The following is a 57,671-nucleotide window of genomic DNA, read 5'->3' as shown; positions in this document are numbered from 1 at the left end:
CTTTGGCCGGTACGTAGCCAGAGCGAATTCGAGGACCGCAACGTCCAGTCCCTCTTGGTCCATCGGGATCTGGTGGACTGTCGCGCCAGCGAAGCGGAAGGCCGACAGCGCTGCCGGGTAAGTAGGCGCCTCAACAAGCACTGCGTCACCTGGATTCAGCAAGGTTCGAGCGAGCAGATCGATCCCCTGCTGTGAACCACTGAGCACCAGAACGTCTTCCGGGCGAGCGTCAAGGTGCCGCTCGTTCGACAAAAGGGCAAGTTCGACGCGCAAAGACAGGTCGCCTTCCGTACCGCCGTATTCGAGCGCCTTTGCGAATTCCTCAGCCTGCAATTGGGCCAGCGAAGCCTGCAGGCCTTCTGCGTCCATGAGTTTGGGGTCGGGATACCCGCCGGCAAAAGAGATCATCCCGGGCCGCTCGGAAAATCGCTTGAGTTCCCGGATCGGCGAGCCAGGGGCGTTTGCATATCTCGAGCTGACGAACGAAGCAGTCATGGTGAGGCCATCCTTGAGATTTAGTGCTCAGCCGATCGATGCCGCGCGAAAGCGGCGCAGTTGCTGAAGGCATTGATCGAGAGACTGGTCCTGCTGAGCCTGATAGAGCGCGAATTCGTCCACCACCCTACGGCCCAGCGCGGCTTCGAACGCGCCCTTGTCACCACCGCTGACATCGATCTGGCCGCCACGGCTGCCGAGATTGGAGCGGAAGATCCCAGCGGCGCTGACCGGCAAAAAGTCCTGATAGACGACAGGCTCGACGGCAAGCCATCCACGCGAGAGGAGCTCGTCAACATCCATGTCTGGCGACGGCAGACCAGAGTTCGCGACCGCGCTGATCCTGTAGCGGAAGAACGCCAGGCGTTCGCGGCGAAGCGCTTCGAGATCGTCCGGGAATCCAGCGAATGCCGCTGCCAGCGCCTTTTCCGTGGGTACGCCGTCGCGTTCGGACTGGAGGGCGGCGGCCAAGCTTTTGTCGTATAGCTCACGACCCTTCCGAGTGAGCGCGATGCCTCGCTGCTCGATCTCTCCAAAGCGGGCCGTGTGAGTGCCTTCTACGGCTTGCCTCCCGGGAAATCGAATAGGCTCCTCCAGCGCGAGGAAGCTGGTTTGGCGCAGCAGAATTGGATGTTTGCGCTTGGGCGGACCCTCAATCTTGTCCTTGGCATTGATTGCCCGACGACGCATCTCGGATTGAGCGGCGTCGATGTCCAGAACGCGCGGCGTCAAGTGATTGATGTGCGGCCCCTTGAAGCACACGACGTCCGCAATCAACGGGTGCGCGGCGCGCAGCTTCCTGTAGGTCTCGATGTCGACCGTCGCATCGCCGTGCCAACGGAATGTCTCGAGTGCTTGCGCGACGAATTCCTCAGCGACATCTGTGCCCATGCCTCCTTCGACTTGAGCCTTCTCGATCAGTTCGATACAGCGCGGGGTAAAGATCTGACGAAGGCCCAGAATGCGTGCGGCCTCATCGCGCAACGCCGTGTTGGTGAGCAAGTCGAGCCTCAAAAGCGAGGTGAAGACGCGAAATGGGCTGTAGGCAAGTGCGGCATCATTCGTGGGACGGAACGCGGTCGCATGAACGGGGATTCCGGCCAAGGCGAGGTCGTAGTAGGCCACAGGCTCCATGCCCATTGCCGCAAACAGTCGCGCCATCGTCGAGAGCTCTTGGGCCGTGCCCAAGCGAATCGCTCCATGTCGCTCAATGTCCAGGCTGGAAAGTTGCCCCGTCTCATTCAGCTGCTTCGCCAAGGCCGGCGACTCGTGCAAGCATTCCGCGTTGACGTCGGCCACCAGGTCAAGCAGGGTCCCATACAAAGGGACCTCGGCGCGATACATGGCGGACAGCGCGCGGGAGAACATCGCACGCAATTCATCGGGATTGACAAAGCTGATTTGGGGCATGGCAGTGGAGTGGTTGAACGGTATGTGGGAATCCCGTGGGCAGAGTGCCAAGGCCTCGACTATCGTCTCGAACGCGACGCATGAATATCGTTCATTCAGAACCAAATCATGTTCAAATGGAATGAAGTAGGAAGGGGGTCCAATTGGTCAGGCATCTCCCCGGCCTCACCTTCCATTCGTCAGGCGCAAGATGTTCAAACGCGATTTTTTGCCCTCCATGGGTGTACTGATGGCCTTCGAGTGCGCGGCACGACACGGCAGCATCTCTCGGGCTGCCGAGGAGTTGCACCTCACGCAAAGCGCGGTTTCACGCCAGATCAAGCAACTGGAGGACCAGGTCGGGACAGTCCTCTTTCATCGCGTTCGCCAGCGGGTCGTGCTCACGGACGCTGGGCGCGTTTACGCAGCCGAACTGCGCACAGGCATGGAGTCGGTTTCCCAGGCGACACAGAGGGTGATGACTCTCGGCGGAGTTGGCGAGGTGTTGAACCTGGCCGTGCTACCGATGTTTGCCACACGATGGCTGATTCCTCGCATGAGCCGGTTTGTGGCCCAGTACCCGAAGGTCATCGTCAACTACGCCAGCAAGACAGAGCCCTTCGATTTCAATCGCGAGCCCTTTGATGCGGCGATCCACTACGGTGACGCTTTCTGGCCCGAAGCCTCGTGTACCTATCTGCTCGCCGAACGCGTTCTTCCAGTCTGCAGCCCGGAGTTCAAGCGTCGGCACCGGATACGCTCGAAGAGCGATTTGCCAGGCGAAACACTTCTTCAACAATCGACGCGACCTACCCAATGGGCCGAATGGTTCGATCAAGTTGGTGTCTCCACAACGGCCGCGATGCGCGGCCCGCGTTATGAGCAGTTCTCGATGCTGGTCCAGGCGGCTGCAAGCGGCCACGGAATTGCTCTGGTGCCGCGATTCCTGGTCGAAGAGGAATTGCAGACAGAGCGTCTGGTTCTTCTTTCGAACGAGGTGTTGGTCACCAAGCGTGCCTACTACGTCGTGCTTCCGGATACGGGAAGCGAAAATCCGCTCGCATTGGCCTTCCGGGACTGGTTGGTTCAAGAAGCCAAGGCTGTGCAGTCAGCGATCGATGCGCCTTCAAAGCGCCCAACTACGTCCGTCAAACTCGGCTAGGGTGATCGAAGAAAGGAAGGAGGCGATACCCTCGACACAGTGCAGGTTCACATTGACCTGATGTGGCGCAGACCTCGGATTGCAGTGGGTATGAATCCCACAGACGCCGCAGAAATAGTGGCGCGCCCGAAAGGTGCCGAACTGATAGAGGCGCAGCGAATCCTCTCCGGCCAGCAGTTCAAAGTTGTCGTTGGTCACACGGTGATGCAGAGCGCCCTTGAGCAGGCAGTAACTGCAGTTGCACCGGATGCCGCGCTCGATGTTGGATGCGAATGCAAACCGCACGGCGCCGCAATGACATCGGGCGGTATGTCGAGTTAAAGCGTCCATGCCCCCCGAAGGGATTGGCACCGGGGTCATGGCAGGATCAGGCGGCTACCGGAGTGGGCATCCGAATCACATTCTGCTCGGACGCCTTGAACCGGCCCAGGAACGCGCGAGTCGATTCCTGACGAGGATTGTCGATCACGATGGACGGTGGGCCGCACTCGGCAACAACGCCGTCACGCATGAAGATCACCTGGTCTGCGACTTCGCGCGCAAAGGCGATTTCGTGCGTCACGAGAATCATGGTCATGCCCTCCTTCACAAGACCCTTGATCACGTTGAGGACTTCGCCCACGAGTTCCGGATCGAGCGCCGAGGTCGCTTCGTCGAAGAGCATCACGGCCGGCTTCATCGCAAGTGCCCGTGCTATGGCCACCCGCTGTTTCTGGCCGCCAGACAGCTTGTCGGGGTAATAGTCAGCCCGCTCGGAGAGGCCCACTTTGCCAAGCAGTTCGCGCGCTCTCGCCTCGGCTTCTGCCTTCGATGTCTTGAGTACCGTGACGGGACCTTCCATGACATTCTGAAGCGCCGTCATGTGGGGGAAGAGATTGAAGTGCTGGAAGACCATGCCGGTCGACGCGCGAAACTTCGCGAGGTTCTTCTCCTTCGGCAGTGTGGTTTGCCGGCCGTTGAACTCGAGACTTTGTTCGCCAACGGTGATACGGCCGCCGTTCGGCACCGACAGCAGGTTGATGCAGCGCAAGAGCGTCGATTTGCCAGAACCCGATGGGCCAATGAGTGCAACCACCTGGCCTCGTTCGACCTGAAGGTTGATGTCCTTCAGGACCGTATTGCTCCCGAACGACTTCCTCAGTCCGGAGATCTCGATGATGGGACGGGACATTCAAGCCTCCTTCGGACCGGTACCGTATTCCAGGCGCTTGACCCAGACAGTGATGGGAAACAGGACAGCAAAGTAGGCGATCGCGGTGAAGGTGTAGACCTCCAAGGGGCGATACGTGTCATGGGCGATCACCTGACCTTGGTACAGCAGATCCGGAACGGCCAGAACAGACAGCAACGACGTGTTCTTCAGCTGCATGATCGACTGGTTCATCAGTGGAGGCGTCATCTTCTTGAAAGCCTGTGGCAAGACGATCCGCCGCATCAACTGAAAGCGTGTCATACCGATGGCTTTGGCGGCTTCTGTCTGCCCGGGATCGATCGAGATGATGCCGCCCCTGATGATTTCGGAGTAGAACGCTCCGCCGTAGAGCGCAAGACACAGGGTGGCAGCGCCGACAGCCGACAATTCGATGCCGGTCAGTACCGGCAACGCGTAGTAGAACCACACGAGCTGCACCAGGACAGGCGTGCACCTGAAGACCTCCACGTACGCACGGAGGGGTGTCGTGATGACCGGATTCGTCGAAAGACGGCCAAGACCGGCGAGCAAGCCTACGATCAAGCCCAGAGCGACGCACACGATAGTGAACAGAATCGTGTACCCAAGGCCCGACGCAAGAAGGGTGCGGTATTTCCACAGACTGCCGAAATCCCAGTCGTAGCCTGCGGCTGCCGCACCGCCCCCGAAATGTCGAACCAGAGCCCACAGGGCAACGGCGGTGATGAGCACGCCCGCCGCGACGCCCAATACAGAGCGATTGTTCGCAAGCGAATCTGACTCCACGTGTTGCATGGCCGGACCTCAGAATTTGATTTCGGACGGAAATGCGGTCGCGGGCACACCAGCAAGCTTTTCCATGTTCGTCAGGATGACCTTGCGAACCTCGCCTGTGCCGCGTACGCCCGCCAGCCATTCGTTCACTGCCTTCTGGAAGCTCGGATCGGGTTCCTTGCGAAGGCCAATGCTCACAGGTGCGGTGTAAACCGGTTGCGGGATGTACATCGTACCGAGCGATGCACGCTTCGCGAGCAGCGGCTGGGCCAGCAGGATCACGAGGATCTGGCAGTCCGCACGCCCGGACTGCAAAGCCATGGTTGCGGAACCGCTGTTTTCCAGACGCGTGACTTCAGCCTTGGGGAGCACGCGCGTGGCCAGCTGGTCGTGGCTCGAACCCACGTCCACGACGATCTTGTTGGCAGGTGAGTTCAGCTCTTCCCAGGTCTTGGAGGGAAAGCCTTTGCGGCACACAACCGTGTAGGTGTTGTCGAAGAGGGTTTCGGAGAAGTTAACGACTTCCTTGCGCGCCGGAGTGGGCGCCATTCCGAACATGGCATCGATCTTGTTGGACTGAAGGTCCAGGACCGCATTACCCCACGTCGTTTCAACATATTCGACCTTGGCTCCAAACGTCTTGGCCAAGCTCTCGGCGAAATCGGGTCCAAAGCCCTCCCACTTTCCGCTGGCGAGGTCCTTGTTGAAGTACGGCACCGCTCCAGCGACCGTTCCGACGCGCAACACCTTTGTGCGCTGGACTCGGGCCATGGTGGATTCGGCAGCATCCTGCGCCGTGCTGATCCCGGAGGTGCCAAGGCACGCAAGCGCGAGCAAGGCGTTGAAGAAAATTCGTTTGGTAATCACAGCATCTCCTAGCAAAAAGCTCGCCAATGTTGGTTTTGGAAACATCGTTTCCCCGGCAGCCACAGTCTAGGACGGGAGTCGGTCAGGCTGTAGGCGACACATCGTCATTGTGCCGCCTCGTTTTCGACGTTCCGCCTAAAAACTCGTCATTTCGTCAGCGAGCTAAATTCGGCAACCATCGGTGTTGCGCAAAACTCATGAAATAAGGGTTTCCCCCGCATTCAAAGGCGCAACAGAACGACCAACTCGGTGCCATCCTGCACCAAGCCGAACGCGCGCAACACTGGTGAAACCCTGAGCTAACGGCAGCACTTCGCCCGTGCTTCGTTTTGGGCTGCGCGTGCGACACCCGCGGCGGATTGGACATCCATCCTCCCCGGCAAAAAACTTGATCGCTTTGAATCCGCGCGCTTCGAAACGGCTTGCTGCGCCTACTCGCGAGTGCCGCCTGCAACATGCAGTTGCTACCCCGCGTTTCGAGTAGCTAAAGAACGTGTCGCCTCACGCAATCCCCTGACCGTCGGTCTTCCCATCGGAACGGTAGTGGACCCAGATCGTCCCGCAGGTGATTCGCCTACGCAGAAACGATGCCACCGGTCGCCGTGACATCCGGAATGTGGAGCGCCCGCATACGCGCAAGAAGCACTTGTGCCGGATGCTGCAGGTCCTTGCCGTCGATCAGCGCAACCTGGCAACGGCAGGAGTATCCGGTCGCGACGGTCCTATCTTTGTATCGTGGGTCCACGATATGCCGCGCCCAACTGAGTTTGTAGATCTTCTCCGAAGTCTCGCGATGTGCTCGCTCATGGCCATAGAGACCGGCCATTCCGCAACAGCCCGACGGCACCAGCGATACGGAAGTTCCGAGTCTGCGGAAGACCTTGGCCCAATCCATCGTCGCAGCCGGCGCATTGGTCCTTTCCGTGCAGTGTGGAAGCAGCCTCCAGGGGGGCGATTCGTCGGGAGCCAACTCGGGCAATCGTTCCAGGCGCTGCGCCAGCCACTCCTGCAGCAAGAGCACCTTCGGAACGAGGCTCGCGCCAAGCGCCTTCACGTACTCTGCGCGGTAGGCCAAGGTCATCGACGGATCGATTCCTATCAGAGGAACCCCGGTTTCGGACAGCGCCGACAGCATCTCGCAGTTCGCTGCGGCGGTTCGCTGAAATTTCGCAAGAAAGCCGAGGACATGTTCAGGCTTCCCATTTGGACGATAGGGTGCTATCCAGGGGGTGAAGCCAAGCCGTTGAATCAGCTCACAGGCGTCGACCACCACCTGCGTGTCGTAGTAGCTCGTGAATGCATCTTGCACGACGACCACCGAAACCTCTCTCTGTGCAGGTGTCAGAGCCGCAAGCGCCTTTGGTGTGGCGATCTGCATTCCCATCTCTCGCAGTCTGGGGATTAACGGAACACCGCTGAGTGCAGGAAGCTCGACGAGCCCCAGTCGATTCAACAGGGTCTTGCCAAGCAAGCTGGTCACCATCCAATTCGCGAGCAATGGCCACTTCGCAGCCATCGGCAGTACGCGTTCAAGGGCCGACACCAGAGCGTCCTTGGCAGGCCGCAGATAGCGGCCGTGGTAGATCTCAAGGAAGCGCGACCGAAACGCGGGAACGTCGACCTTGATCGGGCACTGTCCCACACATGACTTGCAAGCCAGGCATCCATCCATCGCCTGCTTCACCTCGTTCGAAAAGTCGTCGGAAGCGCGACGAATCGACCATGTATTTCTCGCACGCCGAGGCCAGTCAACCCATTGGCGCCAGCGAGGCTGACCTCGCAGCCTGCTCGACTCCTCGCTCGGGTCGCCACCGACGTCCGCCAACCGCAGTAGCCACTCGCGCATCAGCGACGCACGACCTTTGGGCGAATGCTTGCGATCGCGCGTGGCCTTCCACGAAGGACACATCGCATCTTCCGGGTCGTAGTTGAAGCACGCCGCGTTCCCATTGCAGTGCAACGAGTCCTGGTTCTCCTCTCGGATCGAAATCGGGATCCGCCGATCAGATTGACCCCGCGTTGGAACCTCGTCCAGTCGCACGAGCGACCTGCCGGGCGGAGCAGCAATTTTTCCGGGGTTGAGTTGATTGTCAGGATCGAACGCTGCTTTGATCTCCTGGAGCCTTGGATATAGTGGACCGAAGAACTCGGGCGCATATTCAGATCGGAAGCCTTTACCGTGTTCTCCCCAAAACACGCCTTGGTATCTGCGCGTGAGCTCGAACACCTCATCGGAGATCTCACGAACGAGCGTTTCTTGCGCGGGATCCTTCATGTCGAGCGCGGGACGGACATGCAGGCAGCCAGCATCGACGTGCCCGAACATCCCATACACGAGGCCATGGCGATCCAGAATGGCCCTGAACTCTGCGATGTAGTCGGCGAGTCGTTCGGGCGGCACGACGGTGTCCTCGACAAACGGCATCGGGCGCCGCTCGCCATGCATGTTACCGAGCAGGCCCACGGACTTTTTTCTCATGGACCAGATCGCCTGCGCGGCTCCTTCGCCCTGCGCCACGGTATAGCCGCGACGGTCACCAGACGACCTGCTGGAAGAAAGCACACCCTTCACGCGCGCCAGTTTGGTCGCCAGCTCGGATTCGCCTGAGGCAAGGAACTCGACGATGTTCACCCCCTCAGCCGGTCCTTCCGGATCTTCCGGGAAGTAGTCCTTGACCGAATGCCACACGGCGTCTTGCCTCGCGAGCGCAAGGACTTTTGCGTCGATCGTCTCGCTCGAAGCTGCTTCGAGCGTCATCAGATTGCCTGCGTCACGCAAAGCCGCGTCGAACGTACCGTAGCGGATGACGAGGAGCGAAGTGAACTCCGGGATGGGCGTCAGATTGACCTTGGCCTCTGTCACGAAAGCCAGGCTGCCTTCCGCACCGCAGAGGATCGAGCTGAGATTGAAGTTTCCGCAATGATCACAAATATGCGCCAGGTCGTAGCCGGTCACACACCGGTTGAGGCGAGGGAACCGCTCGGCGATGAGATCGGCGTCGCGGGTCCGGATCTGATCAAGAAGACGGTGGATCGCCCCGATGCGGTCTTCCCTGCGCTTGACCTGCTCCAGCGAGGCCGGGTCCAAAGGGCGGCAGTGCCACGGGGTTCCATCCATCAGGACGGTCTTGAGCTCGAGGACGTGATTGCGCGTCTTCCCATACAAAACTGAGCCCTGCCCGCTTGCGTCGGTCGCAATCATCCCGCCGATCGTGGCTCGGTTCGACGGAGAGAGCTCCGGCGCAAAGAAGAGGCCTTGCTGCTTGATCGCCTCATTAAGCTGATCCTTCACGACACCCGCTTGTACCCGTGCCCAGCGCTCCTCGACATTGATTTCGAGGATTTGGTTCATGTGGCGCGAAAGATCGACGAGTACGCCATTGGTGAGCGATTGCCCGTTGGTGCCGGTACCGCCACCACGCGGCGCAAGAGTGATTGACTTGAACTGCGGCTCGTTCGAGAGCTTCGCTACGCGGACTACATCGGCCTCATTGCGAGGGAAAGCGATGGCTGCAGGCGGGAGTTGATAGATCGAGTTGTCGGTCGAGAAAACAGTCCGGTCGCCTTGCGACTGAGCTATTTCTCCCTCGAAACCTCGCAACCTCAGTTCGGCAACGAATGCCGCGCCCAAATCCAACGATTGGTCCTGAGAAGCAAGGCGAGGGATCATCGCGTGACTTTGAAAATCAACGGCAGAGGCGCTTCATCGCGTCCTTCCGGATGTCCTCCAGTGAGGGCCCGGTCGTTATCATCTGGGGGGAGAGCGGAATCTCGATCAGAGTCCCGCGATCACTCTGTAACGCACGTCGCAGTGCCGGCTCGAACTCCGACGTTCGTTCAACCTTCTCCGCGACATAGCCGTAGGCTTTGGCCAGCATCACGAAATCCGGATTCCTCAAATCGGTTCCGATAACGTGCCCAGGGTAGTGACGCTCCTGGTGCATGCGGATCGTTCCGTAAATCCCATTGTTGAGGACGACGATGATCGATCGCGCGCCATATTGGATGGCAGTCGCCAGTTCCTGCCCGTTCATCAGGAAGTCTCCATCTCCGGCGATCGTGAAGGCCACGCGACCTGTAATCAGGTTCGCGGCGATCCCGGCGGGCACCCCATAGCCCATCGCACCCGCTGTCGGCGAAAGTTGGGTCTTTACACCTTTGGCGATACCGTGAAATCGAAAGTAGCGATGAATCCAGCTCGCGAAGTTCCCAGCGCCATTGGTGACCACGGCATCTGCCGGAAGCAGACGCTGCACGACTTGGACGACTGCGGCCATGTCGATCGGACCTCTCGCCGTGTCGTCGCGATCTATCTGCTCGGAGGTGCGCCGAGCGTCGGATGTGTGCGCCTCGTAGTCCCGATGTGCTTGGTCGGCCCAAGCCTTCCATGGCACCTGCCCTACAGGAGAATGCTCGGCCAGTGCGTCCATCAGGGAGGCGTTTGAAGCGTTGATGGCCAGGTCGGGGGAGTAGACCCGATAGAGTTCTTCCGCGCCAGAATGAACGTGCACCAGTTTCTGCCTCGGTCGTGGCGCATCCAGCAGCGTGTAGCCGCTCGTCGTCATCTCGCCGAGCCTGGCGCCCACAGCGATGATCAAATCGCTATCGCGAACTCTTTGGGCCAACTTCGGGCCGACCCCGATTCCAATGTCGCCCGCGTAGAGCCCGTGATGGTTGTCGAACGAATCCTGAAATCTAAACGCATTCCCCACAGGCAGCTGCCACCGTTCAGCGAAGCGCTGAAGAGCCTGCGCGCTCGAAGCAGACCAGCCGCCTCCAGCAATGAGCAGCGGACGCTCGGCCTTCCGCAGCAGCGCCAGTAGGCTTTGAACATCTTTGGCTGCAACGCCTGGAGATACAGGCTCCACGCGCGGTGCTGGGCAAGCCGCAGTGCGTTCCGTAAGCATGTCTTCCGGCATGACCAGTACAACCGGGCCGGGGCGCCCGCTCATTGCTGTAGAGAACGCACGTTGAACGTATTCCGGAATGCGGTCGGCCCGGTCTATCCGTTCGACGAGCTTCGCCATCCCTTTAGTGTTCGGGCCGAACATCGCGGCGAAGTCGACTTCTTGAAAAGCCTCTCGATCGCGAAAGTCGCCGCCCACATCACCCACGAGAAGAATCATGGGTGTTGAATCCTGGAAGGCCGTATGAACACCGATCGATGCATTGGTTGCTCCAGGCCCTCGCGTCACGATGCACACACCGGGCCGACGGGTCAGCTTTCCGTGCGCTTCCGCCATGAACGCCGCACCGCCCTCTTGCCGGCAGGCCACGAACTTGATTCGATCGCGGAACGCGTGAAAGCCGTCCAGAACATCCAGAAAACTCTCCCCCGGAACACCGAACGTCACTTCGACGCCCTGTTCGATCAGACACTGAACCAAAAGATGGCCCGCACTTTGCTCAGACATGCTCACTCTCCAGGATTCACGTTGCGTTTTGGCCATCGATTGGAGACGGATTGGGGGGAGATGCGCCGACTCGCGTTTGTTCCGCTAGCCGCTGATGGGACTCGCGCGCCGGCCTTAACCTCGCCGAAATTGTCCTGCGAGCACCTGGGATTTGATATTGAAATGTCTGAACCACTTCATGCGCAGCGGGACTGAAGTGAACGCTTTGACGCTTTGGCCCACGCCGGATTCCGGGCGGGTCATGAGTGTGTTTCAAGCGACATCAGGAATTGTCCCCCCCGGCAGTTTGTCGTGTCGCCTCACAGTTTCCGGTGGATTGTTAGCCCTGGGTTCGGGTATCGGCAATGAGTCCGACGGCATTAAGTTCCGGTCGCTGCGACCGCCAAGGCCGCCTTGGGCACGCATTCGCGAACGCTTGTGTCGCGCCTGATGACCGCCTGCACGCAGTCAGGAAACCTTTGTTGGCCTACCTGGAAAGGACCGCTCGTGGCCGACGGCTTTAGTTCGACAAGCTCACGCAGATGTCTGCAATGGGCACGATCCCGACGGATGGGATGCTCTCATGCAGTGACTGCTCGCAGGCACACACCGGGTGTAGGGCTCGCTCCAAAGCGCCTGTTCGTTTCTGCTAGCGGGAGGAGGAGGCACCACAGTTCCTGAGCGCAAGCTCTACGAATCTTCTTATCGTCATTCAACCCACCCGCAGCCGGCGGAGGGCAGTGCTCTCTTCGTTTTCCCCGAGACTGTTTGCGCATTTATTAAGTTGTTTGCGCATTTAATAGGTTGTTCGCGCATTTAATAGGTCAGAACAGGACGTGTTCTGAGCTAATAAATGACTAAACGGCGATCCAGGTGGCATGCGGCTCGCCAGGCTCCTCGAGCTTTAGGTGGCCGACGCAAATGCCCGAACAGCGCCCGCCAGTGCAGGTTCGAACGGCAGCCAACTGCTAATAATTGCCCAAACTAGTGCAGTGCGCTCGAAATAGTGGAACTTAATAGATGCGGCACACTCCGACCTCGATGGAGGTCGCAGCCATGCGCATTGCACCGAAGATCGAACTGGATGCCGCTGTTCAACGAGAGTTGACGGCCCTCACGCGGCGAGGCCGCGTCGAGGCCCGTGTGCAGCAAAGGGCCAAGATCGTGTTGCTGGCCGCTGAGGGCTGGCAGAACAAGGACATCGCCGTCGAGGTCGATCTCGATCGGCGCCAGGTGGCCTTGTGGCGCCAGCGCTTCCTGGAAGGCGGGGTGCAGGCCCTGATGCACGATGCGCCGCGCCCCGGGCGTACCCCCAGCGTGACCGCCGAGCTGGAATCGAGCATCGTGGACAAGACGCTTCACGAAAAGCCCATCGCCGCCACGCACTGGAGCACGCGCACGCTGGCCGCGCAGCTCGGGGTGGGGCCGACAACCATCCGCCGCGTGTGGAAGCGCAACGGCCTCAAGCCGCATCGGCAGAAGACGTTCAAGCTCTCGCGCGACCCGCGCTTCGAGGACAAGCTGGTCGATGTCGTGGGGCTGTACCAATCCTCCCGAGCGCGCCCTGGTGCTCAGCTGCGACGAAAAAAGTCAGATCCAGGCGCTCAACCGCACCCAGCCGGGCTTGCCGATGAAGAGGGGCCGCGCCGGCACCGTCACCCACGATTACAAGCGCCACGGCACGACCACGCTGTTCGCCGCCTTGAACACCCTGGACGGCACCGTGATCTCGATGTGCCAGCCGCAACACCGACACGCCGAGTGGCTGCAGTTCCTGCGCCTGATCCAGCGCAAGACGCCCAAGCATTTGCAACTGCATCTGATCGTGGACAACTACGGCACGCACACGCACCCTGAGGTGCAAGCGTGGCTCGCCAAGCACCCGCGCTTCGTCATGCACTTCACGCCCACGAGCGCGTCGTGGCTCAACATGGTCGAGCGGTTCTTTCGCGACATCTCGGAGAACCGCATCCGACGCGACAGCTTCACCAGCGTGCCTGAACTGGAATTGGCGATCGATCTCTATGTCGAACACCACAACGCCAACCCCAAACCGTTCATCTGGACCAAGAGCGCGAACGACATCCTGGCCAAGGTCACGAGAGCCAAGGCTGCATTGGCACGGGCCCAAAGATAAGTACATATCTGAGTGGCGCACTACACTAGCGCGCGCGCGTCCGATGTCGCGCGACGGCCGTTGAAGATCGCGTGCCCGATTGGCAGCAATGTGCCCCTCCCGCATACCGTCGCAAGCGCGTGCACACCCCGGGGGCCGGCGCTGTAGAAGCCGAACTGGTCCACAAGAACCTGGTACACGGCCATGGCATTGCACTTGAGCTTCAACGCCCAGCGAGTGAAAAAGAAGACCTACGCCGCGTCCGGGGACATCAACTTAGCGAATCCCAACAACATCCCTCACGTCTCCTGACCAGGGCATTCCGAGGCATCGAGGAGCAAGGCGAACGGTCACCGGCGTAGAGCGGCTCGACAACCCCCGCCATTTTGAGCGAAGCCAGGTTCTGCCCGCAGCTTCCAACCTCACGACATTAAATGACATGATCGGCGCGAAGCGCTGCCGCATGGATGGAATCCTTGATGTGCGAGACGGTTGTCGCCAACTGACTTCCCACCTGGCTTATCAGGTCCGCTGGCAAAATGGATTTCGTACGCATCCCTATACTGATTGCGATCTGGCGTCCGTGAAAGCCGGTCAATGGCATGGCAACCCCTGACCACTCGGGCACCAAAAGACTCACCATGTGGCACATTCCATAGCGTTCGTACTGCTCTACTGCGCTCCGGGCACTGTCGCGAAGGTGCTCCGAGCGCTCCGGCTCAGCGAGGCACATCTGGTGCAGCAACGCGTCGCGCGCAGCTGCCTTACTGCTAGCGAACAAGGCACGACCTGAAGAACATTCAAACAGGTGACGCTGGGTACCAATATCAGGAAGCTGCTCCGCATTGATTCCCCTCGAAACCTCTACATAAACCACGTTCAGGCGATCGGCCACGGCAACGCAAACTGACCCGCCACTCTCGGCCGTGAGTTGATGAATATGCGGCCTCAGAAGTGCGCGCTCCGGCAGGGCGGCAAGCAGAGGGTGCGCGATAGCTAGAACTTTTGGGGTGAGAGCGTACGTGCGGCGCAACGGCACACTCCGGAGATACCCTAATTCAGTAAGCGTGTGGGTAAGGCGAGCGACCGTCGCTGGCGCTAACCCAGACCTGCGGGCGATAACACCATTGCCTAGCTCTTCCTCACTAGCAGTGAAGCAAGTCAGGATGCGGAACCCTCTGGCCAGAGAGTTGACAAAATCGCCATCCTTGTCCATCACTGATCTCCAGTTACGCTCCATGACATGAACGACTCGACCGAAACGTTCCGTTCGCCAATGAGCTAACCGCGGTGTTGCGCTGCACCATTACCAGGTTCAATGCTGGCAACACGTTCCGCCTGGCGGAAAACTTCATAGGGAAAGGCTTCGAATCATACGATACGCCTTCGCCCGGAGGCCCTCGCACTTTCCCGGACAGGCCCCACTGTGCGAATGCGAATGTCGCCAACACATTTTGTTGCAATTAGGAGACGAAGATGATCATAGTACTTGGCTTCTACAAGCGAAAGCCTGGCTTGACGTACGAAGAATTCTCACGACACTGGCGCGAGGTTCACGGCCCGTTGGTTCGTAACACACCAGAGATCGCCAAGTACATTCGTCGATATGTACAGCACCATCTTGTTCCGAACGACATCTTCCCCGGATTAAAGCCGCTCGAGTACGACGGCTTCTCGGAGGTGTGGTTTGACAGCGTCGAGGACCATAAAAAGATGCGCGCGGAGCCAGTTCATCGAGCGGTGATGATTCCTGACGAGCATTTATTTCTTGACATGGAGATGACCAAAATCACCGTTCTGGATAACCAAACTTATCAGATTTCTGGTGCGCCCCCTGTGGTTTGACCATGGTATATATCGCGGCACAGCGAAGGGCCGCAGATTAGATCAACTACCACCGACGGCCGAAGAATGCACTGGTGACCGCCGGATCTTCGGCTGCGGCGCCGAGAAATGTATGGCGAGCGTCGATGTCCAGAGCCAAGGTACCTGGCCGGTGGGCGGCAAAAAGCACCCGGCCGGCAAGGCACCGAGCCAAAGAGACCGCGCTGCATCAAGACAAGCGGTGGGGCTTACTCATTGAGCACCCCTATGCAGCCTTCATTTGCTGCACTGATCCCGGATCCTCGACGTCGTGAGGTCCCCCGGGTCGCGGCCTTCACATACACCCTGAATTGCCCCGCGCAGCAGCCCGCCGCTACGGGTCTTGGGGAGGACCGAGACGAAACGCACCCGCGCAGGACATGCGACCGCACTCATCTGGCTCTCAAACATCTTCAGGATCTCGCTTTCCAATTTCAGCCTTACTTCAAGCTCATCAGGCGTCCCAGAATCCCGAATGACAGCGAAGGCCATCGCCACTTTTCCTTTTAGCGAATCAGCGACCCCACGACCGCTACTTCTGCAACGCTCGGATGCTTGGAAATGCTTTCCTCAATCTCGCGTGTGCCCAAACGGTGCCCGCCACGTTGATTACATCGTCAGCGCGCTCCAACCTGTAAGAATAGCCATCTTCGTCCCTTATTTACCAATCAAAGATGCTATAGACCTGTTGGCGGGGGATAGTTGACCAATAAGTTATTACGTCACGCTCATCGTCACCCCAGATGCTCTGCATAAAGCCAGGCGGTGTGGGGCCCTTGATCACCACCCTCCCTTTCTGATTCGGCTCGGTCAACTCTACTTCGCGGTGCAGTTCTCCGAAGGTGTAGACACTTCCTGGCTGGTCTCAGAGGATACCCAGATGAGCGCCGGGCCGTCGGCTTGCTTGTCCAGGTGTGATGATCCACCGCGTTGTGGCACAGATTGGTCTGACCTCCGATAAACGAGCGCGCGAACGGCGGCTTGCCGCTGTCGCGTATCTGATTACGCTCGACATGCCAGTCAATCAGGCGTGCCTGCGCCGCCCAGAAGGTGTCAGGCTGCTGCAATGATTGTCAATAGAAGTCTTGGAATGAGGGCGTGGGAGGTCGCTGGCGGCCCAATGCCGGAGTGGAGTGGATGGATCGAGAGGGCGATTTCTGCTACCAAGCGGCATCCAGAAGAACTTCGAGTTCGCCCGAGTGGTTGATACGACGCGGGTTCTTCTGAATGAACCAATCAGACATGGCGTCTTCCGCGATGCTCGCCAGGGCATCTCTAGGCACTCCCAGTTCGCGCAGGCGGCGCGGGGAGCCGAGTCTCATGAGCAAGGCTTCGGCTATCGCAATGCCATCCTCAACCGGGCTTCCGCCGCATTGGCGGCCTAGCGCCATGGCAACCTTGCCTAATCGGGCGCCCGTTGCCGCGGCGTTAAAGCGGAGCGTGTGCGGCAGCAGCACTGCGCTCACAAGGCCATTGGCAATTTGGTAGCGCGCGCCGATTGCGTGAGCCAGTACAGCAGCTATGCCACCACCAGCGATATCGGTGCCGCGCCCGCACAACAGGGCCGCGACAATGAGCTCTCCGCGCCCGGCGATACCGTTGTGATCCACCGGCAAATTTCGCTCCAGGAGGCGCAAAGCCTGCATCAGGTCCGCATCGCTGAGAAGATCGCCCCTGGCCGATTCGAGCCCCTCAACCACCATCGAAAGCGTACTAAGGCTGGCAGTCACAACCAGTCCGGCCGGCGCCGTCGCCACCAAGTCCGGGTGCACGAACACCGCCTGCGCGCGCGTCTTCGGGTCAAACAAGGCCAAGCGCCCGTGAGTCGGATCGAATACCGCACTACCCGCCTTGAGGCAGGCCGTGGTCGGCGTGGTAGGGATGAGAAACTGCGGAACCTTGGGTGCCGACAGCTTTGGGCTGACCAGGCGGCCATCCTCACCTCTACGAGTACACAGCTGTCGCAGGTCAGCATCTTCCGCGCATAAGATGCTGGCCGCACGAGCGGTGATGATCGCCGAGCCCCCGCCTACAACGACTACGGCGTCGGCGACGCTTTCCCTCAGTGACGCAGCTGCTGCGCGCACTGTCTGGAGCGGGCTGTGGGCGACCACTTGGCCGAAGGTTCCCGCGCAGCGTGAGCCAAGACTTTCGAGAACCGGTTGCAGGACGGATGAATCTCTGGAGATCGATCGACCGCAGATAACCATGGCCCGATTGCATCCAAGGCGGTCAAGCTCTGGTCCTAGCTGATGCAAGCTTTGATCGCCATAAAACAACCGCAACGGCGCCGTGATGTGCTGGAAGCCCTGCATTAATGAAACGAAATGACAATGCTCAGCGCCCGCGCCACTGCGGCGTCCGGCGCTCGTTGAATGCAGCAAGACCTTCGCGCGCATCCTCTGTCTGGATCATGGATGGGATTGCTGATTCGGTGAAGGCCATCATCTGGTGGAAGTCCATAGACTCGACCGCCCGCATCGCATACTTACCGCGACGCAATGCAATCGGAGACACCGCCAGAAGTTCGGCAATCAGCCCTTCAACCGCATGATCGAGCTCCGCAAATGGCACCACCCGATTAAGCAAGCCCAGGCGAAAGGCGGTGGCCGCATCGATAGGCCGCCCAGTCATGCACATCTCGTTGAGCATTCGGGGCGGAATTAAGTCGCGCAAGGTGGTGAGTATCTGCATCGGGAAGATCCCGATCTTTACTTCGGGCAGGCCGAATTTGGCTGTGTCGACGGCGACCGCCATATCGCACAAACCAAACAACCCCATACCGCCCGCCATACAAAGGCCGTTAATGCGGCCCACAATCGGTATACGACAGTTATGGACGGCGCGTGACAGCTCGCCCAAGGGCGTTTGGAGGCGCGCGTAGTCGGGCTTGAATGGCGTATCGCCTGGCGTGAGGTCAGCGCCTGCACAAAACGCCTTATCACCTTCTCCTGTCAGCACGATCACGTGCACGGAGTCGTCCTCGGACGCTGCTTTTACAGCGTCGCGCAAACCTCGCAACAAGGCGTCCGTTACGGCATTCCGGCGTTGTGGGCGATTGAGAGTCAGTCGCAGAACCGCCCCTTCACGCCGGACGAGCAAGTCGCCACCGGCAGCACTATCCATTGAAACGTCCATAATGACGGGCTCCTTGTTGAAACTCGTGAAAGTCACTAAAAAATACCGAATGCAGGACCTCGGCCTGCATGCCAAGTTTTTTTAGTCCCGCCAGCATCAAGCTGAGCACACAAACCTGAATTGGGTAACTTCATGCGCAATCGATAACTCATGTTGCGAGATAGCCCCCGTCGGCAGGGTAAAAGCCGCCAGTGACGAAGCTGGCGCGATCACTGGAAAGCCACACCACCAGTTCGGCCACCTCCTCGGGTGCCCCCAGGCGCTTGAGCAGTTGTTGCGCCCCCAAATCTCGCAGGTTGTCTTCGCCTCGCCATGCAGTCATCGGGGTCCTGATAAACCCCGGCGCCACGGCGTTCACGCGGACCCCTTGCTCTCCATAGTCCACTGCAGCGCTGCGCGTCAAGCCAAGCACGCCATGCTTAGATGAGACATAGGCCGCAAAGCCTGGAGCGTGCGCGACCTGTGAGGCGATGGAGGCAATGTTGACGATGCCTCCACCGCCTGAAGCGACCAATGCCGGTATCTGCGCACGCAATCCGAAGAACACACCGGAGAGATTAACCGCCAGGACCTGTGCCCAGTGCTCCGGCGCAACATCGGCCAATAGCAAATTTCCACTTTGCTGCCCTCGGATGATCCCTGCGTTGTTGCAAGCGATATGAAGCGAACCCCATCGGTGCATCGCGTCGTCGACGGCTGCAAAATGTTGATCCGGTTGTGCCACGTCCAAGAGGTGAAACGCCGCTTGCCCTCCCCCGCGTTCAACAAGTGTCATGGTTTCCTGTCCTGCTGCAGGATCTACGTCCGCAATCAGTACCTTGGCACCCTCCCTTGCGTAGGCCAACGCGATCGAGCGGCCGATGCCAGATCCGGCGCCGGTTACCAGCGCCACCTTGTCCTCTAAAAGCATTGTCATTCCCCTCTTCCCTCACCTTCGTCTCAAATCGCGAGTCGCAACCTGCACCACGTCACTTCGTAGAGCCGCCTCGGGAAAAGCGCTTTCGGCCGGTTGCCAGCAACCCCGCCAAACCCGCAGGCATCAAGAACACGAGCAGAATCAAGAGAACCGCGTACACAATCCCCTCTGAGCCCTTCTGAAAGGATTCAGATACTTGCGGGATAAATACAATGAAAATCCCGCCGAAGAACGCTCCCGGCAGCCATCGAATTCCACCGAGAACCATGCCTACAAAAAGTGCGATCGACACGCTCATCGTGAAGCTATCTGGCGAGACGTACTGGACCGCGATGGCACTCATGGCACCAGCCACGCCCGCATACAAGGCGCTGATACCGAAGGCTAGAGTCTTGTACAGAGAGATGTTCACGCCCATCGATCGGGCGGCAATTGGGTTGTCGCGGATGGCGACCAGCGCGCGCCCGCTGCGAGTTGCCATCAAGCCTAAGGCGGCAGCTAGCATCAGCAGAGTTACGGACAGCACGCACAGATAGATCCACACATCGGCGCTCATCGTGAGGCCGAAGGGGGCCTCCGGTTTGATCAGCGAAATCCCATTGACACCCCCGGTGAACGGAATGAGCGGAGTGAGCTTTAACACTTGTGGCGTTGCCACGGACAAGGCAAAGGTAGCCAAAGCCAGATAAACGCCTTCGAGCCGCAGCGCGGGAAATCCGAATAGGAAGCCGAAGACGAAGCAGATCGCGCCTGCAATGAGCAGCGTGACAGGGTATGACACCAAGTTGCGGTCGAGCAGAATGGCCGCCGTGTACGCCCCTGCTGCGAAGAACGCCACATGGCCGAGCGAAAACTGCCCATTAAAGCCCGTAAGCAAGATCAGGCCCATGATTGCCACGCTATACACCAGCACCAAGGTCAACTGAAAGACAATGAAGTTGGGCAAGAGAAACGGAGCGACTGCAGCTAGCACGATGAGGCTCGCAGTCAACCACCGGGACCTCTTTGTCTGCTTGTTGTGCAATGTCACGGCTTTGACTCCAGCGGGTCGTTGTGTCTCGTTGAACGCTCTCATCATCAGACTCGCTCCACGATAAGCCTGCCGAAGAGCCCACGTGGGCGGATAAGGAGCATGGCGATAATGACGAGCAGAGCGATCGTCAATCGGAGTTCGGTGCCGATCACGGGTATGTAGGTCCCGGCCATGTTTTCAATGATTCCAACCAGGATCCCGCCCACGACAGCGCCCAACGGGCTCGTCAGGCCACCCAGCACTGCGCCCGCGAAACCGTACACGAGGATGCCCATCATCATGTTCGGCTCGAGGTATACGACAGGTGCTACAAGCATTCCGGCAACCGCACCGATAGCGGACGCCAAGCCCCAACCGAGCGCCGTCATCCACCCGACTCGCACGCCGACAAGGCGGGCTGAGACAGGGTCGGCTGCCGCTGCCGTCATCGCCAAACCGACACGCGAATAGCGAAAGAATACGAACAGCAGCAGCAAGATGAGCAGGGAAATGCCAAGCATCCCCGCTTGATGATTGCTAATGAGGCTGCTGCCTAGGAACGGCTTGAAGCCAAAGGGCGACGGAAACGTCCGCACCGTGTGCCCCCAAATGGCCCCGGCGCCGCTGTTAAATAGAGTCATTAAAGCAATGAACATGACGACCTGAAGGAACGCTGAGGAGCGCAACAGGGGCCGAATCATGATCCGCTCCAAGGCCAAGCCACCCGCGAACGAGATAACAGTGGTCATGACGAACGCAAGCCAGTAGGGGATGCCCCAGAGGATGAGCTGCAGCGCGATAAAAGTCGAGAACATCGCCATCTCGCCTTGCGCGAAATTTATGTGATGGATGGCTTGGTAGATCATTACGGCCGACAACGCGACACATGCGTATATGGCGCCGGTAGCAAAGCCGGAGGCGATCTGCTGAATCAGGAGCTCCATTTTCTTGTCCCTCAGTAGCCCAGATACGCGCGAGCGACCTGGTCATCCTTCTTGATGTCGGTGGCGGTGCCACCCAGGACCACTCGACCTGTCTCGATGACATACGCATAGTTCGCAAAGTTCAGTGCGATTTCAGCGTTTTGCTCTACGAGCAACATGCTCGTTCCTTGCTCGCGATTCAGTCGGCGGAATATCTCAAAAATCTCCTGCACGATCAGAGGCGCAAGTCCGAACGAAGGCTCGTCAAGTAGCAGAAGCTTCGGGCGCAGCATCAAGGCCCGTCCGACAGCCAACATTTGCTGTTCGCCTCCAGACAAGAGGCCAGCCTGCTGCATCCTCCGGGCCTTCAAGATGGGGAAGTAGTCGAAGACCATCTCTTGGTCCTGCCTCACATCTGCGGAAGGACGCCGGGTGATGGCCCCAAGGCGCAGGTTCTCTTCGACTGTCTGCCGCTTGAAGGTTCCGCGCCCATCAGGCACGTGGGCAACCCCCTTTCGGACAATGGCTTCGGTGCTCAGCGCGGCGATCGACTCGCCTGCCAAGCGAACATCTCCGGTTCGCTCGATCATCCCGCTAATCATGCGCAGCGTGGTCGTCTTCCCCGCGCCGTTTGCACCCAGTAGGGCCGTCACCTGCCCTTCAGCAACGTCAATGGTCAAGTTGTGCAACACGTTCGTGCTTCCATACCCGGCGTTGACACCGTGAATTTCGAGGATGTTCTTCATGAGGCTTTACTCGCGCCCAGATAGGCGGCCACGACCGCCGGGTCGACCCGCACTTCTTCAGGCGTGCCTGCAGCGATGCGGCGACCGAAATTAAGTGCAACGATGCTGTCGCACAAGGACATCACCAAATGCATGTGATGCTCGACCAAAAGAATGCTGATTCCTCGCTCGTCTCGCACGCGTCGGATTAATCCGCCGAGTTGCTCTACCTCCTCATGATTGAGCCCACAGGCAGGCTCGTCAAGAAGCAGGAGCTTTGGCTCCGCTGCGAGAGCACGTGCCATCTCAACGCGCTTCCTAGTCCCGAAGGGCAAGTCAGAGACAATAATGTCCTGTACGCCGGTTAGGCCCATGTAGTCGAGCATCTCGTCGGTCAGCCCTCCGATACGTCGCTCATTTTGCTGCGCGCGGCCAATCCTGAAGGTGTCACTCAGGATGTTGCTTGGAAAGCGAGAGTGGGCGCCGACCTTGATGTTGTCGCGAACGGAGAGATCATTGAACAGGGCTACGTTCTGGAAGGTCCGCCCGATCCCCAACGTGGCGGTCCGGTGAGGAGGCTGATTGAGTAGTTCACTGCCGTCAAACAGGATGGATCCCGCGTTGGGTGTGTAGATCCGGCTAAGGCAGTTGAACAGAGTCGTCTTGCCCGCGCCGTTCGGCCCAATCAAGCCGGCAATACCTCCTCGCGGCACCTCGAAAGAGACCTGGTCGAGAGCGACAATGCCGCCAAACGAGACGCGAACGTCTTGGACCTTGAGGATCGCATCAGGAGCCATCGAACGGCCTCTGATGTGAAAGGTTCGCCGGGTACGATTCAACCGACCACGCGGTGAGCATTAGGCCTAGTCGGCTTATCCATTTGCAACAGCGAGCTGCTGGCAAACTACCGGCGAAGGCTTCGTTCAGGGCCGGACTTGATGTTGAACTTTCGCGTGAGGTCATGTTTGTCTCTCTTGTTCTAAGTCTTGTGATGAACGCAGAAGCTTCTACAGCCTTGACTCTTTACTTAATCCAGCCACTGGGCCGGTGCCTCATGTCTTTCAACTATGCCTCGGAGGCTAAGCGCCGCGAAACGGATGAAGAGGGAGGCCTGGATGCGGCCAAATTCCCTTCAGCAGGCGGCCCTTTGATGAATCAGTGACCACGATGTTTCGTTCAGCGTCTATGGCGACGTTGGTGCAGTACTGACCACTTCCGGTCTCGACGATGTCAAGGAGCTTGCCTTCGGGCGAAAAGACCTGCAGACAGCCTGTTTCGCTTTCGCTTCGACCCACGGTGGCGATGACGAAATTGCCGGTGGCGTCGAACGCGAACCCATCGGGCACGCAGCGCGTCATTTGAACGACGAGTTCGGCCTTTTCGGTACGCGGATCATCGAGTCGAAACCGCAGGATCCGTCCGGACAGGGTATCTGCAACATAAAAGCAGTCGGTCTCTGTCGAGAAAGCAATGCCGTTGCAGTACCAAGGCATGGTGGTAAGTTGCTCGCATTCACCGCTTTCAATGTCAAAGCGCCAGAGTCGTCCGTCGTCCCTCGCGGTCCCTCGTGTGGGATCGGTGACGTAGAGCATTCCGTCGGGTCCAAAGGCCAGATCATTGGGCGAACGGGGTCCACTGCCAAGCGCCTCGAAAGAGCCATCAGGCCGCACCAGCACAACGTCCCCTTTCGCCGGTGGCACGTCTGGCTTAGTCAAGAACACTCCACCACTCTGCGCCACGAACAGATCGCCGTGCTCCCCTTCCACCGCGCCGTTGGGACCACCCCCAAGCATGGCAAATGTGCTCACTTGGCCATCGACGACTTTGTAGAGGCACCCGTCGCTGAGTGACGTGATGACGATGCTCCCATCGCGGCATTGCACCGGGCCCTCGCAGAATCCAACTGCATCCGTTACGACATCGAATTTCATGGCATGTGCTCCGAGTTACTCGACTTTCCACAGCGCGGTGACACCCATTACGGGGCCTGCAAGCTTGCCGCCGTCAACGTTGAGGGATGCACCAGTCACAAAAGAGGACGCGGGCGAGGCGAGCCAGTAGATCGCCTCGGCCACCTCAGCTGCTGAGCCGACCCGGCGGAGAGGCGTAACCGACGAAATCGCGGCATCAATGTCCTTCCCGTACAGCCGCTCACTCATGGGGGTACGAAACGAGCCTGGCGCAATGATGTTGACGCGTATGCCCTGCTCTCCGTACTCGAGGGCGGCCGATTTGGTCAAGCCGACCAGCGCGTGCTTTGTTGCACAGTAAGCCGCCATGCGCGGCGTACCGCGCAGGCCAGCGCTCGAACCCACGTTGACGATCGCGCCACCTCCGGACTTAAGCATGGCTTTGATTTCGTGCTTCATGGCAGTGAAAACACCCATGAAGTTGACGTCATACAGCCGTCTGGCTTCGTCCTCGGAATAATCGACCAGGAACCCTCGCGCGCCTTCGACGGCCGCGTTGTTCACGGCGCAGTCGAGGCGCCCGTGCGCGCCCATCGCCGCCTCGATCAACGCCTGAACCTCGGCGGGTACCGTTACGTCGGTGCGCAGAAACACTGCACTTCCGCCAGCGGCTACGATCTGGGCCACTGTTTCTTCTCCCCCGGCGGCGTCACGGTCGCCGATGACGACGTTATAGCCGTCGCGGGCAAACCGTAGCGAAGTGGCTCTGCCCAAACCGGAGGCACCGCCTGTAATCAGGCAAACTTTTGGTTCTGAAGAGGTCATAAGGCTTTTTCCTGTTTAGAGGCGGCTCTGGCGCCGTTGAAGATGATGCGCTGAGGCAATCGAGTTGGAATACCGTTTACGAGAGATCTAATTGCTGGTAGTTTGCCTTAGCCACCTCGTCACACTTCTTTCGATACTCTGTGGCCGGACCGTTGTACCGGATCACGCAACGTTGCGTTTTTCCAGCGACGTTCTTGTTCACTCCCGTCATCCATGAATCAATCTTCGTCGCAAGCAATTCTGTGCCCAGACCCCTCACATATTCCGTCCAGGACTGCATCGCTTCGAACGGTGCGGCAATCCTTGTAATATTTTTCTGGGCTGCAAACCGGAGCAAGCCGGAGATCCACTCACTTCCGTATTCGATGCCGCGCGGCGCATTTCCCAGGGCCATATGCGGACCCGCAATCATCATGAAGTTCGGGAAGCCAGCCACAAAGATCCCGAGGAAGGTCTCGGGGCCATGCTCCCAGGCCTTTTTAAGAGGAACGCCGTTCTCACCACGAATATCGATTCGATCGAAGCTGCCGGTCAAAGCATCAAAACCGGTCGCATACACTATCATGTCGAACTCGAACTCCTCACTCGAGGTCATGAGTCCATTAGCGGTGACGCGTTTAATTGGTGAATCGTTAACGTCGATCAGCCGCACATTTGGCTGGTTATAGACTTCGTAGTAATTGGTTTCAAGTGGCACGCGGCGGGTGCCGAATCCATGATTCTTGGGGATCAACTTTTCTGCGACGGCCGGATTTTTCACGCGCTGGCGAATTTTTCTAGCGACAAAGTCCGACAGCACCGCATTGGCCTCTTCGCTGATGAACGCATCCCTGAAATTACCCATCCACAATCCGAATCCAGGTGCGTTGTACTGCTTTTCCCAGAACGCTTCGCGCTCGTCCGTGGGCACCTCCATCGTCAGACGAGGATCCGGAGCGTGGATGAAGCATCCTGGACTAGCCTGGCACCGCTCGAACATTTCCGGATAGCCGGCGCGAAGACTTTCCATCTCCTCTTTGGTGATTGGCGCATTTCGAAGAGGGACGCACCAATTCGGAGTCCGTTGGAATACTGTCAACTGCTTGGCAGTTTTCGAGATTTCTTGGATCAGTTGGACGCCGCTGGAGCCCGTTCCTATGACGGCTACTCGTTTACCCGCAAAACTGACAGGCTCCTTCGGCCAAAGCGAGGCCTGGTACGACTCTCCGGTGAACTCGCCTAAACCTTCATAGTTAGGCATGGTCGGTGCGGAAAGCGGTCCGAGGGCGGTGATCAAAAAGCGGCAGCTAAAAGCCGATCCGTCTTCAATTGTCACGATCCATTTGCAATCTGACTCGTTGTAATGTGCTGACTTCACCCGACTGTTGAACTGCATATCGCTCCGCAGCTCGAATTTGTCTGTCACATAGTTCAAGTAGCTGAGAGTCTCCGGTTGCGCTGCGAAATGCTCGGTCCAATTCCACTCCGCAAGCAATTCTTGTGAGAAAGAATAGGCGTAGGAATAGCTTTCTGAATCGAACCTCGCCCCCGGATAACGATTCCAATACCATGTTCCGCCGACACCGCTGCCAGCCTCCAGGACTCGAAATCGCAAGCCCATTTCCCGGAGACGGTAGGCTTGATAGATGCCCGCTATGCCTGCTCCAATGACGACTACGTCGTAATCGTTCGCTTTTTCGGAGGCGGGCGAGCGGGGTTTTGTCTCTACTTCGTTCATTTTCATCATCCTTCGCGGATTGAAATTTGTTGGTTTCGCAGCAAGGCTCTGCGAGACTCGGGGATGTTCGGCCGGCGTCGGATCAACGGCCTTGCCAGACGGGTTTGCGTTTTTCGAGGAAGGCAGTGGCACCTTCGAGCAAGTCCTCGCTATCGAAGAAGATCGTGCGCATCGCGTTCAGGTAATTCACCGCGGCCTCGAAATCCATGTCTGCCGACACCTGCAAACCTTCAATGCCTAGCCTCAGGGCCAACGGACTGAACTCGCTGACCTTCGCGGCCATATCCAACGCCGCCTGCTGAAGCTCTGCTGCCGGGACTACCTTGTTGACGATGTTGTGCTGGAGCGCCTCCTGCGCTGTCAAAACCCGACCGGTAAGCGAGAGCTCATAGGTCAGACGATCTCCGAGTACGGGCCGAACTACAGGCACCACAGTGAGCGGGAAAATTCCGAGCTTGATCTCGGGGATGCCAAACGTTGCTGTCTCGGAGGCAACCGCCATATGAGCGAGGCAAGTGATCCCGAGGCCACCACCGAGCGCTGCGCCGTTGACAGCGGCGATCAGCGGCTTGCGGTAGTTGCGAGCTAGCCTGAAGATTTCCAGCGGGGGATAGTCGGAAAGAACCTCAGGAGATCGCTTCTTGAATCCCGCCTGGAAATCCTTCTGGTCTCCTCCAACGCAGAAGGTTGAGCCGGCCCCGGTCAAAATCACTGCTGACACCTCGGGCGCGGCAGCGGCTTGTTCTAGTGCAGATAGCAGATCGCGTGCCTGGACGAAGCTGAGTGGGTTGCGCCGCTCAGGCGCGTTGAGGGTGATACGGCGGACGCGGCCGATATCTTCAATGAGCAGTTGCTGAGACATTCGCCTTCCCCTGGTGGTTAAACAACATTTTCCGCGCGCAACGCGGCGAGCGTTGCCGCGTCGTATCCGAAATACTCTGCATAGACTTCGTCGTTGTGCGCACCGAGCGTCGGCCCCGGCCTACTGATGCCGTGCTGATATCCTGGAAACTTCGGCACAACACCGGACATGCGCACCTGACCTAAGTCGGGATCTTCAACCTTCACGACATCTTCCCTTGCGATGTACTGTTCGTCCTCGAAGATGTCTGCAGTGCTGTACACCCTTTCATGGATTGCATCTGCCTCGACAAGGCATCGCTCGACCTCCGCCCAAGGTCGCTCCTTAGCCCATCGTGAAAGGTGTTGGTCGCACGCGGCGATAAATGTCTGAATCTCTTCGTTGGACCGCCCCATCACCCCGGCATCAAGCGCCTGCAAAAGGTGCACGGGTGACCCGGCACTGAGTACAAGCCGGCGGATCGTTGCCGGTCCGACCGTGCTGACGACGAAGTGGACCTCATCGATCGTGGTGTAAAGATTGCGTACCAGTCCCAAGACGCCGAGCGAATTGCCAGGGCGTAGCATGTCTGTACCCAACTGGTCATATGCCATAACCTGAACCGGGCTCAAGCGGAATAGAGCCTCGAAGAGCGCCACGTCGATGACGTCGACGCCCTTCTTCCCGGTTCGCAGTCGATTGTTCATCGACGCCATCAAGCCGAACGCTCCAAATGTGGCCGCGACACCATCAGCCAGCGCGATGGATGGGAAGACCGGCGGTCCGTCCGGGAAGCCGTTCAAGTGGGCAAAGCCACTAAAAGCTTCCGCGGTCGTGCCGAAGCCTGGCCGGTGCTTCTTCGGGCCGGTCTGCCCATAACCGCTGATGCGCAACAGGGACAAAGTGGCGCCGGCGGCTTCGAGGTCGGCAGGCCCGATCTGCCAACGCTCGAGTGTGCCAGGCCGAAAGTTCTCCACCATCAAGTCGAACTTTGGCGCGAGTTCAAGGAACATGTCGCGGCCCTTGGGGGTGCTCAGGTTCAGCGTGATGCAGCGTTTCCCGCGGGCCATGTTTTTCCACCAGAGGGCCTGTCCCTGACTCTTGGGGGTGGTCTGGCGCACCGGGCTGCCAGTCGGATGCTCGATGCACAAAACCTCTGCCCCGAGGTCCGCCAGCAATGCTCCCGACAAAGCCGCAGAGTAGGCATGCGCCACATCCAGCACCCTGACTCCACTGAGAATACCCTTGCCATCCTTGACGTTCACGTTGTCTCCTTTTCGGGTTGCATTCAAACGTCCTGCTCTTCGACGTTTGCTTGGAATGCTGCAACGATATCGATCGACATTCCGATCGTTGAGCTTTTCCGTCAGGCGGAAAGCCGCCGCGAGGCAAGGCTTCCCTCGCATAGTGGAGTCTCGCCTCGGCAAAGCTCCAGCGTTGCCGCCTACCGGGATACAACAGATGAGAAAGCGTGAAGTCGCGTCATTCATGAGAGCCATGTCGCTCGCGGGCCAGGTGCACGTCCGGAACCTGCGGCTCCGACTGCGTGAATCGGAACGATTGAGCACACTGCCGGCCCTGCTCGGCCGAGACAGAGTTCCCCTCAAACATTGGGGTGAGCCCCTTGCGGGCAGCACGGAACGTCTGGCGTCTCGTGGAACCATGCCGGAAGCTGTTGAGGCCTCGGAAGCCCGCGCTCGAGGCAATGCGTCACCCGCGAACCGGCTCTTCCTGGACCGGGCCCGACGTAGCGACCGGCCGGGCGGCGCAACAGTAGTTGCCGGGAGACTGAGCCTGTCATGAGAGTGGTCTTTTACACACGGCAGGGTGAAGCGCGCGACGTTCTGAATCTGGGTGACCGACCAATCCCCGACCCAGGCCCGGGCGAGGTGTGCGTCTGCGTGCGCTTTTCGGGCGTCAACCCTTCCGACTGCAAAAGCCGACGAGGAGGCGGCAGGGAGCTCTTCGCTCCAATGATCATCCCGCACAGCGACGGCGCCGGCGTGATCGATGCGGTCGGTCAAGGAGTAGATCCGTCGCGTATGGGTGAGCGCGTGTGGATTTGGAACGGCCAGTGGCAACGCGCTTTCGGGACCGCAGCGGAGTGGATTGCCTTACCTGCCGCTCAAGCCGTACCGTTACCGGCGACCTTGAACGAGGCAGAAGGAGCCTGTCTAGGAATTCCGGCACTCACGGCCATGCACGCAGTTCGAAAGGCCGGGGCCCAACACGGTCAGACCGTGCTGGTGGCTGGAGGCGCCGGCTCGGTCGGCCACTACGCGATTCAGATGGCAAAGGCTCGTGGCGCATGCGTGATTGCCACTGCGAGCACGGCAAGCAAGGCAGCGCACGCGCGAGCGGCAGGCGCTGATCTAGTGCTCGACTATCGCCGCGAAGACATCGTAGGAGGCATACAGGAGATTACAGAAGGGCGCGGCGTGGACTCGATCATCGAAGTCGACCTTGCTGCCAACGCCGTCAGCTACCCCAGCGTGCTCGCTTCTCATGGAAAGGTGATCGCCTACGGCATGACTGGCAGTGAGGTTTCCCTGCCGGCACTGCGGATGAAGCAGAAAGGCATCACCTTGACGCTCTTCAGGATCTACGACATCACAGAGCCTGAACGCGCTGGCGCCCTGGAAGAACTCGCCTTCTTCCTTCGCAATAAGAGCCTGAAGCACACTATCGCACTGCGCCTGCCACTTGAACGTGTCGCAGAAGCACACGAGGCAGTAGAGCGCGGTGAGGTGTTTGGTCGTGTGTTGCTGGACCTGCAGGCCTAGGCCTGGAAAGCAAAGTGTTGCCCAAGGAAGTGATGATCTCGCGCTGGATCGTGCATTGAGGGGTAGCGTTTGAGATTTCGACTGCAAAGAAACCTCCACATGACTATGGTTGACAAAGTCGCAATCGTCACTGGAGCAGCGCGCGGCATCGGCGCTGCAATCGCCACCGCGCTCGCGAGGGAAGGAGCCAACGTGATCCTTACCGATGTACTCATCGAGGAGGGAGAGGCGATGGCAGATCAGCTTCGCTCCATGGGCTACCGCGCGCGCTTCACACCGTTGGACGTGTCTGACTACGAAGCTTGGCTGCGGGTGGTCGCCGAAGCGGAAGAACTCGACGGGGGTGTGGACATATTGGTCAACAACGCAGGCATCCAGCTTCGACGGCGGATAGCTGACATGGAGATTGCGGAGTGGAATCGCGTCTTTTCCATCAACCTGAACGGCGCCCTATTTGGCATCAAGGCAACGACACCTTCGATGAAAAGACGTGCGGGTGGATCGATCGTGAATATCGCTTCAATCTCCGCGCTTGGAGCCACACCGAACGTCGCCTACGGTACATCTAAGTGGGCGGTGCGCGGGCTGACGCGATCAGCCGCCTTCGAGTACGGCAGATGGAATATTCGCGTCAACGCGGTCTTGCCGGGAGCTATTCCTACGGAGCTCTCTCGGCAAAGTCCTTCGCTAGACATGTTCCGAAAGGCAACTCCTCTTGGTCACCTTGTCACTCCGGAGCATGTAGCAGACGTTGTTGTTTTCCTGGCCTCGGAGATGGCCGCTGGCATCTCGGGTCAGGACCACGTCGTGGACGGCGGCTTCACTGCAGGCCAACATCCAGGCCTAGCAATGCAAGAAAACCTCCCAAGTAAGACAGAATGACTTCGAAAACAAAACGCGACATCTTCTTCGTCGGCGCGGCGCGAGCCGCGATCGGTGCATTCGGCGGCGCCCTGAAGGACGTGCCACTCACGCAACTGGCTACAGAGACGGTAAGAGCCGCTCTTCAGCGAAGTGGCGCGGAACCAGCGACCGTGGGGCACTTAGTCATGGGGAACGTGATACCGACGGATGTGCGGGATGCGTACTTGTCCCGTGTCGCTGCCGTCAATGCGGGCGTTCCGCAGGAAACGCCAGCCATGAACGTCAACCGCTTGTGTGGTTCGGGACTACAGGCGATTGTTTCCGCCGCACAGACCCTGATGCTTGGTGATTGCGATGTTGCAATCGGCGCCGGCGCGGAATCGATGAGCCGAGCACCATACCTGATGCCATCCGCTCGCTGGGGCGGACGAATGGGGGACATGACAGCCACGGACTACATGCTCGGTGTCCTGCATGATCCCTTTCATCGCATCCACATGGGGATCACTGCGGAAAACGTGGCAACACGCGACGGTATTACACGCGAGATGCAAGACCAACTGGCTTGGGAGAGCCAGCAGCGCGCCGGTCGGGCCATCGCGGAAGGTCGCTTTAAATCGCAAATCGTGCCAATCGAACTGCCGGTCCGTAGCGGCACAATCTCATTCGAGGTCGATGAACATGTGCGACCCGAAGTCACGCTCGACCAGCTGGCGAAAATGAAGCCATCGTTCAGGCGCGATAGTTCGGGAACGGTGACAGCGGGCAATTCATCCGGAATCAATGACGGCGCGGCTGCATTGGTGATGGCAAGTGAAGATGGAGTCCGACGTGGCAACCTCAAGCCGTTGGCGCGCCTGGTGAGCTATGCCCATGCCGCGCTGGATCCCAAAATCATGGGCTTGGGACCAGTACCAGCTAGCCGGCTCGCACTCAAGAGAGCGGGCCTGGCCTCAAGGGACCTTGACGTCATCGAATCGAACGAGGCATTTGCTGCTCAGGCGTGCGCCGTCACCCGTGCGCTTGGCCTGGACCCGGCGAAGGTAAACCCTAACGGGTCCGGTATATCGCTAGGCCATCCCGTTGGCGCCACCGGCGTAGTCATCACGATCAAGGCAATCTACGAACTTCATCGGGTAAGCGGACGATATGCGTTGGTGACAATGTGCATCGGCGGCGGCCAAGGCATAGCTGCGGTGCTGGAACGCACGTGACCCGCCAGCGACCGAGTTCTTGCCACAAAGACGGTGAAGTGGCGCAGGCAGCCCGTCGTCGGGTTGTGCGGCCGATCACCCGCCTCGCGCACATAGTGGCCTCCGCTATCAACATCGCCGGCGCAGCTGGCCAAATCAGCAGGCAAGAGATTAAGAGGCAGCGACAGGGCTGCTAGTTCGGCTTGTCGACCCTCTGAACGGACCCTGCAACACCACCAAGAGCGAAGCGGCATGCCCTTCCAAATGCTTGGGAAGGCCGGAAACCAAGCTTCCAATGAAGGGCTCTCCTTTGGAGTCAACAGAACCGGGGAGATGGTCTGTAGCGATTGCACGGAAAAGCTGTATTGTTCACCGGTGCGGCCAGAGAAATCGGAGCGGCAGCGGCAGCGGCAGCGGCAGCGGCAATGTCACTCTCAGATGAAGATGCAACCGGCGTCACATGCGACATCCTTGAATCCGAGGGTTCGGAGGTTTGCCGAGACCATTCAGACTCAAGGCGCAAAGGCACTTTATGTCCACCTCGACGTCACACGTGAGGCCGAGCGGGCGGCGGAGGTTCGCCGAACAATATCCAGATTCGGCCACATTGACGTTCAGGTCAACAACGCGGCCGTCCTCATAGGTAAAGGCATCCAAGAGGCCTCCTTTCCCGATTAGCACCGGATGTGCGATGTCAATTTCACGGGAGTTTTGCTAGGTATCAGGGCTGCATTGCCCAGCTTGCTCAAGATGAAAATCCGGCGTTCAGGATCTGTCCCGATCGTGCTCACCCCGAAGCGCTGCCGCCGCGCAACATCGACAGGCTGAGGCGGAGCTATTGCCCACTCATCCTCCTGAATACAGCGACCTCATCGGTGCGGTCAATCGACGTGCTTTTCCGCCAGACGGAAAGCCTCCACCGATCGGGCTTTCGCGAACATAGTGACACCTTCAGTCGACACCGCCGGCGTTGCTGGCACCAAATCAGGAGACAAAGAGATGCAAAGACGTCAACTGCTCGTGGCCGGCGCGGCCGGCGCCGCCATGTCCTTTCCGCCGTTCCTACGCGCCCAGTCAAAGGAAAGTCCCGGCGTGACTGACACAGAGATCCGGCTTGGTCAAACCAATCCGTACAGCGGACCATTGTCGGCGTACGCAGCGTGGTTCGGCAAGGTGCAACTTGCCTACTGCAATTTCGTCAACGACCAGGGTGGCATCAACGGTCGAAAGATCAAGTTGCTTAGCTATGACGATGGTTACCAGCCGCCACGAACCGTCGAGCAAGTGCGCAAGCTGGTGGAGAGCGATGGAATCGCGGCGGTTCTTCACATCTTCGGGACGGCGCCTAATAGAGCGGTCGTCCGCTATTTAAATACGAAAAAGATTCCACAGATCTTCTGCGGAACCAGCGGGGATGGCTTCGCAGATCCCAAGACACAGCCGTACACCATGCCGTTTCAACCCACGGCACGCATTGAAGCCCAGATTTTCGGCAAGTACATGCTGCAGGACCTGAAGGGGAAGAAGATCGGCATTCTGTACCAGCAGGACGAGATCGGAGCGAGCGTTCGCCAAGGTCTGCGCGAAGGGCTCGGCGCTGGCAACGAAAAACTCATCGTCAGCGAGCAGTCATATCAGCCTTCAGATACGACTGTCGATTCTCAAGTGTTGAACCTCAAGGCCTCTGGCGCCGAGATTTTCTACAACTCAGCGACGCTGAAGCACTGCGCAATGGCCGTTAAAAAAGCGCAAGAGGTCGGCTGGCAACCCACGATCTTTACCCTGAACACGACCTCCGCCGTCAACAAGGTCCTGAAGGAGTCCGGGAGCGGCCTCCCGGAGGGATCGCTCACAAGTATCTGGCACAAGAGTCCCGTAGACCCTGCCTGGGCGAATGACCCAGCGATGGTCGAGTGGAAGGGATTTATGAAAAAGTACTATCCGGAGGGTGATGCGAGTGAGCCGAACTGCGTTCTATCCACCTGCTATGCGCAGGCCATGTTTCACGTGCTGAAGTCTTGCGGCAATGACCTGCGTAGCGAGAACATTCTGAATGTGGCACGCAACCTCAAGAGCGTTCAGCTGCCGTTGCTCCTGCCAGGCATCACGTTGAACACTTCTCCGACAGACTACTACCCGATCAAGCAGTTGCAGCTGACTCATATTGAAAAGGGTGACTGGAAGTCGTTCGGCCAAGTTCTCAGTGCATAACGCCCAGCGACCAGAACAGCACCACTTGCTTGTGGTGCGATGCCATCGATCAGTATGAGGCTGAGGAGAACCAGTTGCACCAAGCGAGCCATTCGGATGGAAGCCCCGGCGTTTGAACGGACGCACTTCGAGTCGTGCAAGGGACCTTAAGCCCCGAGTGCTCAGGCTCGTGTGATCGGACGCCCGCGAGCTGGTCGGAAGACGAAAAACCGGGCCACGTGGCCCACATCGGAGAAACCAGTATGAAAGAGACCATCCGCATCGGTGGGGCCGGCGGGTTCTGGGGTGACAGCGTAGCCGCTCTGGAACAGCTAGTCCTGCGCAGCGACGTCGACTACATCATGTCTGACTACCTTGCGGAACTGACCATGGCTATTCTGGCCAAGCAGAAGGATCGCAACGCGTCGGCAGGATTCGCCACGGACTTCGTGTCTTTGTCACTGAAGCCCGTGCTGCGGGAGGTAGTGCGCCGCGGGATCCGCATCGTTGTAAACGCAGGTGGGATGAACCCGCAAGGTTGTGCGGAAGCCTTACGGGCGCTCGCCGCGAACCTTGAGGTACCTCTCAAGATCGGTGTGGTTGAAGGCGATGACTTGATGGCGCGTGCCGCCGAACTCCGAGCCGCCGGGACCGTGGAGATGTTCACCGGTCAGCCGATTCCGGCGCAGGTGACGAGCATGAACGCCTACCTCGGCGCATTCCCGATCGCCAAGGCACTCGAGATGGGAGCGGATGTGGTGATCACCGGCCGCTGCGCTGACAGCGCGTTGGCGCTGGGGCCATTGATCCACGAGTTCGGCTGGGCGCCTGATGACTACGATCGGCTCGCTGCAGGGAGCATGGTTGGCCATATCCTTGAATGTGGCACTCAAACGACCGGCGGCCTCTTCACCGATTGGGAGCAGGTTCCCGGGCGAGAGGAGCTCGGGTTTCCTATCGTTGAATGCAACCCTGACGGTGTCTTCGACATCACGAAACCTGAGGGGACCGGCGGGCTGATCACGCCACTGGTGGTCGCCGAACAACTGCTGTATGAAGTGGGCGACCCAGCCAACTACCTTTTGCCTGATGTTACTGTCGACCTGCGCCACGTGACCCTTAAGCAGTGCGGACCGAATCGCGTGCGACTCGCCGGCTTGCGTGGGCGCCCGCCGACCGACACGTACAAAGTGAGCGCAACATACTTGGATGGCTACCGTGCCACGGCCACCCTCACCATGATCGGTCGCGGTGCGGCCGGCAAGGCAAGGCTCATAGGAAACGCCATCCTGAATCGAACTCGCGCCCTCATGACTCAAGACGGCCTTGGCGACTATTCGGAAACCAACATCGAGCTGCTAGGGACGGAGGAAGCCACCTTTGGGTTGAATGCGCGTCAGCTTCAGTCTCGGGAAGTTGTCTTGCGAATCGCCGTCCGGCATCGTGATGAGGCGGCCCTTCAAATATTCGGTCGCGAGCTTGCGCCCTTTGGGACCTCGGGAACCCCTGGTACGACAGGGTTCAGCGGGCGGCCGAAGCCCACCCCGGTCTATCGTCTGTTTTCCTTTCTGGTGCCGAAGCGCTCGGTGGAAGTCAGTGCAAGTGTGGATCAGGAGAGCAGCCGCATTGCGCCCTCACCTCCGGCGTCGTGGCAAGCTCCGGCCGCAAGCCAAACCCCGGAGTTTGCCAATGTGGCGCAGTCCACGGTCCGCATGACGCTTCGGTCCCTCGCTGTGGCGCGCAGCGGCGACAAAGCCGATATCTCTCACTTAGCCGTGATCGCCCGGAGTCCGGATTTCTATCCGCTGCTGCGCCACGTTGTCACCATCGATGCGGTGGCGAACTACTTGTCCCACCTGGTCAACGGCAGGGTAGAACGTTACGACGTGCCCGGCATCCACGCGGTCAATTTCATGCTCCACGACAGCTTGGCGGGCGGCGGCACCGCGTCCCTTCGAAGCGACTCTCTCGGCAAGGCATTCGCTGAGATCCTACTTGATCTCGAAATCGACGTGCCAACCGCTTTGAAGTCCCATCCGCATTTGTGGCAAGGCTAAGGGAGCAGTCGCACACGCGTCGGCACGGCCGCGCGTGTTGCACCCTTGCAGCAGCACTCAGCATCGGGCGGCGGCGCCCGAGTTCGAACCATTGATGAAGGCGAACTGACTATGGACTTCACCCTGTCACCACAACTCCTTTCGCTTCAAGCACGCACCAGAGAGTTCATTGCCGAAGAGGTGATTCCTTTGGAGCGCGAGCAATTGCCTAACGAGCACGGCCCTTCCGAGGCGCTGCGGGCCGAACTCGTTCGCCGCGCCCGGTCGGCGGGATTGCTCACACCGCACGCTCCGACAGAGATGGGCGGCCTAGGGCTGTCGCACATGGCGAAGGCCGTCGTCTTTGAAGAGGCTGGCTATTCGGCGCTCGGCCCCACGGCGCTGAACATCCACGCTCCCGATGAAGGCAACATCCACTTGATGGGCGAAGTGGCGAGTTCAGCCCAGAAAGAGCGCTGGCTACGGCCGCAAGTTGAAGGCAGGACGCGCTCGTGCTTCGCGATGACAGAACCTGATGGTGCGGGTTCGGACCCTGGCATGCTGGAGACCACTGCGGTACGCGATGGGGATAGTTACCTCATCAACGGCACCAAATGGCTCACCACGGGAGCCGATGGCGCGCACTACGTAATCATCATGGCGCGAATGGAAGACGGAACGGCAACGATGTTTCTGTCGGATATGGACCGGCCCGGCGTGCGCTATCTCCGCACGATGCATGCGATGGACCGCTGCTTCTCTGGCGGCCACGGAGTGCTGAGTTTCGATGATCTGCGCGTGCCTGCAACGGATGTCCTCGGCGAGATTGGGAAGGGCTTTCGGTACGCGCAAGTCCGTCTCGCTCCGGCACGGCTCACCCATTGCATGCGATGGTTGGGGCAAGCGAGACGTGCCCACGATGAGGCGGTGGCCTATGCCCGTACTCGACAGGCGTTTGGAAAGCCCCTTGCCGAGCATGAAGGAGTCGGCTTCTCCCTTGCAGACAATGACATGGACCTGATGACAGCGCGCCTGCACATATGGCACACCGCGTGGCTGCTGGACCAAGGTCAGAAGGGCAATTTCGAATCCAGCCGATCCAAAGTCGTGTGTTCAGAAGCGCAGTGGCGGGTCGTGGACCGCTGTGTGCAGATTCTGGGCGGGCGCGGTGTGACTGGCGAATCCGTTGTGATGCGCATTTTTTGCGATATGCGCGCCTTCCGAATCTACGATGGTCCGAGCGAGGTCCACCGCTGGAGCATGGCGCGGAAGATTGTGCAGAGGTCCGGAGCGATTCAATGACGGGAAATCCAATCGATACCTTCCGCCTGGAGGGTCAGCTAGCGCTGGTTACCGGCGCTTCGGGCGGGTTGGGTGCGCACTTCGCCGAACTGCTTGCCCGGTGCGGCGCCCGCGTCGCGCTCGCCGCCCGCCGTGTTGAAAGACTGGAGGAGCTGGTGGCGCGTATCGGCGCCGCCGGGGGCTTGGCGCGCGCGTACCCGCTGGACGTCACAGATGCAGCCAGTGTGACTCGATGCTTCGACGCTTTGTGCGAGTGGGGTACGCCGGACGTGGTGGTCAGCAACGCTGGCGTCACGCTGACGAAGCCACTGCTTCAGCAGAGTCCCGAAGACTGGGATGCCGTGCTCGACACCAACCTCCGCGGAAGTTGGCTGGTCGGAACGGAGGCGGCTCGCCGCATGGTGGCCGCGAAAAAGCGAGGTTGTATTGTCAACGTCGGGTCGATCCTGGGTGAACGGGTGGCCGGCGGGGTTGCGCCCTACGCGGTATCCAAGGCCGGGGTACTTCAATCGACGAAGGCCATGGCGCTGGAGCTCGCGCGGCACGGCATAAGGGTCAACGCGCTGGCGCCGGGTTACGTCGCGACGGAATTGAACGACGAATTTTTGACCAGCGAAGCTGGCCAAAAGCTCAAGGCGCGTATTCCGAGCCGTCGCTTCAGCGCGCTGGACGACCTGAACGGTCCCATGCTTCTGTTGGCGTCCGATGCCGGCCGTGCCATGTCCGGCTCAGTCCTTGTCGTCGACGGTGGTCACATGGTGAGCTCGCTGTGACAAATGCTGGCACTCACGTAGCGGGCTACCTGCGTGAGAAAGGATTGTCCAGCGCTGACGAGGTGCACCTGACGCGACTGTCAGGTGGTCAGTCCAACCCGACCTTTATCGTCGACGACGGCCCGCAGCGGTTCGTGCTGCGCAGGAAGCCGCCGGGGACGCTGGTCGCATCTGCCCACGCCATCGACCGTGAGTACCGGGTCATGCAGGCATTGCAGGGGACCGACGTCCCCGTGCCCCGCATGCTCGCTTATTGCGAAGACGCGTCGCTGCTCGGCACGCCGTTCTACTTGATGGAGTTTCTTGAGGGACGGGTGCTAGTGGATCAGTCGTTGCCAGGCATGGCGTTGGCGGATCGCGCTGCCGTCTATGACGACCTGAACCGGGTTATCGCAGCGCTGCACGCACTTGACTATCGCTCGGTGGGGATGGAAGGATTCGGCAAGCCAGGAAACTACTTCGGGCGCCAGATCGCCCGTTGGAGTCGCCAGATCCTGGAGTCCACCGTTCCCGTGCCCGATGCCCTACGGCGCTTGATGGATTGGCTGTCCGCGCACCTTCCCGCGGATGACGACGAGACCACGCTCATCCACGGCGACTACCGACTGGACAATGTGATCCTGCACAACACGGAGCCGAGGATCATCGGCGTACTTGACTGGGAACTCTCGACGCTGGGCCATCCCCTCGCCGACTTCGCCTATCACGGAATGAGTTGGCGCATCGATCCGAAGCTGTGGCGTGGCGTGGGCGGCTTGGACCTGCAAGCACTGGGAATCCCGAGCGAGCAGGAATACCTTACTCGCTATGCGTCGCGCACTGGCCGGGATCCCTTCAGGCACTGGGAGTTCTACTTGGCATTCAATCTGTTTCGAATGGCCAGCATCTTGCACGGAATTTCGCAGCGCGCCGCCGCGGGCAATGCGAACAGCGCCGATGCGGTTGAGACCGGGCGCAAGGCCGGGCCGTTGGCCGAACTCGGGTGGGCGTGCGCCATGCGATACGTCACAAATTGAGCAGCCTGCGCAAGTGAGATCCGACTACGTCGATTCACAGCGCGTGCCGGTTGCCGCGTAGACAGAACCGAGGTCAGATTTAAATCGGCGTTGACAACCAGCCTTCCTGCCATGGCCGGGATCGTGCATCATCAAGCACAGTCGGTAGTCGTCGAGAACAGGCCGGGTGGCTTCATCGGCGTCGCGGCGCCGAAGACGGCCCCAGCCCGATGGCTACAAGATCTTCATTGGGCGCAGCTCTTCCATGGCGCAGAACCCTGTGCTGTTCAAGGCGATGCCCTACCCGTCAAGGATTTCCGCTGGACGTCGGGACTCTTGTATGTCGTTGTGATCGGGCATGGGTCCCCACTCAAGAGCCTGCAGTCGCTGCTCGCTGCAGCCATAACGGCTCCCGGGAAGCTAAATTTCGGGAGTTTCCGCGGCAGCGCACCGGTCGGCTACCTAGTTGATCAACCAGTAGGCTGGGAGCCAAACCACGTTCGTAAGCTACCAGGTATCACCGCAAGTTGCTTCCGCCCTGATCAGCGGAGTTCTCGCCTATGCGTGCCCTAGAAGAGCCAAGTCATCGAACGCGCGCGCCGCAAGGGCTCGGGATCGATTGCGGGCCTGGACAAGGCTCACGCTTGCTTGTCAGACGGGTTCCAAGTCGATCCAAGAAATGGCTCCCGTTCGGTGGCGTGGGTGGCAGCCTACTCGGGAAAGCTGGACCAATAATGTCTAATGCATTCCGGTCCCACGTCCATGAATCCTACGCAGGTCACACTATGACGCTCGTGCAGCTGCGACATTTCATCTCACTGGCAGCGACCGGTTCTTTCACTCGTTCCTCGGAGCTCGTACACCTCACTCAACCAGCCTTCAGCCGCAGCATTCGCGCGCTCGAAGACGAGCTGGGGCAGAAGTTGTTCGACCGGGTGGGGCAGCGCAGTGAGTTGACGCCGTACGGTCACGAGGTGCTACAGCGAGCGCGCGCGCTCGTGTTTGACGCGGAGGAACTGATGGCGAGCGGCCGGGAGACCGGGCGAGCGGGCGTCATTCGCTTGGGCATGGGCGCGAGCCCGGCCGCCGTCCTGACGGTGCCCCTTCTCAAGACGATGGCCACTCGCCACCCTGCCATTCACGTCGAGATTGCGCGTGGATCGCCAGACCGGCTCCTGCGCGCGCTGCGCGACCGCGCGCTAGACGCCTTGGTCCTCGACCCTCGGACGATGCCGGCGGCGCCCGACCTGAAGGTGACTGGGCTCGTCCACATGCGCGCCGCCTTCATGTGCCGCCCTGACCATCCGCTCACCCAACGGGGCGGCGCCCTACCTTTCGCGGCCCTGCGCCAATACGTGATGGCGTCGACTTCATGGAGCGAAGAAGCTGGCCGCCAGCTCATCGAGCACTACGGCCCAACGGCGCACCTGGACGACTGCATCACTCTGCGCTGCGACGACGTTCAAAGCCTCATAGAGGTTGCCAGGGACAGCGACGTCCTGTTGCTGGCGGTCCGCGCGGCGGCCCCTGACCTGGCGGAGCTGCCGCTGGCGCCTGCCCTTGAAACGGGTGGGAGCTTCGGCATCGTCACGCTCGCCAGGCGTTCCGAAGCAACGGCGCTGGATGTCGTGCGAAGGCTGGTGGAGCAACTGCTGCACGACTGAGGCCTTGTACTCTCCTTCGGATCCCCTACTGGGGCTGCAGGCCGATGGACTTGGCGATTGCGCGATAGCGCTCGATTTCGCTTTGGTAAGTACGGGCCAGTTCCGCAGGGGTACGCGAGGGCAGGACTACGTTGCCAGTGCCTTCGAGTGCCTTCCGAACTTCCGGATTCTCGGCCGCCAGATAGATGGCCTTGTTCATTGTATTGACAACAGAATCGGGCGTGTTCTTGTGAACCTGCACGCCAGCCCAAATGTCGAACTCCATAGGCTCCAGCCCTTTCATCATCGTCATGGAAGGGAACTGGGGGAACAGAGGGTGTGGTGCCCTGGAGGTCACGGCGAGGCCCTGGACCTTTCCATCTACGAGGGTTTGGGGGATTGAGCCGCTCAAGGGCAGAAAGGCCATGTCGATCTGGCCTCCCATCAGGTCCGTCAGCAGGGGAGCGATACCCTTGTATGGGACGTGCAGCATCTCGATCTTCGCCAACTGCGAAAATTTCTCGCCGATCAAGTGGTAAAGGGATCCAGGACCCACGCTGCCGTAGCTCAGCGGCTTTCCGGGATTCTTGCGCGCCATGGCAAGCAATTCCTCCACGGTCTTCACATTCAGCGAACTGCGCACAGCCAAGACCGTGCTGGTCATTTGAACTTGAGCCACCAGCTTGAAATCTTCAGGCGTGTACCTGACCCCTTTGATAGCCAGCGGGGCCAACACCAGTTCCATCGGGCTGGCAAGCGCTAGCATATGACCGTCTGCCGGCGCACTTACGACCTTGCCCAGTCCGATCGCGCCACCGGCGCCACCTATGTTTTCGATGATCAGCGTCTGGCCGAGTTTCGCCGCGGCATCCGGCTGCAGCTTGCGGGCGAGAAAGTCGGACGGCCCGCCTGCTGGGTAGGGCACGACCATGGTGATGGGCTTGCTTGGATAAACCTGGGCTCGGGCCACGCCCATCGCTACGACGCTGCCGATGACGAGCAAACCTGTAAGAAATTTGCTGAGCTTCAATTGGTCCTCCTTGGAACGGTGGTGTGCATGTAAGGCGACGGACATGACGGGCGTCCGGCGCTCATGCGACTAAAGCGGCAAGCGGCGGCTCGACGTTCGCTGGAATCGGACAGACATAGGGCTTGCCGCCCCGCTGACGCTCGAGCTCGCGCCTGGCTTCCTTCAGCAAATTCGGATTGACCATGAGATCCATGGCCGTGCCGGCGATGGTCTTCGCCGCAATCAGCATGCCTTTGTGGGCAATCGAACTCTTGCCCTGCGCCACCCACTGCCAGGAATGGGCCGAGGTACCGTACGCGAAGCAAGCCGTGAAGCATTGCGCTGTCGGCGTGATCCAGCTGACATCGCCCACATCAGTGGACCCGTGGATCTGGCCGCGCTCGCCACTAAGGGGCACGACGCCGTCAAACAGCGGCTTCGGATCTTTCCAGACGCTCAGGAGGTCGCGACCTGCCACCTCCAGTTCCTCAGCCCTCACCGTCCTGTGCATAGATGCAGCGAAAGCGAGTTCTTCTTCGCGGTAGGCCGTCCCACTGAAGCGTTCCAGGTTTGTCTGCATCGTCCTGTTCAGCACGTCGTTGAAAACGAGGTTCGAGCAGGCGGAGTGCACCTTGATCTCCAGCTCGCAGCTGGTCATCAACGCCGCCCCACGGGCCACGTTGCAGACCCTTTCGAAGACTTCATTCACGTCGCTGTTACGCGGCGCACGGATCATGTAGAGCACCTCCGCCTTCGGCTGAACCACGTTGGGGGCGACTCCGCCGGCGTTGGTCACCGCGTAGTGAACGCGCGCCGACGGGATGATGTGTTCGCGAAGATAGTTGCTCCCCACGTTCATCAGCTCGACTGCATCCAGAGCGCTTCGGCCGAGATGCGGCGAATAGCCGGCGTGGGCCGAGATGCCGCTGAAGCGGAAGTAGGCCTGCTTCACAGCCAAAGTGTGCTTGTTCCAGATTGCGTTCACTGTCCAAGGATGCCAGGTCAGCGCTGCGTCCAGATCGTCAAAGACCCCTTCTCGAGCCATGAAGCTCTTGCCCCACCCGCCTTCTTCTGCGGGACAGCCATAAAAGCGGACCGTCCCAGGCAAGCCGTACGATTCCAGCAGGTTTTTCACGGTGACGGCGGCCAGGTGCGCGCTCACGCCAAGCAGATGGTGACCGCATCCGTGCCCGTTGCCGTTGGCGATCTCAACCGACGGCATACAGCTCACGGCCATGCTGCTCTGGCTCAGGCCCGAGAGCGCATCGAATTCACCGAGGATGCCGATCACCGGACCGCCGCTGCCGGCTTCGGCAATGAACGCCGTGGGAATGCCGGCCACCCCTTCACGGACCGAAAATCCGCTCACCTTCAGGTTGTCGATATGAATGCGGGAGGAGTCGCGCTCCTGGTACCCCAACTCCGCGTAGCGCCAGATAGTGTCGGAAATCGCGGCGTATTGCTCGCCGTGGCTCTCGACGAACTGATCGATGACTTCAGATTTCAAGCGTGACCCCTTTGCTGTTTGCTGCCTGCCCCTTGGAATGGGATGGCTCTCAGGAAAGAAGTCTAGGTATCCGCTAAGTTGCTGGCCAATGCATTTGAAGTCCTAATGCCATGAGTGCGCCGCATCCCTCAATTGGGGGCATCGTGGTGGTCGAAAACAGCCGAAGACATCGACAAAGCCAAGCCGAAGCCGTTCGTGCCTTGCCCTCCTCCACGCCGGCCACCTGAACCCACCAGCGCGCCGGTGCCGTCAGGCGCTCCCCCAGATCGAACAGCGTGACCAACTTTGCGCGCTCGAGGTGCCCCGCGAGCCGGGGATTGAGCCAGCCCCGACGCGATCGCGCGGTCGAGGGTCCTGCGCGACAAGTTCCTGGAGCCATCTCAGCGCCTCCAACTGTCGCGCGATGACACGGCCCCGGCCCGTGGGGGACGAGCGGCCCTTCCCCGCCCTGATTCCCCCGTCACCTGGGCGGCTTGGGCCCCTTTGGCGGCGCAGGCTCGGCCACCATCGCAAGTCGCTCGGTAGGAACTGCAGCAGGAAATCCATCGAGCGTTCCGGGGGCGCATCGAGCCACTCGCCGTACTGCGCCTCCGGCAGGATTGCGACCATCCGCTTGTCCTGCTTGTCCGGTGGGCGTTTCAGGCCGGGCCTGTGCATCAGCTTGAAGAGCGGGTGCTCGTCCGCATTGATCGTGAGCATCGTGAAGCTCAGCTCCCACTCGGCGGTTTCCGGGTTCTTCCAGGGTAACCACAGGCCGGCCACTCCCAACGTCTCGTCGTTGGCTGCCGTGAACCGGGTTGGGATGAACTTGCCCGCGCGCCAGTCCGGCTCGTAGATCGCTTTGCAGGGCACGATGCAGTGGCGCGGCTTGGCCCAGGCGCCCTTGAAGCTCGCCAACTCGCGGACCGTCTCGCTGCGGGCGTTGTACGTCTTCAAGCCCAACTTGGCGTCCTTGGCGAAACCCGGCAGCAACCCGAAGTGCCCTTCGACCACCTCGAAGTGGGCACGGCCTCATCGCCCAACTCCCGCTCGGGCGGTCGGCGGATGGCCGAGCTGGGGATTCGCACGGCCGAGGAACTGCGCGTATCGAGCCGGGACTTCAGGTAGATCTGCGCAGACGATGAGCCATGGACCGACAAGCCGTCGGCCGCCATCGCCCTCTGGAAGTCAGCGCCTGGCAGCGGAGCTCCTGCGACACGACGCGCTGCATGCCGACGAGACCCCTGTGGCGATGCTCAAACCCGGCGCCGGCAAGACGCACCGGGCCTACCTGTGGAGCTACTGCACGACGCAGTTCAACCCCGGTCCAGGGCGTCGTGTTCGACTTCGCCGACAGTCGAGGTGGACAGCACGTGCGTGAGTTCCTCAAGCTGAGCGCAACCAGTGCCAAGCCGGGGTGGCAGGGCAAGCTCGTCACCGATGACTTCAGCGGCTGCAAGGCCTACAGCCTGCAGTACGACGGCGTCGAGATCGAGCAACTATCGCCAGGCACGCAAGGCATTGTCTTGCTGCTGCTGTACCTCTCGATCGATGCGGAGGACGACCGGCCGCTCATCATCGACCAGCCCGAGGAGAATCTGGATCCGCAGTCGGTGTTCGAGGAGTTGGTGACCCGCTTTCGGTTACTCGAGAATCCCCAGAGCCTATGTTGCCTGCCGATCAGGCTGAACACCGTCTCGTCGGGTAGATAGGTCAGCTTTGGCTCGCCCAGCATGTTCTGCGTTCTCATCACATACGAAAGCCCTTGGTACGAGACGTGTTAGACAGTCCACGTTCGCACGCACGCCCTCGCGCGTCCGAAGCGGATCGGTTGGGTGCGCAACATCCCCTCTCGTGGCGGCGACGATACATTTCTTGCCCGCCCCACGGCTAGCAAGCACATCGGCTGCCTTGGACGAGGTCCTTGCTCTCCGCGCCCTGGACCTCGAAATCTTCGATGTCATTCGACGACCTCAGGTGCCGCAGAAGGATGCCGTCTCGCAAAGTCGGCGGTGCAGCGAGCGCGGTCATCGATGCCTCACGCGCCGTTGATTTTCTTGGGTATAGGGCTCGCTCCATAGCACCTGTTCGTTCCCGCTTGTGAGGGAGGCAAGTACGCCACCAGACTCATGAGCGCGAGCTCTACGAACCGTCTTATCGTCATTCAACCAACCTGCAACCTGCCGAGGCAAGTGCTCTCTTCTTGCCCCGTGTTTGCGCATTTATTGAGCTGTTTGCGCATTTAATAGGTTGTTTGCGCATTTATTTACCTAGAACAGGACGCAGGCAGCTAGATACCTCGACGGTCTGATCCGGCCTTTCGCGATATCCCCTGGGCCATCAAAGAGCCGGCTACAAGAAGTGAGCACGTCGATGGAACTAGCCCTCGTGCCTTCTGGAATCGTTTACGACTCTATTAGCGTGTTTACGACCTTATTGGCTCGTTTACGACTGTATTGGTCTTGAACAGTAGCGCTAGTGCACGCGACGGCGTTTTACATAACTGTCATTGTTGGTTGAAGAGCGGTATATCATTGGAATAGTACTACCCGTCGTGTTGTTGCCCGCACCATCGCCGCCGGCGATCCGTCGTTGCCCTCCGATGCCGTGTAGACAGCGGTGACGCGCGACTCCTTCGTGCTGGTGATCTCCAGGATGCCGATGTACAGGGGCCCCGGCGCCGACCCGTTGCCGCCCATCAGCACTCTCGACGAGGCGGCCGGGAACAGGAGCAGCGCCTCGTCGCTGTTCTCCTGCGCGGCGCCCCGCGCATCCAGTAGTAGCGTCGTGACGGCGTCATTGGCGTCGTCCGCGCTGACGATCCGGTAGCGATGAAGTTCAAGGCCCGTCGCCGGGTCGACCGCACGCGCCGTGTCGATCACCAGCGGCTTGTCGATTCGATGGACGCGCTGGGCGCGCGCGACGGCCTTGACGCGGAGAGACTTACCGCTCATCTTTCCTCCTTCTACTGTAAGGCCGAGGCAGACGGGATCCCATTGCTCGCGCCATTGTTAGGGCCCGCGACCGCATCTGTCGTCCTTCAGACTGTTGATGCCACCGGAGATCATCGGCCGCGGCTTGAAGCCGGCCCCCTACCTTCGTTATGGCTATCAGAGATGAGGTGGCTGCATCGGTCTGGACTCCTATCGAGAACCCTTGCGATGGCGCGTCCACGTAAAGCATGCGACCTGTACAGAGCACGCTGGTGACGAAGGTCGTCATCACCGCCCTCTGCATTGCGGCAGGCAGGAATTGCGCGTAGTCTGCCGCGGCCATGCCTGTACCGAATCAGACCGCCGCAGACTTCCCACGAACCGACGTCACGCTATCTGAGGACCTGATCGAGGCCTGGAACCGGGCGGCCTGGATCGGCGAGCAGTCGACGGAGTCGACACTGCGCAGCTTCACTTCGATGCTGGCCCTGCTGCACGCAGCACCGCAACGCTGGTGGCTTCGGTACTGCGAGGCCGTGGGCGTGGACCTGCGAGCGATTTACGCCTCGCTGAGGTTCCGTCCGGCATCGCTTGGCGTGTTCCGCAAACGCATCAAGGCGAATGAAGTTCCGAAGGGAAAGGAGCCAACCTCTGCTTCGCTGTTGTTCCTTGATCGATGAGGCAGTTGATCCACCGCCAGATATCTCCGAACGACGAACCTCGTGTCGGATCGGGCGATTTCAGCCGCGCGTTCTCGTCCTCGAGCATCTTCAGGCGCTTGAGCTTCGTCACGCCCAGGTCGCCGAACTTCTTCTGGCCTTGAGCCAGTCCTCCAATTCCTCGGCGGCCGATCCGACCACCGGCTTCACATCTTCCGCACGGACCTTCCCGGCAACACACGGATCCCACCGTCATTCAGAGGTGGTACGAGATTTCGGCCGGCGCAACGATGTTCCTGAAGCCGGCGGCGAGGCGCAGCGCCGCGATGTCGGGCTTGAATCCGCCTCGGACGCGCAGATGTCTTCGGCTACGAGGCTGCGGAGCGGCACTCCTTGCGCTTGAGCGCGCAACGGGGATCGACCGCGCCCAAAGCAGCCAGGTTGAACGGCACATTGGCTGCCCAGTACTTGTTCCATTCCGGGGTGACCTTGTCGCTCTTGGGCGAATCGAGCTCGGTGCCACTGAAGAGCCCCATCCTCCAGTCCGGCGTGAACCGTTTCCCGTTGAAGAACCACTGCAGGGTTTCTCGGCTGACCCGATCGCCATCCACCATGTAGGTCAGCCGCTGCTCAAAGGTGGGGCTCTCAAGCTCCTTTTCCATCGCGGCAAGGTCCACCTTCCCCGCCTCGTCCAGCATCGGCTTGAGAAGCTCTGGCGCCTGAGCGGCAATGACAAGCTGGGTCTTCTCAAACTCCACCTGCTCCTCCAGCTTGGGGATGGCAGCGCGCTCTCTCTCTAGAGCGCCCTGCACCGCCTCTAGCTCCAACTGGTAAGAAGTGACCCGTTGTTGTCCCTGGCTTGGGTCGGGAGCGCTGGCCTCAAGCCGGGTGACTTTGTCCGCTAGCCGGTCAATGTCGTCTTTGTGCAGCTTGAGAAATCGTTGTGCCGCCTGCACTTCGGAGTCGCTCTTGGGGCTGATGATCAAAAGCTCAGATCGCTTCGTGCCTTGAAGCTCAAGAATTCGTTGACGCAGATTGGCTTTGGCGGTTTGGATGTCGTCGCCCTTGAGCTTCCACTTGCAGCTCATCTGAACGAGCTTGTCGCCGCGGTCGTTCGTCGAGGTGGACCACTCGACGTCACAGAACTTTCTCATGTCGAGCATTTCGCCCAGGGTGTAGTTCTTGTTGGGAGTCTTCAGCGATTTCGCCGCCTTGACGTCGCTGCCATCGCACCCAACCAGAAACAAGCTCGCGAACAGAACCGCGGTACCCAATGCCCTCATCTTTTACCCTCAGGTGTTGTTGTGTTGCGGCGCACTATATGACGCGAGCGAGCGCCGCTCGTCACCTGGGCGCCCGCGCCTGTGGAGGACATCACGGAAGTGCGCCTCTCGTAGACCTGTGGGTTGTATCGGCCTGGTGGGCCGGCCCGCGGACCTGGAAGCCGGCCCCTTCGGCTGCATGCCGACGTAGGAGTCCATCCATTTCCTGGGGTGTGCAATGCAGCAAAGAAAGCTTCAGGAATGAAACCCGGGGCATCTTCTGGACGGGAGGTCCTGCAGCTGTGCGCCGTCCTGCGCGGCATCAGCCCGCTGATCTGGCGGCGCCTTCTGGTGCGTGGCGATACCAGTGTCGCGCGGCTTCACCAGGTTCTGCAGGTCGCGTTCGGCTGGCAGGACATGCACCTTCATCGCTTCGAGATTCGCGGTCGCGAGTACGGTGTCCATCAGGAGGGCGGCGTGTTCTTCTACACCGACACGCCCGAGATCGCCGTGCAGCCTCCACTTTGGTCGGCCCTTGCCGATTTCGCCCAAGAATGGAAGGTATGCTTACCGCACCAACAAGAAAATGAGGAGTTTTCGTGCGGCTCGTATCCATCTCAATCAAAAACTTTCGGTGCTATAGCGATGAGATCACAATCCCGATAGATGACTTGACAACCTTCATCGGAAAAAATGACATCGGCAAGTCAACCGTCCTTGAAGCGATGGAGATCTTCTTCAACAATGAGACGGTCAAGATTGAGCAGGGGGACGCCAATGTCTATAGCGGTGACACCAAGGTAACGATCACTTGCGAGTTCTCGGAACTGCCCGCCTCATTGACGCTCGATGCCGGGGCGGAGACTACGCTGGCGGATGAGTACCTGTTGACCCAGACTGGAACCCTCAGGATCCAGAAGGTCTTCGATTGCAAGGCAAAAGCTCCAAGCTTAGAAGTTTGCGTGATTGCACGTCACCCAACGGCCGATGGCGTCACGGGCTTGATTGAGATGAAGGAGTCGGAACTCCAGAAGCTCGTCAAGGCCAAAGGACTAGACGTGCCTCTGAAGGGTAACCCTGGAATGCGGCGAGCACTGTGGAACGCCGTGGATGATCTGAAGATCAATGAGATCTCGATCCCACTCACCAAGGCGAAGGAAGACGGCAAGCGAATCTGGGAGCAGCTCGACAGCTATCTACCCATGTTCGCTCTGTTTCAAAGCGACCGGAGCAGCCGTGATTCGGATGGTGAAGTTCAAACGCCAATGAAGGCAGCCGTAGCTGCCGCCATTGCCGAGGTGCAGGACGAGATTGATGCGATTCAACAGAAAGTCAAGGAGAAGGCCGAAGAAATTGCACGCGGGACGCATGAGGCTCTAAAAACTATCGATCCAAATCTTGCGAAAGAACTGACGCCGCAATTTAGTCCCCCGTCCACGGCGAAGTGGACGGGACTGTTTGCTGTAAACATGGACACTGATGACGGCATTCCTCTCAACAAAAGAGGAAGTGGTATTCGACGATTGATTTTGGTGAGCTTCTTCAAAGCGGCCGCGGAACGAAGACTAGCAACGGGCAAGAAGCGCAGCATCATCTATGCGATCGAGGAGCCTGAAACCGCTCAGCACCCCAACAATCAGAAGATCTTGATTGATTCCTTCAAGGCGCTGGCTGGGGAAAGCGGCTATCAGGTCATCTTGACTTCACATAGCCCGGGTTTTGCCGCCGACCTGCCGACCGACGGTATACGCTTTGTGACTCGGGACGCCGCCGGAAAGCCAAGCATTCAATCCGGCGTGGATGTCTTTGAGAAAGTTGCAGAGACGCTCGGTGTGGTCGCCGACAGCAGGGTCAAAGTTCTGTTCTGCGTGGAGGGACCGACTGATGTTGAGGCTTTTAAGTGCCTTAGTCGTGCTCTGCATCTGAAAGACCCCACCTTGCCGGACCTCTCCACCAGCAAGTCCGTTGCCTTCGTACCACTCGGCGGCTCGACACTTCAGCATTGGGTCGCTTCGCACTACCTCAAGGCATTGAAGACTCCGGAAGTACATATCTACGACAACGACGTCCAGAAATATGCACAGTCTGTTGAGCACGTCAACGCTCGGGCCGACGGCTCATGGGCAAAGATGACGGCAAAGTATGAGATCGAGAACTATCTGCACTCAGATGCGATTAAGGACGCATTCGACGTGGAAGTCGCCGTTGCAGACCATGCCGTGAACGGACAAGGAGTGCCGGAGCTCTTTAGCGCTGCCTACCACGCCGCCAATTCTGTCGGCGCGCCAATGAATTCAAGCAGTTCGAAGAAGAAGCTGGCTGCGAAGGCGTTCCCGTTGATGACGGCCGACCGAGTGAGCGAACGTGATCCTCATGGCGAAGTAGCCGGCTGGTTTCGGCAGATTGCTAACATGATTTAGGCACCGGCCGATCGGCTGGTTGGCAGTCGCACACGCCGAGTCGCAGTATTTTGTGAGTCACATCGCGGTGGATTCGCAGTGCGAGTGGCATGCCCCTTGGTGTCGCGACATGTCGATGCTTGGTTCTCCGAGGCCGCGCAGCGCATCACTGGGCAGTGGCGCTGCGCCGCTATGACGAGGGCTATTGCCGTCGACTGACTTGACGAGTCCAAGCCAGCGCCTCATCCAAGTCGAGATTAAGACTCGCGTAGGTCCGGCGAAGGAGGTTCGGCGGCAGCGCCCAGTCCCACTTCTCACGCTGAAGGTTCTTCGCGTCCTCCAGCAACATGTCTAGCGGAGGTGCCTCGTCTACGGCGGCGTCTCCCAGCGCGTCGAGGACATCGCTGATCCGCCGCGTGCCCAGCTGCACCTCCACAGCCGGTCCGCCGGGGGTCGCTTCGAAGCCACGTCGGGTCAAGAGGCAGGCCAACGCCTCATTGGGCGCATCGCCCAGCCAGGTCACGAGATGGACTTGGCGGCCTTGCTCAATGAGGAACTCCGCAGCCAGTTTGCGGCGGCCGTACGCCGCTCTTCCTTCTGCCAGAAATGCCTTGGCCTGCGCGTCCAGGTAGGAGGGCACTTCCTGCGCCTCATAAAACTCGCGCATACGCTCCCTGACCCGCGTGTGCGTGCGTCCACCGCCGCCAGCGAAGAGCGGAGGTGCCCCGCCGCCTGTCCGGTGCACATATACGGTTTTTTGTTCTTCGTCGACGTTCTCGACCTTCCAAGTCTTGCCCGCAAACAGAATCCGTTGACCCACAGTAAGCATTTGATTGATGGGCATCGAGCCGAGGGTGCTCGTCCCAGCCACGATGCGGAATTCCTCGTCGGCCGCAAAAGCAGCGTAGAACGAATAGTGGTTGACGAGCTTTTCGCCCAAGCGACCGTGCAGCAGGTCGCCGGAGGAGTCCTGCACTAACAGCTCCCGCTCCCCCAGGTGGCGCACAAGTTCAACGAACTCTTTCTTTGAAGTCCCGCCGAACGGCGCGGCGGGGGCGCATAGCAGTTGGTACAACTCGGTGGCCGAGGCCCCGCCCTGCTGCGCAATGACCGAGAGCACCTGCTGAACCAGCGTGGAAAAATGGGCACCACCGGCGCGCGGCGGCTCGAACCAGTCTCGCGTAAGAAGGTCCACCATCGCCAGGGTCTCGACGGTCTCGAGGCGAAGTTCGGAGCTCCAGTTCGACTTTGGTCCAATCTGTTGCTCTTGGACGTAGGCACGCAGGATGGCCGGCTCGCCCTTTCGGCGCCCTGAGCGACCCAGGCGCTGCCGCAGGCTTGCCACTGAGGGCGGGCTACCGATCTGGGCAACGCTCTTGACGGCACCGATGTCGATTCCCAGTTCGAGCGTGCTCGTGCAAATGGCCGTCGCGGGCACCTCCCTCTGCTTCAGCGCGACTTCCGTCTCGATTCGAATCTCCTTGGACAGGCTGCCGTGGTGCGGCCAGAACTCCGCCGGCACCTGGTGGCGCTCGCACATCGTGTTGAGCAGATGGGTGTAGCGCTCCACCTCTCGGCGGGAGTTCGGAAAGATGAGGTTGTTCGAGCCCCGAAGCACTCGAAACAGGTGAGCGGCAATGCGACCCGGGCCGACCGGCTCAGGAGGCCCCTGTGCCTCGTCAAGTTGATCGGCCCCGCTGGACTCCGCCAGAACCACACCGCCATCGCGCTCCTCTTGGTTTGCCGCTGGCGCGGTTTCACCTGCGCCCCGCACCAGGGGCTCCTCGAATCCCTTGATGATGAGGCTCAGGCCATTGCCCGCCTCAGACGACTGCAGCACTACCGCGTCGCCACCCGGGCGGAGGAACTGTGCGGCAAGGCCCATGTCGCCCAAGGTTGCTGACAGGCCAATCCGCGGCACCTTGCGGCCAATGGCGTGCTCGACGCGATGCATAAGCGATTGCAGCTGCTTGCCCCGTTCCGAGCCGATGAACGCGTGCAGTTCGTCGACGATGAAATAGGCAGCACGCTCGAAAATCGCGCCGACGGATGTCCCTCGATTGCAGAGCAGGGCCTCGAGCGACTCGGGCGTGATGAGCAGCACCCCGCAGCGCTTCGATAGGAACTTTGTCTTGGATGTGGAGCTGATGTCGCCGTGCCAGGGCCAGACCGGCACCTCCAGCTGTTCGCAGAGCTTGTCCAGCCGCCCGAACTGGTCGTTGATGAGGGCCTTGAGGGGGCTCACGTAAACGATGAGCCCCATGCTGCCCTCTTCTTGCAACAGGCGGGTCAGTGCGGGAAGGAAAGCCGCCTCAGTCTTGCCCGAGGCGGTGGCGGCCGCGATGACCACATCCTTGTCGGCGGCGAGCACGACCGGCCCGGCCTGCTCCTGGATGTCCCGCAGGCTCTCCCAGCCCTCCGCCCAAATGAAGCGCTGGATGCGCTCGTCCAGGAGGTGAAAGGCGCCGCTCTCCACTGGAAGTCAGCTCTTCGAAGAAGACATCTGGAAGTTCACGAGCTCGTCGTCGGCCGCCGCGTCGACTTCGAGGTCCTTCGCCCCCTCGGTGTCCGGACTCACAGCCAGGCCGCCGAGCAGATCCTGCCAAGCGGCCGCGGGGTTTTGCTCCAGAACTGCCAGGAGATTGACAAAGGACGTGATGGTCGTACGCGGCGTGCGGAAGTACGAGTCACCAATCCGCTTGGAACAATGCTCCATGAAGCTCGCAATGCCTTGGTCCGGCAGCAGGTATTTGGACGTGTCGCCGCTGGCTTGGACATGTCGCACCTTCTGCAGGAGAACATAGAAGTCCTCCGGAGCGAGGGCGGCCAGGCGCACCACAGGGCCACTGAAGTCCACCAGGCCATTGGTTGCGAAGGTGTTCTGCGTGAGGCGGCTCTGTAGCGCCGGATAGCTGTAAAGGCCGCGTCGGGTGTCCAGCAGGAACTCGGGCGTGCCGCCGAGGATGAAGCCCAGCCCGACGGCATTCCCCTGCAGCGAGTCGTTCAGGATGCGCAACAACTGCTCGTAGTTCGCATTGCGGGCCTGCGTGTTGGCAAGCTTGTAGAGGTTCACCAGTTCGTCGAGATTGACCAGGAGACCACCGAACCCCGCGAGCCGCACAAAGCGCGCCATGAGCTTGAGTTGGTCGTAGACCGCTGCATCATCGACGATGGAGCGGACGCCGAGCGCCTGACGGGCGTCAGTCCTGGTCCCAAACTCTCCGCGCAGCCATCGGATGGCGTCTGACTTGAGTTGCTCGTTGCCCTCCTCCGCGCCCCGGTAGTACGCTGCGATGACATCGGCGAAGTCGTAGCCGTTGACCAGTTCCGTGAGGTGGTCGAGCTTCTGCCGAATGACCGACTCAGTTGTGGCGCCCGAGGCTTTCGCCTCGGCCTTGCTCGTCGAAACGAACTTTTCCACGATGCCTGCCAGCGCCCCGCCCTCGGGCTTCGTACGGGTTGCGAGATTGCGCATCAGTTCGGCATAGAGCGAGCGCGCCTGGCCGCCGCTTGCGTGAAGCCGTCGGTCGGGATTGAGGTCTGCGCTCGCGACGACCAGCTTCTTCTCCATGGCGATGGAGCGAATGAGATTCAGGAAGAAGGTCTTGCCTGCCCCGTATTCGCCGATGACGAGCCGGAATGTCGAGCCACCGTCGGCAATTCGGTCGATGTCGCCATCGAGCGTCTTGATTTCACGGGTGCGCCCTACCTGGATAAGGTGCTGGCCTGCACGCGGCACGACACCCGAACGCAGGGACTGCAGGACGGCGTCTCGGTCTTTGGGGCGAATAGCGATGGCGGTCATGCTTCAAGCTTCTCCAGGATCTCTGTGTTTACTTCGATGGGGTCATCGCCTTCGGTGAACGAGATGTCGTAGGCATCGAAAGCGGCTTCGTTGATGGATAGCAGTGCACCTTCGAGCATGAGTTCGAGGTCCGCAGCAGCGTCGGCGAGATCCGAACGAGGCCACGTGGGTCTTTGCAGCAGGAGGCGCGCGAGCGCGCTGTGCGCCTCGTCAAGCCCCATCAGGCCGGCGACACCGGATGGCTCAGCTAGGGCTGGAGCCTGCTCGGTCACAGGAACAGACGGTGCAGCCGCCTCCTCGTCCACGAAAATATTGGCCAGAAGCGCGGAGACCTCCTGGCTCTCCCGCTGCAACTCTGCAATTCGGGCGGCGTCGAGCTTGAATCCAGCGGCTTTCGCAGGCGCTGTTGCCGGGGTGGAAGGTGGCACCGGCTGTGCGAAGCCCGAAGGCGTTGTCGGGGATGGCGCATTAGCCGCGACAGCATGCACATCGGAGAACACCTTTTTCGAGTCTACGCCGAGCGCCTTGTAGATGCTCTCGAGCATCCTGACCTCGGCCGGAGCGATTTCGCCATCAGACTGGGCCACCGTTGCCATGAAAGTGGCGAGAACCTCCTTCGCGTGCGCGTCCAGTGGTTCGAGCTTCTTCTTGAGCGCGGGCAGCGAAGCAGGCGTCACCATGAGAAGCCGCAGGTGGGCCAACAGCCGGCGGATGTGATTGGGTGTGAGGTGAGTCCAGGAGAGGACTTGCTGGCGCAGGTGCGACATCTCGCGTGCGCTGAAATCACCATCGACCGTTGCGACGGCGGAAGCAAGTTGGAGCGTGAGCGCCGCCGCTTGGTAGGCGGGCGTCGCACGGGACACCGGCTCGCCCGGAGGGACGGCGAATAGAACCACTTTCTCGTCCGGCTTAGGGAGCTTGGCCCCGGCGAGCACGTCGGGCTCGATTCCGATGTTGAGCGATTCGAGCGCTCTGGCGAGCGCATGCGTCTTTTCCTTAGTGAGCTTTGACTGTGCATCGAGTTTGGAGAGCAACTCCTGGAAGGACATGGCGAGCATGCCGTCGCCCATGCGCTGCTTGAGCTCGGACAAAACGTCCTGGGCGCTCTGCGGCCACAGCGTGGCTGGCAAATGCAGGAGGCCCTCCAACGCCGAACGGGCGTTGGGATTTCTGCCGACGAAGCGGCTGTACGAGTCGAGGGCAGCGGTCGTCTCTTCGACCAGCGCCCTCACCTTCTGGATTGGTCCCGTCAGCGCGGTCACGTCCGGGGTGTCTCCGAAGCTGAGCTTGACGTCCATGCCCCGAAAGCCAGCTGACGCGGCTTGGTAGACGAGGTGCAGCTTGGTGCGGTTGCGCGGCAGAATGATGCCGGCGCCGTACTGTTCGGCGTATTTCTGGGTGAACAACCGGTCGAACTCCGGAGCGCAGCGTTCCGCGGCAGTGCGCAGGTACGTCGACGGGTCGAGCTTCGCCCATCCCAGCGCCAGATGGGCAGGGACGGGGGCGTCATCGACTGCGGCGCGCCCCAGTGCCAAGCGCACATAGACCGGCAGTTCCAATCCCTTCGGTAGGTCCGGTAGGAGGTGGTTGTAGAGGTCAGCGGGGTAGTTGGAGGCGGCCATCCAGTTGAGGAGCTCGCTTGCATAGCGCTTGAACGAGTGCGACTTCTCGCCGTAGACGTCGAGGAGGCGGCGCAGCTCCTGCGCGATGACAGGCCATTCTTCCTGCGCGGCTGCATCCAAGCGTGCATCAAGGATGGCGCGCCGCTCGAGACCATAGAAGAACAGGAACACGTATCCGATGTCGGCCTCGGGGTCCTTCCGCCCGTCGGCGAGCCACTCGAGATATGAGCGACGCGCGTTGGGCGAGATGTCCGAGTAGCTGGGCCAGTAGCCCATGTCCCGGGTGGTGTAGTTCCCGCGCTTCGCGATGCTAAGACTTGGATTAATAAGACAAGGGTCGACGGCACCGGAACTTGCTCGCAGTGAGGTGCCAACGTAGACCATTCCGCCCGGGATGGTGAGCGAGCCGACAACGCACGGTGTTCCTGCCGGGATCCATGTACCCGGGCCGTAGGACTTCGGCGCGGCGGGAATCCTGGCGTCGAAGGTGTGACGAGGCGCCACGACCTCGACGAGTTCGTCCTCAACCGGCTGCACGAAGGATGCGCCTCGTGGAAATTCCGAGCGAGTCGGGCCGGAAGGGGCGGTCTGCGACGTGGCTGTGAACTCCAGGGGTTCAAGGTCTCGCAGGCCGGGTCGCTCGGGAGCACTATTCGTGGGGCGATTTCGCTGATAGACAAAAAAACCGATGCCTACGAGAGCCAGAAAGCCGATTGCGAGCCAAGCCTTGAGCGGCACCAAGGCCAGCATCAGCACAATGCCACCGAAGATGAGGGCCCCCGTGGATGAGGAGGATGGCTTCTTCCGTCCTGCCATCTTCTAGGCGCTCCCTTGGGGAGTTGCCCATTGTGTGGGACTTGGGCCGGCGAGGCCCGTCCCAGGCGCGGCGACTCCCAAACTCGCGCAATGATCGCGCACGAGCTTCTCCAGGAGATTGGTCTGACTGCGGTGTTTGGCAGCCGCTGCGTCGCGCAGCAGCTGCTTGAACTGGGGCGTAACCCTCAAATTGAGGGCCTCTGTCTTTTCAGCGCTCATGAACTCCTCCGTACCGCATGACACGTTACAGGGAAAACTCGGCTGTCTTGAAAAAGGTGACGAAAAAACAGACCCGGAACAGGAAAAAGGACTGCCGCCTGCGAGATGGGTACTGAGGCTCTGCGGCCCCATGAGGACGGCCAGCCAACTACCGTGATGTCGAGCAGCAAGCCAGCATGCCATTGACGTCGTTCATCGTTCCAAGCGCCGTTGATGGTCTGGTGCACCCCGTCTTAGCGAGCATCTGCCCCGGTTGCGGCCCGCAAAAGTCGGCTATACGAGCTCGGCGGAGCTCTGATCTTTCAGCTCGGCGAACTTGGCCTCCATCGTGGGATGCGTATTTCAGGCCATCGTAGCCGGGCATTTCAGGCGAACGTAGCCGCCGTTTCAAACGAGCGTAGTCGGCGTTTCAGACGAACGTAGCCGGCATTTCACGCTGATCGTA

General features: G+C 60.0%; 46 protein-coding genes and 3 pseudogenes (1 of these 49 running past the window's edge). 17 read left to right on the top strand and 32 right to left on the bottom strand.

The genetic code is table 11. The annotated features are described in order from the left end of the window. Positions 1 to 495 carry the 5' portion of an aminotransferase-like domain-containing protein gene (locus WKW77_RS26525; protein WP_340359886.1) on the bottom strand. It extends 705 nt beyond the left edge of the window, so only the first 495 of its 1,200 coding nucleotides appear in the window; it begins with the start codon at positions 493 to 495; its stop codon lies beyond the left edge, outside the window. Between the two features lie 27 nt (positions 496 to 522). Beyond that, on the bottom strand, positions 523 to 1,905 hold the full coding sequence (hglS, locus tag WKW77_RS26520; protein WP_340359885.1) for a 2-oxoadipate dioxygenase/decarboxylase HglS: 1,383 nt from the start codon (positions 1,903 to 1,905) through the stop codon (positions 523 to 525). Between the two features lie 190 nt (positions 1,906 to 2,095). On the opposite strand from hglS, the gene gcvA reads away from it, so the two are divergent. Further along, a complete protein-coding gene (gene gcvA / locus WKW77_RS26515; protein ID WP_340359884.1) occupies positions 2,096 to 3,046 on the top strand; it encodes a transcriptional regulator GcvA in 951 nt (316 codons plus the stop codon). On the opposite strand, the gene WKW77_RS35170 is transcribed toward gcvA, so the two are convergent. The 6 genes from WKW77_RS35170 to WKW77_RS26485 form a co-directional block, all read right to left on the bottom strand. Beyond that, on the bottom strand, positions 3,011 to 3,376 hold the full coding sequence (locus tag WKW77_RS35170) for a GFA family protein (RefSeq protein ID WP_479694172.1): 366 nt from the start codon (positions 3,374 to 3,376) through the stop codon (positions 3,011 to 3,013). The two genes, gcvA and WKW77_RS35170, sit on opposite strands and share 36 nt — an antisense overlap. Positions 3,377 to 3,413: 37 nt before the next feature. Continuing rightward, entirely contained in the window at positions 3,414 to 4,217 is an 804-nt protein-coding gene (locus WKW77_RS26505) for an amino acid ABC transporter ATP-binding protein (RefSeq protein ID WP_340359882.1), read from the bottom strand. Then, positions 4,218 to 5,012: an amino acid ABC transporter permease gene (locus WKW77_RS26500; protein WP_340359881.1), complete on the bottom strand. Its 795-nt coding sequence runs from the start codon at positions 5,010 to 5,012 to the stop codon at positions 4,218 to 4,220. A 9-nt stretch (positions 5,013 to 5,021) separates the two neighbouring features. Next, positions 5,022 to 5,858: a transporter substrate-binding domain-containing protein gene (locus WKW77_RS26495; RefSeq protein WP_340359880.1), complete on the bottom strand. Its 837-nt coding sequence runs from the start codon at positions 5,856 to 5,858 to the stop codon at positions 5,022 to 5,024. Positions 5,859 to 6,432: 574 nt separating this feature from the next. Further along, positions 6,433 to 9,528 carry a D-2-hydroxyglutarate dehydrogenase YdiJ gene (gene ydiJ / locus WKW77_RS26490; protein WP_340359879.1) on the bottom strand — a complete coding sequence of 1,032 codons (3,096 nt, stop codon included), beginning with the start codon at positions 9,526 to 9,528 and terminating at the stop codon, positions 6,433 to 6,435. Between the two features lie 16 nt (positions 9,529 to 9,544). Continuing rightward, positions 9,545 to 11,272 carry a thiamine pyrophosphate-binding protein gene (locus WKW77_RS26485; protein ID WP_340359878.1) on the bottom strand — a complete coding sequence of 576 codons (1,728 nt, stop codon included), beginning with the start codon at positions 11,270 to 11,272 and terminating at the stop codon, positions 9,545 to 9,547. A gap of 1,035 nt (positions 11,273 to 12,307) precedes the next feature. On the opposite strand from WKW77_RS26485, the pseudogene WKW77_RS26480 reads away from it, so the two are divergent. Beyond that, positions 12,308 to 13,388, top strand: a pseudogene (locus tag WKW77_RS26480) (IS630 family transposase). Between the two features lie 409 nt (positions 13,389 to 13,797). On the opposite strand, the gene WKW77_RS26475 reads toward WKW77_RS26480, so the two are convergent. Further along, on the bottom strand, positions 13,798 to 14,583 hold the full coding sequence (locus WKW77_RS26475; protein ID WP_340359877.1) for an IclR family transcriptional regulator: 786 nt from the start codon (positions 14,581 to 14,583) through the stop codon (positions 13,798 to 13,800). 260 nt (positions 14,584 to 14,843) lie between these two features. Here WKW77_RS26475 and WKW77_RS26470 point away from each other — a divergent pair, with 260 nt between their 5' ends. Then, entirely contained in the window at positions 14,844 to 15,212 is a 369-nt protein-coding gene (locus WKW77_RS26470) for an EthD domain-containing protein (protein ID WP_340359876.1), read from the top strand. Positions 15,213 to 15,456: 244 nt separating this feature from the next. Here WKW77_RS26470 and WKW77_RS26465 read toward each other — a convergent pair. The 14 genes and pseudogenes from WKW77_RS26465 to WKW77_RS26405 all read right to left on the bottom strand — a co-directional run. Further along, a pseudogene (locus WKW77_RS26465) lies at positions 15,457 to 16,047 on the bottom strand (AMP-binding enzyme); the annotation flags it as partial. Continuing rightward, positions 15,965 to 16,297 (bottom strand): acetyl-coenzyme A synthetase N-terminal domain-containing protein, encoded by a 333-nt coding sequence (locus WKW77_RS35075; RefSeq protein ID WP_422823278.1) that lies wholly within the window; start codon positions 16,295 to 16,297, stop codon positions 15,965 to 15,967. The gene WKW77_RS35075 and the pseudogene WKW77_RS26465, both read right to left, overlap by 83 nt. A 93-nt stretch (positions 16,298 to 16,390) precedes the next feature. Continuing rightward, entirely contained in the window at positions 16,391 to 17,629 is a 1,239-nt protein-coding gene (locus WKW77_RS26460; RefSeq protein ID WP_340359875.1) for an iron-containing alcohol dehydrogenase family protein, read from the bottom strand. Beyond that, positions 17,568 to 18,368, bottom strand: a complete 801-nt coding sequence (locus WKW77_RS26455) for an enoyl-CoA hydratase-related protein (RefSeq protein WP_340359874.1) — start codon at positions 18,366 to 18,368, stop codon at positions 17,568 to 17,570. The genes WKW77_RS26460 and WKW77_RS26455 overlap by 62 nt, the downstream gene beginning before the upstream one ends. A gap of 148 nt (positions 18,369 to 18,516) precedes the next feature. Beyond that, a complete protein-coding gene (locus WKW77_RS26450) occupies positions 18,517 to 19,284 on the bottom strand; it encodes an SDR family NAD(P)-dependent oxidoreductase (RefSeq protein WP_340359873.1) in 768 nt (255 codons plus the stop codon). A 52-nt stretch (positions 19,285 to 19,336) separates the two neighbouring features. Then, on the bottom strand, positions 19,337 to 20,314 hold the full coding sequence (locus WKW77_RS26445; protein WP_340359872.1) for a branched-chain amino acid ABC transporter permease: 978 nt from the start codon (positions 20,312 to 20,314) through the stop codon (positions 19,337 to 19,339). 47 nt (positions 20,315 to 20,361) lie between these two features. Continuing rightward, the gene (locus WKW77_RS26440; RefSeq protein ID WP_340359871.1) at positions 20,362 to 21,240 is read right to left on the bottom strand and encodes a branched-chain amino acid ABC transporter permease; all 879 of its coding nucleotides are present in this window, start codon (positions 21,238 to 21,240) and stop codon (positions 20,362 to 20,364) included. A gap of 11 nt (positions 21,241 to 21,251) precedes the next feature. Continuing rightward, positions 21,252 to 21,965: an ABC transporter ATP-binding protein gene (locus tag WKW77_RS26435; protein WP_340359870.1), complete on the bottom strand. Its 714-nt coding sequence runs from the start codon at positions 21,963 to 21,965 to the stop codon at positions 21,252 to 21,254. Then, on the bottom strand, positions 21,962 to 22,741 hold the full coding sequence (locus WKW77_RS26430) for an ABC transporter ATP-binding protein (protein WP_340359869.1): 780 nt from the start codon (positions 22,739 to 22,741) through the stop codon (positions 21,962 to 21,964). Before WKW77_RS26430 ends, WKW77_RS26435 begins: the two co-directional genes overlap by 4 nt. Before the next feature lie 282 nt (positions 22,742 to 23,023). Next, positions 23,024 to 23,875 (bottom strand): SMP-30/gluconolactonase/LRE family protein, encoded by an 852-nt coding sequence (locus WKW77_RS26425; RefSeq protein ID WP_340359868.1) that lies wholly within the window; start codon positions 23,873 to 23,875, stop codon positions 23,024 to 23,026. Between the two features lie 15 nt (positions 23,876 to 23,890). After that, on the bottom strand, positions 23,891 to 24,679 hold the full coding sequence (locus WKW77_RS26420) for an SDR family NAD(P)-dependent oxidoreductase (protein ID WP_340359867.1): 789 nt from the start codon (positions 24,677 to 24,679) through the stop codon (positions 23,891 to 23,893). Positions 24,680 to 24,755: 76 nt separating this feature from the next. Next, positions 24,756 to 26,396 carry a flavin-containing monooxygenase gene (locus tag WKW77_RS26415; protein WP_340359866.1) on the bottom strand — a complete coding sequence of 547 codons (1,641 nt, stop codon included), beginning with the start codon at positions 26,394 to 26,396 and terminating at the stop codon, positions 24,756 to 24,758. A gap of 82 nt (positions 26,397 to 26,478) precedes the next feature. Next, positions 26,479 to 27,258: an enoyl-CoA hydratase/isomerase family protein gene (locus tag WKW77_RS26410; RefSeq protein ID WP_340359865.1), complete on the bottom strand. Its 780-nt coding sequence runs from the start codon at positions 27,256 to 27,258 to the stop codon at positions 26,479 to 26,481. A gap of 17 nt (positions 27,259 to 27,275) precedes the next feature. Next, the gene (locus tag WKW77_RS26405; protein ID WP_340359864.1) at positions 27,276 to 28,502 is read right to left on the bottom strand and encodes a CaiB/BaiF CoA transferase family protein; all 1,227 of its coding nucleotides are present in this window, start codon (positions 28,500 to 28,502) and stop codon (positions 27,276 to 27,278) included. A gap of 534 nt (positions 28,503 to 29,036) precedes the next feature. Between WKW77_RS26405 and WKW77_RS26400 the strand changes: the two genes are divergently transcribed. From WKW77_RS26400 to WKW77_RS26360, 10 genes are all read left to right on the top strand, one after another. Then, positions 29,037 to 30,020 (top strand): NADPH:quinone reductase, encoded by a 984-nt coding sequence (locus WKW77_RS26400; RefSeq protein ID WP_340359863.1) that lies wholly within the window; start codon positions 29,037 to 29,039, stop codon positions 30,018 to 30,020. A 99-nt stretch (positions 30,021 to 30,119) separates the two neighbouring features. Next, positions 30,120 to 30,902: an SDR family NAD(P)-dependent oxidoreductase gene (locus tag WKW77_RS26395; protein WP_340359862.1), complete on the top strand. Its 783-nt coding sequence runs from the start codon at positions 30,120 to 30,122 to the stop codon at positions 30,900 to 30,902. After that, positions 30,899 to 32,098: an acetyl-CoA C-acyltransferase family protein gene (locus tag WKW77_RS26390; protein ID WP_340359861.1), complete on the top strand. Its 1,200-nt coding sequence runs from the start codon at positions 30,899 to 30,901 to the stop codon at positions 32,096 to 32,098. Before WKW77_RS26395 ends, WKW77_RS26390 begins: the two co-directional genes overlap by 4 nt. Positions 32,099 to 32,329: 231 nt before the next feature. Beyond that, positions 32,330 to 32,755, top strand: coding sequence for an SDR family NAD(P)-dependent oxidoreductase (locus WKW77_RS35070; protein WP_422823277.1), 426 nt, complete (start codon positions 32,330 to 32,332; stop codon positions 32,753 to 32,755). A gap of 321 nt (positions 32,756 to 33,076) precedes the next feature. Continuing rightward, complete coding sequence (locus WKW77_RS26385; RefSeq protein WP_340359860.1) at positions 33,077 to 34,288, top strand: ABC transporter substrate-binding protein; 1,212 nt, start codon at positions 33,077 to 33,079, stop codon at positions 34,286 to 34,288. A 242-nt stretch (positions 34,289 to 34,530) separates the two neighbouring features. After that, entirely contained in the window at positions 34,531 to 36,324 is a 1,794-nt protein-coding gene (locus WKW77_RS26380) for an acyclic terpene utilization AtuA family protein (RefSeq protein WP_340359859.1), read from the top strand. A 111-nt stretch (positions 36,325 to 36,435) separates the two neighbouring features. Next, on the top strand, positions 36,436 to 37,605 hold the full coding sequence (locus WKW77_RS26375; RefSeq protein ID WP_340359858.1) for an acyl-CoA dehydrogenase family protein: 1,170 nt from the start codon (positions 36,436 to 36,438) through the stop codon (positions 37,603 to 37,605). Next, positions 37,602 to 38,378: an SDR family NAD(P)-dependent oxidoreductase gene (locus WKW77_RS26370; RefSeq protein ID WP_340359857.1), complete on the top strand. Its 777-nt coding sequence runs from the start codon at positions 37,602 to 37,604 to the stop codon at positions 38,376 to 38,378. The genes WKW77_RS26375 and WKW77_RS26370 overlap by 4 nt, the downstream gene beginning before the upstream one ends. 44 nt (positions 38,379 to 38,422) lie before the next feature. Next, complete coding sequence (locus WKW77_RS26365; protein WP_340359856.1) at positions 38,423 to 39,394, top strand: phosphotransferase; 972 nt, start codon at positions 38,423 to 38,425, stop codon at positions 39,392 to 39,394. A gap of 764 nt (positions 39,395 to 40,158) precedes the next feature. Continuing rightward, on the top strand, positions 40,159 to 41,037 hold the full coding sequence (locus WKW77_RS26360; RefSeq protein WP_340359855.1) for a LysR family transcriptional regulator: 879 nt from the start codon (positions 40,159 to 40,161) through the stop codon (positions 41,035 to 41,037). Positions 41,038 to 41,062: 25 nt separating this feature from the next. On the opposite strand, the gene WKW77_RS26355 is transcribed toward WKW77_RS26360, so the two are convergent. From WKW77_RS26355 to WKW77_RS35165, 4 genes are all read right to left on the bottom strand, one after another. Then, entirely contained in the window at positions 41,063 to 42,046 is a 984-nt protein-coding gene (locus WKW77_RS26355) for a Bug family tripartite tricarboxylate transporter substrate binding protein (protein ID WP_340359854.1), read from the bottom strand. 61 nt (positions 42,047 to 42,107) lie between these two features. Further along, positions 42,108 to 43,532 (bottom strand): M20 family metallopeptidase, encoded by a 1,425-nt coding sequence (locus tag WKW77_RS26350; protein WP_340359853.1) that lies wholly within the window; start codon positions 43,530 to 43,532, stop codon positions 42,108 to 42,110. A gap of 73 nt (positions 43,533 to 43,605) precedes the next feature. Further along, positions 43,606 to 43,815 carry a hypothetical protein gene (locus tag WKW77_RS35065; protein ID WP_479694171.1) on the bottom strand — a complete coding sequence of 70 codons (210 nt, stop codon included), beginning with the start codon at positions 43,813 to 43,815 and terminating at the stop codon, positions 43,606 to 43,608. Beyond that, positions 43,782 to 44,525, bottom strand: a complete 744-nt coding sequence (locus tag WKW77_RS35165) for an SOS response-associated peptidase (protein WP_340359852.1) — start codon at positions 44,523 to 44,525, stop codon at positions 43,782 to 43,784. Before WKW77_RS35165 ends, WKW77_RS35065 begins: the two co-directional genes overlap by 34 nt. Positions 44,526 to 44,706: 181 nt before the next feature. Between WKW77_RS35165 and WKW77_RS26340 the strand changes: the two are divergent. Then, positions 44,707 to 45,004: pseudogene (locus WKW77_RS26340) on the top strand (IS66 family transposase); the annotation flags it as partial. 1,038 nt (positions 45,005 to 46,042) lie between these two features. On the opposite strand, the gene WKW77_RS26335 reads toward WKW77_RS26340, so the two are convergent. Continuing rightward, entirely contained in the window at positions 46,043 to 46,465 is a 423-nt protein-coding gene (locus WKW77_RS26335) for a hypothetical protein (RefSeq protein ID WP_340359851.1), read from the bottom strand. A gap of 320 nt (positions 46,466 to 46,785) precedes the next feature. Between WKW77_RS26335 and WKW77_RS26330 the strand changes: the two genes are divergently transcribed. Continuing rightward, complete coding sequence (locus WKW77_RS26330) at positions 46,786 to 47,124, top strand: hypothetical protein (protein ID WP_340359850.1); 339 nt, start codon at positions 46,786 to 46,788, stop codon at positions 47,122 to 47,124. A gap of 347 nt (positions 47,125 to 47,471) precedes the next feature. Here the strand turns inward: WKW77_RS26330 and WKW77_RS26325 are convergent, their stop codons facing one another. After that, positions 47,472 to 48,377, bottom strand: a complete 906-nt coding sequence (locus WKW77_RS26325) for a hypothetical protein (RefSeq protein ID WP_340359849.1) — start codon at positions 48,375 to 48,377, stop codon at positions 47,472 to 47,474. A 249-nt stretch (positions 48,378 to 48,626) separates the two neighbouring features. On the opposite strand from WKW77_RS26325, the gene WKW77_RS26320 reads away from it, so the two are divergent. Both WKW77_RS26320 and WKW77_RS26315 read left to right on the top strand, forming a co-directional pair. Then, a complete protein-coding gene (locus WKW77_RS26320; protein WP_340359848.1) occupies positions 48,627 to 49,031 on the top strand; it encodes a plasmid pRiA4b ORF-3 family protein in 405 nt (134 codons plus the stop codon). After that, complete coding sequence (locus WKW77_RS26315; protein WP_340359847.1) at positions 48,965 to 50,785, top strand: ATP-binding protein; 1,821 nt, start codon at positions 48,965 to 48,967, stop codon at positions 50,783 to 50,785. Before WKW77_RS26320 ends, WKW77_RS26315 begins: the two co-directional genes overlap by 67 nt. Positions 50,786 to 50,966: 181 nt before the next feature. Here WKW77_RS26315 and WKW77_RS26310 read toward each other — a convergent pair whose 3' ends face one another. The 3 genes from WKW77_RS26310 to WKW77_RS26300 are packed head-to-tail and all read right to left on the bottom strand — an operon-like array spanning position 50,967 to position 57,007. Next, positions 50,967 to 53,240: a DEAD/DEAH box helicase gene (locus tag WKW77_RS26310; protein WP_340359846.1), complete on the bottom strand. Its 2,274-nt coding sequence runs from the start codon at positions 53,238 to 53,240 to the stop codon at positions 50,967 to 50,969. 6 nt (positions 53,241 to 53,246) lie between these two features. Then, positions 53,247 to 54,569, bottom strand: coding sequence for an ATP-binding protein (locus WKW77_RS26305; RefSeq protein ID WP_340359845.1), 1,323 nt, complete (start codon positions 54,567 to 54,569; stop codon positions 53,247 to 53,249). Continuing rightward, entirely contained in the window at positions 54,566 to 57,007 is a 2,442-nt protein-coding gene (locus WKW77_RS26300; RefSeq protein WP_340359844.1) for a tellurite resistance TerB family protein, read from the bottom strand. The genes WKW77_RS26305 and WKW77_RS26300 overlap by 4 nt, the downstream gene beginning before the upstream one ends. Positions 57,008 to 57,671: the final 664 nt, after the last annotated feature.

Origin of the sequence: Variovorax ureilyticus (genome assembly GCF_037889935.1) — a bacterium.
Lineage (GTDB): Bacteria > Pseudomonadota > Gammaproteobacteria > Burkholderiales > Burkholderiaceae_C > Variovorax > Variovorax ureilyticus.
Note: the sequence above shows the minus strand (reverse complement) of the source record. Positions and strands in the feature narration are given on the sequence as shown.

What these genes read in the sequence shown, in the direction of transcription:
- hglS (WP_340359885.1), bottom strand. Translation starts at nt 1,905, where the DNA reads ATGCCCCAAATCAGCTTTGTCAATCCCGATGAATTGCGTGCGATGTTC.
- gcvA (WP_340359884.1), top strand. Translation starts at nt 2,096, where the DNA reads ATGTTCAAACGCGATTTTTTGCCCTCCATGGGTGTACTGATGGCCTTC.
- WKW77_RS35170 (WP_479694172.1), bottom strand. Translation starts at nt 3,376, where the DNA reads ATGGACGCTTTAACTCGACATACCGCCCGATGTCATTGCGGCGCCGTG.
- WKW77_RS26505 (WP_340359882.1), bottom strand. Translation starts at nt 4,217, where the DNA reads ATGTCCCGTCCCATCATCGAGATCTCCGGACTGAGGAAGTCGTTCGGG.
- WKW77_RS26500 (WP_340359881.1), bottom strand. Translation starts at nt 5,012, where the DNA reads ATGCAACACGTGGAGTCAGATTCGCTTGCGAACAATCGCTCTGTATTG.
- ydiJ (WP_340359879.1), bottom strand. Translation starts at nt 9,528, where the DNA reads ATGATCCCTCGCCTTGCTTCTCAGGACCAATCGTTGGATTTGGGCGCG.
- WKW77_RS26485 (WP_340359878.1), bottom strand. Translation starts at nt 11,272, where the DNA reads ATGTCTGAGCAAAGTGCGGGCCATCTTTTGGTTCAGTGTCTGATCGAA.
- WKW77_RS26475 (WP_340359877.1), bottom strand. Translation starts at nt 14,583, where the DNA reads ATGGACAAGGATGGCGATTTTGTCAACTCTCTGGCCAGAGGGTTCCGC.
- WKW77_RS26470 (WP_340359876.1), top strand. Translation starts at nt 14,844, where the DNA reads ATGATCATAGTACTTGGCTTCTACAAGCGAAAGCCTGGCTTGACGTAC.
- WKW77_RS26460 (WP_340359875.1), bottom strand. Translation starts at nt 17,629, where the DNA reads ATGCGCGCGAAGGTCTTGCTGCATTCAACGAGCGCCGGACGCCGCAGT.
- WKW77_RS26455 (WP_340359874.1), bottom strand. Translation starts at nt 18,368, where the DNA reads ATGGACGTTTCAATGGATAGTGCTGCCGGTGGCGACTTGCTCGTCCGG.
- WKW77_RS26450 (WP_340359873.1), bottom strand. Translation starts at nt 19,284, where the DNA reads ATGACAATGCTTTTAGAGGACAAGGTGGCGCTGGTAACCGGCGCCGGA.
- WKW77_RS26440 (WP_340359871.1), bottom strand. Translation starts at nt 21,240, where the DNA reads ATGGAGCTCCTGATTCAGCAGATCGCCTCCGGCTTTGCTACCGGCGCC.
- WKW77_RS26435 (WP_340359870.1), bottom strand. Translation starts at nt 21,965, where the DNA reads ATGAAGAACATCCTCGAAATTCACGGTGTCAACGCCGGGTATGGAAGC.
- WKW77_RS26430 (WP_340359869.1), bottom strand. Translation starts at nt 22,741, where the DNA reads ATGGCTCCTGATGCGATCCTCAAGGTCCAAGACGTTCGCGTCTCGTTT.
- WKW77_RS26425 (WP_340359868.1), bottom strand. Translation starts at nt 23,875, where the DNA reads ATGAAATTCGATGTCGTAACGGATGCAGTTGGATTCTGCGAGGGCCCG.
- WKW77_RS26420 (WP_340359867.1), bottom strand. Translation starts at nt 24,679, where the DNA reads ATGACCTCTTCAGAACCAAAAGTTTGCCTGATTACAGGCGGTGCCTCC.
- WKW77_RS26415 (WP_340359866.1), bottom strand. Translation starts at nt 26,396, where the DNA reads ATGAACGAAGTAGAGACAAAACCCCGCTCGCCCGCCTCCGAAAAAGCG.
- WKW77_RS26410 (WP_340359865.1), bottom strand. Translation starts at nt 27,258, where the DNA reads ATGTCTCAGCAACTGCTCATTGAAGATATCGGCCGCGTCCGCCGTATC.
- WKW77_RS26400 (WP_340359863.1), top strand. Translation starts at nt 29,037, where the DNA reads ATGAGAGTGGTCTTTTACACACGGCAGGGTGAAGCGCGCGACGTTCTG.
- WKW77_RS26395 (WP_340359862.1), top strand. Translation starts at nt 30,120, where the DNA reads ATGACTATGGTTGACAAAGTCGCAATCGTCACTGGAGCAGCGCGCGGC.
- WKW77_RS26390 (WP_340359861.1), top strand. Translation starts at nt 30,899, where the DNA reads ATGACTTCGAAAACAAAACGCGACATCTTCTTCGTCGGCGCGGCGCGA.
- WKW77_RS35070 (WP_422823277.1), top strand. Translation starts at nt 32,330, where the DNA reads ATGCCCTTCCAAATGCTTGGGAAGGCCGGAAACCAAGCTTCCAATGAA.
- WKW77_RS26385 (WP_340359860.1), top strand. Translation starts at nt 33,077, where the DNA reads ATGCAAAGACGTCAACTGCTCGTGGCCGGCGCGGCCGGCGCCGCCATG.
- WKW77_RS26380 (WP_340359859.1), top strand. Translation starts at nt 34,531, where the DNA reads ATGAAAGAGACCATCCGCATCGGTGGGGCCGGCGGGTTCTGGGGTGAC.
- WKW77_RS26375 (WP_340359858.1), top strand. Translation starts at nt 36,436, where the DNA reads ATGGACTTCACCCTGTCACCACAACTCCTTTCGCTTCAAGCACGCACC.
- WKW77_RS26370 (WP_340359857.1), top strand. Translation starts at nt 37,602, where the DNA reads ATGACGGGAAATCCAATCGATACCTTCCGCCTGGAGGGTCAGCTAGCG.
- WKW77_RS26360 (WP_340359855.1), top strand. Translation starts at nt 40,159, where the DNA reads ATGACGCTCGTGCAGCTGCGACATTTCATCTCACTGGCAGCGACCGGT.
- WKW77_RS26335 (WP_340359851.1), bottom strand. Translation starts at nt 46,465, where the DNA reads ATGAGCGGTAAGTCTCTCCGCGTCAAGGCCGTCGCGCGCGCCCAGCGC.
- WKW77_RS26330 (WP_340359850.1), top strand. Translation starts at nt 46,786, where the DNA reads ATGCCTGTACCGAATCAGACCGCCGCAGACTTCCCACGAACCGACGTC.
- WKW77_RS26320 (WP_340359848.1), top strand. Translation starts at nt 48,627, where the DNA reads ATGAAACCCGGGGCATCTTCTGGACGGGAGGTCCTGCAGCTGTGCGCC.
- WKW77_RS26305 (WP_340359845.1), bottom strand. Translation starts at nt 54,569, where the DNA reads ATGACCGCCATCGCTATTCGCCCCAAAGACCGAGACGCCGTCCTGCAG.
- WKW77_RS26300 (WP_340359844.1), bottom strand. Translation starts at nt 57,007, where the DNA reads ATGGCAGGACGGAAGAAGCCATCCTCCTCATCCACGGGGGCCCTCATC.